General features: G+C 75.1%; 49 protein-coding genes (1 of these 49 running past the window's edge). 22 read left to right on the top strand and 27 right to left on the bottom strand.

Features of this window, described 5'->3' with window-relative positions:
- Both FHN55_RS08745 and FHN55_RS08740 read right to left on the bottom strand, forming a co-directional pair.
- Window positions 1–572 carry the 5' portion of a methyl-accepting chemotaxis protein gene (locus FHN55_RS08745; protein ID WP_139711922.1) on the bottom strand. It extends 403 nt beyond the left edge of the window, so 572 of the gene's 975 nt are visible here — the first part of the coding sequence; the start codon lies at window positions 570–572; its stop codon lies off the left edge, out of view.
- Complete coding sequence (locus tag FHN55_RS08740; RefSeq protein WP_218974480.1) at window positions 569–1,054, bottom strand: PAS domain-containing protein; 486 nt, start codon at window positions 1,052–1,054, stop codon at window positions 569–571. Before FHN55_RS08740 ends, FHN55_RS08745 begins: the two co-directional genes overlap by 4 nt.
- 224 nt (window positions 1,055–1,278) lie before the next feature.
- Here FHN55_RS08740 and FHN55_RS08735 point away from each other — a divergent pair, with 224 nt between their 5' ends.
- From FHN55_RS08735 to FHN55_RS08710, 6 genes are all read left to right on the top strand, one after another.
- On the top strand, window positions 1,279–2,001 hold the full coding sequence (locus tag FHN55_RS08735) for a PspA/IM30 family protein (RefSeq protein ID WP_139711920.1): 723 nt from the start codon (window positions 1,279–1,281) through the stop codon (window positions 1,999–2,001).
- Between the two features lie 118 nt (window positions 2,002–2,119).
- Complete coding sequence (locus FHN55_RS08730) at window positions 2,120–3,844, top strand: DUF885 domain-containing protein (protein ID WP_139711919.1); 1,725 nt, start codon at window positions 2,120–2,122, stop codon at window positions 3,842–3,844.
- A 211-nt stretch (window positions 3,845–4,055) separates the two neighbouring features.
- A complete protein-coding gene (locus tag FHN55_RS08725; RefSeq protein WP_139711918.1) occupies window positions 4,056–5,537 on the top strand; it encodes a dicarboxylate/amino acid:cation symporter in 1,482 nt (493 codons plus the stop codon).
- 21 nt (window positions 5,538–5,558) lie between these two features.
- Window positions 5,559–6,044: a GNAT family N-acetyltransferase gene (locus FHN55_RS08720; RefSeq protein ID WP_139711917.1), complete on the top strand. Its 486-nt coding sequence runs from the start codon at window positions 5,559–5,561 to the stop codon at window positions 6,042–6,044.
- An 11-nt stretch (window positions 6,045–6,055) separates the two neighbouring features.
- Entirely contained in the window at window positions 6,056–6,724 is a 669-nt protein-coding gene (locus tag FHN55_RS08715) for a nucleoside triphosphate pyrophosphatase (RefSeq protein ID WP_139711916.1), read from the top strand.
- 95 nt (window positions 6,725–6,819) lie between these two features.
- On the top strand, window positions 6,820–7,845 hold the full coding sequence (locus FHN55_RS08710) for a TIGR03557 family F420-dependent LLM class oxidoreductase (protein ID WP_139711915.1): 1,026 nt from the start codon (window positions 6,820–6,822) through the stop codon (window positions 7,843–7,845).
- 81 nt (window positions 7,846–7,926) lie between these two features.
- On the opposite strand, the gene FHN55_RS08705 is transcribed toward FHN55_RS08710, so the two are convergent.
- From FHN55_RS08705 to FHN55_RS08695, 3 genes are all read right to left on the bottom strand, one after another.
- Window positions 7,927–8,820, bottom strand: a complete 894-nt coding sequence (locus FHN55_RS08705) for a glucose 1-dehydrogenase (RefSeq protein ID WP_257570817.1) — start codon at window positions 8,818–8,820, stop codon at window positions 7,927–7,929.
- A gap of 91 nt (window positions 8,821–8,911) precedes the next feature.
- Complete coding sequence (locus FHN55_RS08700) at window positions 8,912–9,097, bottom strand: hypothetical protein (RefSeq protein ID WP_139711914.1); 186 nt, start codon at window positions 9,095–9,097, stop codon at window positions 8,912–8,914.
- Window positions 9,094–10,458 (bottom strand): OFA family MFS transporter, encoded by a 1,365-nt coding sequence (locus FHN55_RS08695; RefSeq protein WP_139711978.1) that lies wholly within the window; start codon window positions 10,456–10,458, stop codon window positions 9,094–9,096. The genes FHN55_RS08700 and FHN55_RS08695 overlap by 4 nt, the downstream gene beginning before the upstream one ends.
- A gap of 296 nt (window positions 10,459–10,754) precedes the next feature.
- Between FHN55_RS08695 and FHN55_RS08690 the strand changes: the two genes are divergently transcribed.
- Window positions 10,755–12,587 carry a biotin carboxylase N-terminal domain-containing protein gene (locus tag FHN55_RS08690; RefSeq protein WP_139711977.1) on the top strand — a complete coding sequence of 611 codons (1,833 nt, stop codon included), beginning with the start codon at window positions 10,755–10,757 and terminating at the stop codon, window positions 12,585–12,587.
- A 76-nt stretch (window positions 12,588–12,663) separates the two neighbouring features.
- Here FHN55_RS08690 and FHN55_RS08685 read toward each other — a convergent pair whose 3' ends face one another.
- Complete coding sequence (locus FHN55_RS08685; RefSeq protein WP_257570816.1) at window positions 12,664–14,076, bottom strand: NAD(P)H-quinone dehydrogenase; 1,413 nt, start codon at window positions 14,074–14,076, stop codon at window positions 12,664–12,666.
- 407 nt (window positions 14,077–14,483) lie between these two features.
- Here FHN55_RS08685 and FHN55_RS08680 point away from each other — a divergent pair, with 407 nt between their 5' ends.
- From FHN55_RS08680 to FHN55_RS08665, 4 genes are all read left to right on the top strand, one after another.
- Complete coding sequence (locus FHN55_RS08680; RefSeq protein ID WP_139711912.1) at window positions 14,484–14,960, top strand: gamma-glutamylcyclotransferase; 477 nt, start codon at window positions 14,484–14,486, stop codon at window positions 14,958–14,960.
- 103 nt (window positions 14,961–15,063) lie between these two features.
- A complete protein-coding gene (locus tag FHN55_RS08675; RefSeq protein WP_218974490.1) occupies window positions 15,064–15,903 on the top strand; it encodes a purine-nucleoside phosphorylase in 840 nt (279 codons plus the stop codon).
- Entirely contained in the window at window positions 15,900–17,741 is a 1,842-nt protein-coding gene (locus FHN55_RS08670; protein ID WP_218974478.1) for a phospho-sugar mutase, read from the top strand. Before FHN55_RS08675 ends, FHN55_RS08670 begins: the two co-directional genes overlap by 4 nt.
- A 72-nt stretch (window positions 17,742–17,813) precedes the next feature.
- Entirely contained in the window at window positions 17,814–18,950 is a 1,137-nt protein-coding gene (locus tag FHN55_RS08665; RefSeq protein ID WP_139711911.1) for a GGDEF domain-containing protein, read from the top strand.
- Window positions 18,951–18,963: 13 nt separating this feature from the next.
- On the opposite strand, the gene deoC is transcribed toward FHN55_RS08665, so the two are convergent.
- Together deoC and FHN55_RS08655 are read right to left on the bottom strand one after the other, a co-directional pair.
- Window positions 18,964–19,668, bottom strand: a complete 705-nt coding sequence (gene deoC, locus FHN55_RS08660; protein WP_139711910.1) for a deoxyribose-phosphate aldolase — start codon at window positions 19,666–19,668, stop codon at window positions 18,964–18,966.
- Window positions 19,669–19,702: 34 nt separating this feature from the next.
- A complete protein-coding gene (locus tag FHN55_RS08655; protein WP_139711909.1) occupies window positions 19,703–20,818 on the bottom strand; it encodes a DUF3533 domain-containing protein in 1,116 nt (371 codons plus the stop codon).
- Between the two features lie 26 nt (window positions 20,819–20,844).
- On the opposite strand from FHN55_RS08655, the gene FHN55_RS08650 reads away from it, so the two are divergent.
- From FHN55_RS08650 to FHN55_RS08640, 3 genes are read left to right on the top strand one after another with little or no spacing between them, the layout of a single operon-like run.
- Entirely contained in the window at window positions 20,845–22,926 is a 2,082-nt protein-coding gene (locus tag FHN55_RS08650) for a M13 family metallopeptidase (RefSeq protein WP_139711908.1), read from the top strand.
- The gene (locus FHN55_RS08645; protein ID WP_218974477.1) at window positions 22,923–24,101 is read left to right on the top strand and encodes a hypothetical protein; all 1,179 of its coding nucleotides are present in this window, start codon (window positions 22,923–22,925) and stop codon (window positions 24,099–24,101) included. The genes FHN55_RS08650 and FHN55_RS08645 overlap by 4 nt, the downstream gene beginning before the upstream one ends.
- A gap of 2 nt (window positions 24,102–24,103) precedes the next feature.
- Window positions 24,104–25,603, top strand: coding sequence for an NAD(P)/FAD-dependent oxidoreductase (locus tag FHN55_RS08640; RefSeq protein WP_139711907.1), 1,500 nt, complete (start codon window positions 24,104–24,106; stop codon window positions 25,601–25,603).
- 3 nt (window positions 25,604–25,606) lie between these two features.
- On the opposite strand, the gene cofG is transcribed toward FHN55_RS08640, so the two are convergent.
- The 13 genes from cofG to FHN55_RS08575 form a co-directional block, all read right to left on the bottom strand.
- A complete protein-coding gene (gene cofG, locus FHN55_RS08635; RefSeq protein ID WP_373995715.1) occupies window positions 25,607–26,899 on the bottom strand; it encodes a 7,8-didemethyl-8-hydroxy-5-deazariboflavin synthase CofG in 1,293 nt (430 codons plus the stop codon).
- Window positions 26,900–26,926: 27 nt separating this feature from the next.
- On the bottom strand, window positions 26,927–27,388 hold the full coding sequence (locus tag FHN55_RS08630) for a VOC family protein (RefSeq protein WP_306821796.1): 462 nt from the start codon (window positions 27,386–27,388) through the stop codon (window positions 26,927–26,929).
- Window positions 27,389–27,489: 101 nt separating this feature from the next.
- Complete coding sequence (locus tag FHN55_RS08625; protein ID WP_139711906.1) at window positions 27,490–28,566, bottom strand: adenosine deaminase; 1,077 nt, start codon at window positions 28,564–28,566, stop codon at window positions 27,490–27,492.
- Window positions 28,563–28,769, bottom strand: a complete 207-nt coding sequence (locus FHN55_RS08620) for a hypothetical protein (RefSeq protein ID WP_139711905.1) — start codon at window positions 28,767–28,769, stop codon at window positions 28,563–28,565. Before FHN55_RS08620 ends, FHN55_RS08625 begins: the two co-directional genes overlap by 4 nt.
- A 32-nt stretch (window positions 28,770–28,801) precedes the next feature.
- The gene (locus tag FHN55_RS08615) at window positions 28,802–29,749 is read right to left on the bottom strand and encodes a 3-keto-5-aminohexanoate cleavage protein (RefSeq protein WP_139711904.1); all 948 of its coding nucleotides are present in this window, start codon (window positions 29,747–29,749) and stop codon (window positions 28,802–28,804) included.
- A 102-nt stretch (window positions 29,750–29,851) separates the two neighbouring features.
- Window positions 29,852–31,198 carry a thymidine phosphorylase gene (locus FHN55_RS08610; RefSeq protein ID WP_139711903.1) on the bottom strand — a complete coding sequence of 449 codons (1,347 nt, stop codon included), beginning with the start codon at window positions 31,196–31,198 and terminating at the stop codon, window positions 29,852–29,854.
- Between the two features lie 93 nt (window positions 31,199–31,291).
- Window positions 31,292–31,708: a cytidine deaminase gene (locus FHN55_RS08605; RefSeq protein WP_139711902.1), complete on the bottom strand. Its 417-nt coding sequence runs from the start codon at window positions 31,706–31,708 to the stop codon at window positions 31,292–31,294.
- Between the two features lie 10 nt (window positions 31,709–31,718).
- Entirely contained in the window at window positions 31,719–33,017 is a 1,299-nt protein-coding gene (locus tag FHN55_RS08600; RefSeq protein WP_218974476.1) for an ABC transporter permease, read from the bottom strand.
- Window positions 33,014–34,330 carry an ABC transporter permease gene (locus FHN55_RS08595; protein WP_139711901.1) on the bottom strand — a complete coding sequence of 439 codons (1,317 nt, stop codon included), beginning with the start codon at window positions 34,328–34,330 and terminating at the stop codon, window positions 33,014–33,016. The genes FHN55_RS08600 and FHN55_RS08595 overlap by 4 nt, the downstream gene beginning before the upstream one ends.
- Window positions 34,330–35,913: an ABC transporter ATP-binding protein gene (locus tag FHN55_RS08590; RefSeq protein ID WP_139711900.1), complete on the bottom strand. Its 1,584-nt coding sequence runs from the start codon at window positions 35,911–35,913 to the stop codon at window positions 34,330–34,332. The genes FHN55_RS08595 and FHN55_RS08590 overlap by 1 nt, the downstream gene beginning before the upstream one ends.
- Before the next feature lie 137 nt (window positions 35,914–36,050).
- Complete coding sequence (locus FHN55_RS08585) at window positions 36,051–37,136, bottom strand: BMP family protein (RefSeq protein WP_139711899.1); 1,086 nt, start codon at window positions 37,134–37,136, stop codon at window positions 36,051–36,053.
- Window positions 37,137–37,314: 178 nt separating this feature from the next.
- On the bottom strand, window positions 37,315–38,535 hold the full coding sequence (locus FHN55_RS08580; RefSeq protein ID WP_218974475.1) for an amidohydrolase: 1,221 nt from the start codon (window positions 38,533–38,535) through the stop codon (window positions 37,315–37,317).
- A gap of 18 nt (window positions 38,536–38,553) precedes the next feature.
- On the bottom strand, window positions 38,554–39,705 hold the full coding sequence (locus tag FHN55_RS08575; RefSeq protein ID WP_139711898.1) for a mannose-1-phosphate guanylyltransferase: 1,152 nt from the start codon (window positions 39,703–39,705) through the stop codon (window positions 38,554–38,556).
- A gap of 246 nt (window positions 39,706–39,951) precedes the next feature.
- Here FHN55_RS08575 and sdhC point away from each other — a divergent pair, with 246 nt between their 5' ends.
- The 5 genes from sdhC to FHN55_RS08550 all read left to right on the top strand — a co-directional run bounded on the left by sdhC (window position 39,952) and on the right by FHN55_RS08550 (window position 44,966).
- A complete protein-coding gene (gene sdhC / locus FHN55_RS08570; RefSeq protein WP_139711969.1) occupies window positions 39,952–40,344 on the top strand; it encodes a succinate dehydrogenase, cytochrome b556 subunit in 393 nt (130 codons plus the stop codon).
- Between the two features lie 16 nt (window positions 40,345–40,360).
- A complete protein-coding gene (locus tag FHN55_RS08565) occupies window positions 40,361–40,843 on the top strand; it encodes a succinate dehydrogenase hydrophobic membrane anchor subunit (RefSeq protein WP_139711897.1) in 483 nt (160 codons plus the stop codon).
- A gap of 25 nt (window positions 40,844–40,868) precedes the next feature.
- Window positions 40,869–42,635, top strand: a complete 1,767-nt coding sequence (sdhA, locus tag FHN55_RS08560) for a succinate dehydrogenase flavoprotein subunit (RefSeq protein ID WP_139711896.1) — start codon at window positions 40,869–40,871, stop codon at window positions 42,633–42,635.
- Window positions 42,636–42,640: 5 nt separating this feature from the next.
- Entirely contained in the window at window positions 42,641–43,399 is a 759-nt protein-coding gene (locus FHN55_RS08555; RefSeq protein WP_139711895.1) for a succinate dehydrogenase iron-sulfur subunit, read from the top strand.
- A 253-nt stretch (window positions 43,400–43,652) separates the two neighbouring features.
- A complete protein-coding gene (locus tag FHN55_RS08550; protein WP_139711894.1) occupies window positions 43,653–44,966 on the top strand; it encodes a hypothetical protein in 1,314 nt (437 codons plus the stop codon).
- Between the two features lie 169 nt (window positions 44,967–45,135).
- Here the strand turns inward: FHN55_RS08550 and FHN55_RS08545 are convergent, their stop codons facing one another.
- The 6 genes from FHN55_RS08545 to trpS all read right to left on the bottom strand — a co-directional run bounded on the left by FHN55_RS08545 (window position 45,136) and on the right by trpS (window position 54,023).
- On the bottom strand, window positions 45,136–46,551 hold the full coding sequence (locus tag FHN55_RS08545) for an amidohydrolase family protein (RefSeq protein WP_139711893.1): 1,416 nt from the start codon (window positions 46,549–46,551) through the stop codon (window positions 45,136–45,138).
- A 98-nt stretch (window positions 46,552–46,649) separates the two neighbouring features.
- Window positions 46,650–48,581 (bottom strand): S9 family peptidase, encoded by a 1,932-nt coding sequence (locus FHN55_RS08540; protein ID WP_218974474.1) that lies wholly within the window; start codon window positions 48,579–48,581, stop codon window positions 46,650–46,652.
- A 28-nt stretch (window positions 48,582–48,609) separates the two neighbouring features.
- Window positions 48,610–51,141 carry a glutamate--cysteine ligase gene (locus FHN55_RS08535; RefSeq protein ID WP_218974473.1) on the bottom strand — a complete coding sequence of 844 codons (2,532 nt, stop codon included), beginning with the start codon at window positions 51,139–51,141 and terminating at the stop codon, window positions 48,610–48,612.
- Window positions 51,142–51,150: 9 nt separating this feature from the next.
- On the bottom strand, window positions 51,151–52,275 hold the full coding sequence (locus FHN55_RS08530) for a YihY/virulence factor BrkB family protein (protein ID WP_139711892.1): 1,125 nt from the start codon (window positions 52,273–52,275) through the stop codon (window positions 51,151–51,153).
- A gap of 106 nt (window positions 52,276–52,381) precedes the next feature.
- The gene (locus FHN55_RS08525; protein WP_139711891.1) at window positions 52,382–52,984 is read right to left on the bottom strand and encodes a 2'-5' RNA ligase family protein; all 603 of its coding nucleotides are present in this window, start codon (window positions 52,982–52,984) and stop codon (window positions 52,382–52,384) included.
- Window positions 52,985–53,018: 34 nt separating this feature from the next.
- On the bottom strand, window positions 53,019–54,023 hold the full coding sequence (trpS, locus tag FHN55_RS08520; protein ID WP_257570815.1) for a tryptophan--tRNA ligase: 1,005 nt from the start codon (window positions 54,021–54,023) through the stop codon (window positions 53,019–53,021).
- A 106-nt stretch (window positions 54,024–54,129) separates the two neighbouring features.
- On the opposite strand from trpS, the gene FHN55_RS08515 reads away from it, so the two are divergent.
- From FHN55_RS08515 to galK, 3 genes are all read left to right on the top strand, one after another.
- Window positions 54,130–54,936 carry a DeoR/GlpR family DNA-binding transcription regulator gene (locus FHN55_RS08515; RefSeq protein WP_139711890.1) on the top strand — a complete coding sequence of 269 codons (807 nt, stop codon included), beginning with the start codon at window positions 54,130–54,132 and terminating at the stop codon, window positions 54,934–54,936.
- Window positions 54,937–55,124: 188 nt separating this feature from the next.
- Window positions 55,125–56,255 carry a galactose-1-phosphate uridylyltransferase gene (galT, locus tag FHN55_RS08510; RefSeq protein WP_139711965.1) on the top strand — a complete coding sequence of 377 codons (1,131 nt, stop codon included), beginning with the start codon at window positions 55,125–55,127 and terminating at the stop codon, window positions 56,253–56,255.
- A complete protein-coding gene (gene galK, locus FHN55_RS08505) occupies window positions 56,252–57,607 on the top strand; it encodes a galactokinase (protein WP_257570814.1) in 1,356 nt (451 codons plus the stop codon). Before galT ends, galK begins: the two co-directional genes overlap by 4 nt.
- The last annotated feature ends 64 nt before the right edge of the window (window positions 57,608–57,671 follow it).

Here is a 57,671-nt window from a genome sequence, read left to right as displayed (position 1 = left end):
CTGGCCGACAGGTCCTCCATGGTCCGGCGGGCCGCGTCGGCCTCGTCGGCGGCGTGCTTGGCGGAGGTCGTGGCCTGGGCCGCGGCCGCGCTGAGCACCTGGGTGGCGGCGCCCACCTCGCGGGTGGTGGAGACCGCCGAGGCCTCGAAGTCGTCCGCCAGCGCCAGGCGGGCGGTGCCGGCCTGCGCCACGTCCTCCGCGGCGCGGCGCACGGCGTCCCCGCCGGAGTTGATGGTCACCGCCGCGGTGCGGAAGGACCCGGGCATGCCGCGCAGCAGGAAGCGGCGGTGGAAGCGGCCCTCGGCCGCCGCGGTCAGGGACGCGCTGGACTCGCGGACGAAGGCGTCGGCCACGTCGAGCGCGGCGTTGACCTCGTTGCGCAGCGCCGCCAGCTCGTCGGCGTGCGCGGCGGTGTCGAGACCCGGCACCGGGCGCACGCGCGCCTCGAGGTCGCCGGAGGCGACCGAGCGGCAGGTGCGGCGGACCTCGGCGAGCAGCGCGCGGTGCACGGCCAGCTCGGCGGCGGGGCCGCCGTCGCGACCGCCGCGGGACCCGCGGAGCAGCGGGCTCACCGGGCACCCGCCAGCTGCGGCTCGAGGGACCACACGAACTCGTCGTAGGAGCCGTGGGAGGAGGCCACGAGCCGGGCGAGCAGCTCGGCGCCCGCGGCCGTCGCGGCGCGAGCGCCGGAGTGGCGGGCCTCCTCGGCGAGGATCTGCTGGTAGATCGGCTTGATGGCGGCCAGGGCCTGGGGGTGGGGGCTGCGGCGGTTGGAGTGGTACCCCACCACCGCGCCGGACGCGTCGAAGGACGGCGTGACGTGGGCGAGCACCCAGTAGTGGGCGCCATCGGCAGCGAGGTTCACCACGTAGGCGAAGAGCTCCTGCTTGGCCTGCACCGTGTCCCAGAGCAGCTTGAACACCGCTCGGGGCATGTCCGGGTGCCGGATGATGTTGTGCGGCTGGCCGATCACCTGGTCCTCGGTGAAGGCACCGATGCGCAGGAACGACTCGTTGGCGTAGGTGATCCGGCCCTGGAGGTCCGTCTTGCTCACGATGAGCTCGTCCGGCCCCAGCGTCCGCTCCACCCCTGAAGGACTGGGCATGGTGTCTCTTCGGAGGGAGACGTGATCGACTGAAAGTCGTCGTCCAAGATCTTTCCTGAGGCCACCACCTGGCGCCGGCAGCACCTGCCTGGCGGCGTCCCCACGAGGTCGGCCATGCTGGCTCGCACGGCCCGCCGCGCCCGCGGCCGGGCAGTCGCGAGGTGGGAGCTGGCATGGCGCAGCAGTCGCTGCTGGGACGGGTCGGGCAGCTGGTCCGGGCGAACATCAACGCCCTGCTCGACCAGGCCGAGGACCCGCAGAAGATGCTCGACCAGATGGTCCGCGACTACACGCAGGCCATCCGCGAGGCCGAGCAGTCCGTGGCGCAGACCATCGGTGACCTGCGCCTCATGGAGGACGACCACGCCGAGGCCGTCGCCACCGCGAAGGAGTGGGGCGGCAAGGCCGGCGCCGCCAGCCGCAAGGCCGACCAGCTGCGCGGCCAGGGCAACGCCACCGAGGCGGACAGGTTCGACCACCTGGCGCGCGTGGCGCTGCAGCGCCAGATCGACGCCGAGGGCCAGGCGAAGGGCTTCGAGCCGCAGATCGCCTCGCGCACCGAGGTGGTGGAGAAGCTCAAGACCGGTCTGGAGGGCATGCGGCGCAAGCTGGAGGAGCTGAAGGCCAAGCGCGACGAGCTGGTGGCCCGCTCCCGCATGGCCGCGGCGCAGTCGCAGGTGCACGACGCCGTGAAGGCCGTCGACCTGCTCGACCCCACCAGCGAGGTGTCCCGCTTCGAGGAGAAGGTGCGCCGCGAGGAGGCGCGCATGCGCGGCCAGGAGGAGCTGGCGGCGTCCAGCCTCGACGCGCAGTTCGAGGCGCTCGAGGTCGACTCCGACCAGACCGAGGTCGAGCTGCGCCTGGCCGCCCTCAAGGGCGGCACCTCCACCGACTGACGCCCTGTCGCAGCCGAGCGCCCGGCTGCGGTTCCCGGCCCTCGCGGAACCGCAGCCGGGCGCTCGGCTGCGGCTCCCCGTGTCCCCACGCCGGGCGACGGCGCCTAGCGTGGGACCCGTGACCTCCAGCAGGACCCCGCACGACCAGCCGTCTCGCACGCCGTCCGCCGTCGACGCCTTCGCCGACCGCTACCTCACCGAGAGCGTGGAGCTCGACCCGGACGTGCGGGTCTTCTACGGGCTGCCCGGGCGCACCGACGAGCCCACCGACGTCTCCCCCGAGGCCGTCGGCGCCCGCGCCGAGCACGCGCGCCGCACGCTGGCCGCCCTCGAGGCGCTCGCCGCCGACCCGTCGGTGGCCCAGGACGCGACCGACGAGGTGACCGTCGCCGCGATGCGCGACCGGCTCGGCCTGGAGGTGGCCGTCCACGACGCCGGGCTCGACGTCGGCGTCCTCAACGTCATCGACTCCCCCGTCCAGGGCACCCAGGAGGTCTTCGACCTCATGCCCACCGACACCGCCGAGCAGTGGGCCTCGATCGCGTCGCGCCTGGGGCGCACGGACGAGCGGCTGGCGCAGTACCGGGCGTCCCTGGCGGCGGGGATCGCCGCCGGCCGCCCGCCGGCCCGCCGGCAGGTGGAGGCCGTGCTCGGGCAGATCAGCGGGTTCGTGGCGGAGGACGGCGCCTTCGCGCGCCTCGGAGCCGGCGCCCGCCCCGACGGCACCGAGCCGAGCGCGGCACTGGCCGCGGACCTGGGCGCCGGCGTGCGCTCCGCGCGGGAGGCCTACGAGCAGCTGGCCCGCCACCTGCGCGAGGACGTGCTGCCGGTCGCCCGCGAGGACGACGCCGTGGGCCGCGAGGAGTACGCCCTGCTCAGCCGCCACCACGTGGGCGCCACCCTCGACCTCGACGAGGCCTACGCGTGGGGCCTGGAGGAGGTCGCCCGCCTGGAGGCCGAGATGAGCGCCACGGCGCAGCACATCTCCCCCGGAGCCAGCACCCGCGAGGCCATCGCCCTGCTCGAGGCGGACCCCGCCCGCCAGGTGGTGGGCAAGGAGGCGCTGCAGGCGTGGATGCAGCAGCTGTCCGACAGCGCCGTCGAGGCGCTGGCCGGCCGCCACTTCGACGTCCCCGAGCCGGTGCGGCGCCTGGAGTGCCGCATCGCCCCGAGCTCCTCGGGGGTCATCTACTACACCCCGCCCACCGAGGACTTCTCCCGCCCGGGCCGCATGTGGTGGTCCGTGCCGCCGGGGGTGGAGCGCTTCGGCACCTGGCGCGAGCGCACCACTGTGTTCCACGAGGGCGTGCCCGGGCACCACCTGCAGATCGGGCAGACGATGTACCGCAGCGCCACGCTCAACCGCTGGCGCCGGATGATGTGCTTCACCTCCGGGCACGCCGAGGGCTGGGCGCTGTACGCCGAGCGCCTCATGTCCGACCTGGGCTGGCTGGACGACCCGGCCGACCACCTCGGCATGCTCGACGGGTCGCTGTTCCGGGCGGCGCGCGTCGTCGTCGACATCGGCCTGCACTGCGGGCTCCAGGCCCCGGCGGAGCTGGGCGGAGGGACCTGGGACGCCGAGAAGGTGTGGGAGTTCCTGTCCGGCCACACGTTCCAGGCCGAGGAGTTCCTGCGCTTCGAGCACCTGCGCTACCTGGGCTGGCCGGGCCAGGCCCCGGCCTACAAGCTCGGCGAGCGCGTGTGGCTGCAGCTGCGCGCGGAGGCGCAGCAGCGCGCCACCGCCTCCGGTGCGGAGTTCGACCTCAAGGCGTGGCACCGCCGCGCCCTCGACGTCGGTTCCGTGCCGCTGGACGTGCTGCGCCGGGCCCTCGCCGCCTGACGCCCGGGGGCGGCCCGCGGGAACAGAAGCGGGTGGGCCCGTGCTGGCACCGGGGTGCGCGCTGCCTGGGAGACCTGGGAGCGTCGGGGCCACGACCTGACCCGGCGCCTCCACGTCGACCTCCTGCGCACCGCGAGCGACCGCTGTCGGTGACCGACGGCCCCTCGGGGCCGCCCGTCGCCACCCCGTCGCTCGACCCGAAGGCCCTCCCGTGTCCTCCACCCCTGGCGCTCCCGCGCGCCCTCGCCCGTCGTCCCCGCTCTCCCGCCTGGGGCGCGTCCCCTTCGGCGCCCAGGTCATCGCCGGCCTCGTGCTCGGCGTCGTCCTGGGCCTCGTGGCCCGCGAGATGGGGCCCGTCGTCGACGGCGCCCCCGACAACTGGCTCGTCACCGCCCTCGACACCACCGGCTCGACGTTCGTCACGCTGCTCGTGGCGCTCGTCCCGCCGCTGGTGCTGCTGGCCGTCATCACGTCGATCGCCAACCTGCGCCAGGTGGCGGGCGCCGCGCGCCTGGCCGGGCAGACGCTGCTGTGGTTCGCCGTCACCGCCGCCGTCTCGGTGGCCATCGGCCTGACCATCGGCGTCCTCACCGACCCCGGCACGCGGTCGAGCGTCGACGAGAGCGCCGCCGGCGAGCCCAGCCGCACCGGCTCCTGGCTCGACTTCCTGCAGGGGGTCGTCCCGAGCAACTGGCTCGGCCTGGGCGCCTCCACCAGCACGACGACGACGGGGACGGGCGCCGACCTCGACGTCAGCTCGACCACGTCGCTGAGCTTCAACGTGCTGCAGCTCATCGTCATCGCGATCGCGGTCGGCGTCGCCGCGCTGAGGACCGGCGACCGCGCCGAGCCGTTCCTGGCCTTCGCGCGCAGCGCCCTCGCCGTCGTCCAGACGGTGCTGTGGTGGGTCATCCGCCTCGCCCCGCTCGGCACGGTCGGCCTGCTCGGCCGCGCCGTGGCCACCTACGGGTGGGAGGCGCTCAGCCCGCTGGGCGTCTTCGTCGTCGACGTGTACGTCGGCCTGGCCCTGGTGCTCTTCGTGCTCTACCCGGTGCTGCTGCGCGCTCACGGCCTCGGCGTGCGCCGCTTCTTCGCGGGCGCGTGGCCGGCGATCTCGCTGGCGTTCGTCTCCCGCTCCTCCGTGGGCACCATGCCCGTGACCGAGCGGGTGACCGAGCGCAACCTCGGCGTGCCCCGCGCGTACACGAGCTTCGCCGTGCCGCTCGGCGCCACCACCAAGATGGACGGCTGCGCCGCGATCTACCCGGCCATCGCCGCGATCTTCGTGGCCGGCTTCTTCGGCGTGGACCTCAGCTGGACCGACTACCTGCTCATCGCGTTCGTCTCCGTGGTCGGCTCCGCCGCGACGGCCGGCCTGACCGGCGCCACGGTCATGCTGACGCTGACCCTGTCCACCCTGGGCCTGCCGCTGGCGGGCGTCGGCCTCCTGCTGGCGATCGACCCGATCCTCGACATGGGCCGCACCGCGGTGAACGTCGCAGGTCAGGCGCTCGTCCCGACGATCGTCGCGAAGCGCGAGGGCATCCTCGACCGCGACCGCTACGACGGCCGCACGCTGCCGGCGTTCCTGTCCGAGGGCGAGGAGCGCGCTGCCGGGGCCCGCGCCGCCGAGGGCCAGGACGACGCCCTCGTCGGGGCGGGCTCGAACGGCTCCCCCGCCGCCCGCGCCTGACGCTGCGGAACACTGCGCTCTGTGAGCACCACTGGCGAGGTCAGCGCCGTCACCGTCGAGCCCGCGCCGCCCACCGCCCCCGAGGCGGTGGCGGCGCGGGCCGCGTTCTCCGCGGACGTGTCCGCCGCCATGGGCACCACCTGGCGGCTGCCGCTCGACGCCGACGGCGACCTGGCCGGCGCCGACGGCGCGTTCTGGCTGGCCCGGCGCGACGGCGAGGTGCTGGGGTGCGTCGGCGCCCGCGCGGTCGCCCTGGCCGACGGGCCGGCGGTCGAGCTCAAGCGCCTGTGGGTCTCGTCCGCGGCCCGGGGGCTGGGCCTGGGAACCCGGCTCATGGGCACCGTGGAGAGCTGGGCGCGCTCCCGCGGCGCCACGCGCCTCGTGCTCGACACCCGCTCGGAGCTCGAGTCCGCCACCCGCCTGTACCGCCGCACCGGCTGGACCGAGGTGGCGCCGTACAACGACAACGCCGACGCTCAGCTCTGGTTCTTCAAGACCCTCGGCTAGCGTCGCCGCCCGTGACCGCTGCTGCGCCCGTGCGCCTCCTGCTGGCCTCCGCCTCCCCCGCCCGCGCCGCCACGCTGCGGGCCGCCGGTGTCGAGCCGCTCGTGCTGGTCTCGGGCGTCGACGAGCCCGCCGTCGTCGAGCGCTACGGCGTCACCGACCCGCAGGACGTCGCGCTGGTCCTCGCCAAGGCCAAGGCCGAGGACGTCGCCGCCCGCTGGGAGGACGCCGAGGGCGCTCCTGACACCGGCGTCCTCGTCGTCGGGTGCGACTCCGTGCTGGAGCTGGACGGGGTCGCCTACGGCAAGCCCGCTGACGCCGCGCAGGCGCTCGAGCGGTGGAGGGGCATGCGGGGGCGCTCGGGGGTGCTCCACACCGGCCACTGGCTGGTCGACGCCCGCGAGGACGACGAGGGCCCCGTCACCGGCGCCACGCTCGGCGCCGTCGCGTCCACCACCGTGCACTTCGCCGACGTCCCCGACGCCGAGCTCGAGGCCTACGTCGCGACCGGCGAGCCGCTGGCGGTGGCGGGCGCGTTCACGCTCGACGGCCTCGGCGGCGCGTTCGTGCGGGGCGTGGAGGGAGACCCGCACACCGTCGTCGGCATCGGGCTGCCGCTGCTGCGCGAGCTGCTGGCCGAGGTGGGCGTCCGCTGGACCGACCTCTGGGCGCCCCGCGGCTGACGCTCCCCCCTCTCCCGCAGCCGAGCGCCTGGTTGCGGTTNNAACCGCAACCAGGCGCTCGGTTGCGTCCAGGGGGCGCTGGGTAGGGGGCGCGCATGACCCAGAGCACCTCCAGCACCGCAGCCCCCTCGACCTCCACCGGCCTCAAGGTCGGCTACAAGCTCGCCACCGAGGCCTTCGACCCCAAGGAGGTCGTCCGCCAGGCGGTCGCCGCCGAGCAGGCGGGCTTCGACTTCGTCGAGATGAGCGACCACTACCACCCGTGGCTGGAGAGCCAGGGGCACTCCGGCTTCACCTTCGCGATGCTCGCGAACATCGCCGCGAAGACCGAGCGCATCGGCCTGGTCACCGGGGTGACGTGCCCGTCCTACCGGTACCACCCGGCGATCGTCGCCCAGGCCGCGGCGACGCTGCAGATCCTCTCCGACGAGCGGTTCACCCTCGGCGTCGGCGCCGGTGAGCGGCTCAACGAGCACGTCATCGGGGAGCCGGCCTTCCGCGGCGTGCACGAGCGCCACGAGCGGTTCCGCGAGGCCCTCGAGATCATCCGCCTGCTGTGGCAGGGCGGCTACCAGTCCTACTCCGGCAAGCACCTGCAGCTGGAGGACGCGCGCGTCTTCGACCTGCCCGAGACGCTGCCGGTCATCGCCGTGGCCGGCTCGGGCCCGGCGTCGGCGAAGCTCGCCGCCGACCTCGGCGACGGGCTGTTCGGCACCGAGCCCGACGCCGACTTCATCAGCGCCTGGAAGGGCGACGGCGGCTCCGGCCCCGTGTACGGCGAGGTGCCGCTGGCCTGGGCGAAGACCGAGGGCGAGGCCGTCGACGCCGTCCTGGAGAAGAGCCGCTGGGCGCTGACGGGCTGGAAGGTCATGGCGGAGCTGCCCAACCCCGTCAACTTCGACGCGGCGTCCGCGTTCGTCACCAAGGCCGACGTGGCGGGGCAGTTCGCGTGCGGGCCGGACCTGGCCAAGCACGTGGCGAACGGGCAGCAGTTCGTCGACGCCGGCTACGACCACCTCGTGGCGCAGAACGCCGGTCCGGACCCGGACGGGTTCCTGGAGTTCGCCGCCTCCGAGCTGATCCCCGCGTTCCGGGCGCTCACGCCGTCGTCGTCCTCCTGACCCCTCCTCCATCGTGATCATGGGCGGTCGGCCACCGGCGAGGTGGCCGACCGCCCATGATCACGGTCAGGAGGGGGTGGGTCAGGGGGTGGGCATCCCACCGGTGATGGAGAGCGTCGATCCGGTGGTGTAGCTGGAGTCGTTCGAGGCGAGGTAGACGTACGCGGCGCCGTACTCGGCGGGCTGGCCGGGACGGCCGAGCGGCGTCTGCGCGCCGAACTCGGGCAGCGCCGACTCCGGCTGGCCACCCGCAGGCTGCAGCGGCGTCCACACCGGGCCCGGGGCCACCGCGTTGACCCGGATCCCCTTCTCCGCCAACTGGCCCGCGAGCGCCTTGGTGAAGGCGTTGATGGTCGCCTTGGTGCTGGCGTAGTCGACGAGGGTCGGCGAGGGCTGGTAGGCCTGCACCGACGTGGTGTTGATGATCGAGGAGCCCGCCGGCAGGTGCTTGACGGCCTCCTTGGTGATCCAGAACATCGCGTAGACGTTGGTCTTGAACGTCTCGTCGAACTGCTCGCTGCTGATGTCGAGGATCGACTCCCGCGCCTGCTGCTTGCCGGCGTTGTTGACCAGGACGTCGATGCCGCCGAAGGCCTCGACCGTCTTCGTCACCAGCGACGTCGCGAAGGCCTCGTCGGTGATGTCACCGGGCAGCGCGAGGGCCTTGACGCCCTCCTTCTCGATGAGGGCGATGACGGCGTCGGCGTCCTGCTGCTCCTCGGGCAGGTAGGAGATGGCGACGTCGGCGCCCTCCCGCGCGAAGGCGATGGCCGCCGCGCGACCGATGCCGCTGTCGCCGCCGGTCACCAGCGCGCGCCGGCCGGTGAGCTTGCCGCTGCCGCGGTAGCTCTCCTCGCCGTGGTCGGGCTCCGGGTCCATGCCCCACGCCTGGCCCGGGCCGGGCTGGGCCTCCTGGTCGAACTCGGGCTGCGGGTAGCGGGTGGTCGGGTCGATGAGCTCAGGGGTGCTGGTCACCTCCGCCCCCTACCCGCCGGACGCCCCGTCACGCTGATCGACTCGACGGTCAGCGGACCGGGGCGGCCGGCGGGCCCGACCCGGCGCCGGCTCAGCCGAAGAGCTGGCTGGCGCGGGAGACGGTCTGCACCACCCCGTAGAGCAGACCGCCGCTCACGAGCACCCACAGGACGACGGCGGCGGCCTTGGCCGACCCCTGGCCCCGGGACGGCGCGCTCGTCGTCGGCCTGCTCGACCCCGTGCTGGCCCCCGTGCTGGCCCCCGTGCTGCTGCTCACCGGCTCCTCGCCTCCTCCCGCGCTGTCGCGGCGCTGTCGTCACCGCGCCGGTCGCGCGGCTCGTGGAACTTCGGGTCGACGGGCCTCACCAGCGCGTTGGCGATGAAGCCGACCACCAGCACGCCGACCATGACGAGGAGCGGCAGCTGGTAGAGCGACGCGCCCTCCGCGCCGGAGCTGCGCCGCGCGTCGACGAGGCTGTTGATGATGAGCGGTCCCGCGACGCCCGCCGCCGACCACGCCGTCAGCAGGCGGCCGTGGATGGCGCCCACCTGCAGGCCCCCGAAGAGGTCCTTGAGGTAGGCCGGGATGGTGGCGAAGCCACCGCCGTAGAAGCTCAGGATGACGCCGGTGAGCACCACGAACACGGCCACCGAGGACGTGCCGAGCAGCACCACGCCGAGGTAGGCCAGCAGCCCGATCCCCAGGTAGACCATGTAGATCCGCTTGCGGCCGATGACGTCCGAGGTGGAGCTCCACACGAAGCGCCCGGCCATGTTGCACAGCGACAGCACCCCGACGAAGCCCGCCGCGGCGGCCGCGTCGATCTGGGAGAAGAAGTCCTGCACCATCGGCGCGGCCTGCTCGAGGATGCCGATGCCGGCGGTGACGTTGGTGAACAGCACCACCCACAGCAGCCAGAACTGCGGCGTGCGGATCGCGTTCTTCGCGGTGACGTCACCGACCGAGCGCATCCCGCTGGACTGCTGGGGCGGCGTCCAGCCGGCCGGGCGCCAGTCCTTGGCGGGCACCCGCACCACCCACGCGCCGAGGAGCATCAGCACCAGGTAGATCGTGCCGAGCGTCAGCATGGTCGGCGCGACGGCGTCCTCCGGGGCGCCGGCGTACGTGTTCAGCAGCCGGTTGGTCAGCGGGCTCGCGATGAGCGCGCCGCCGCCGAAGCCCATGATCGCCAGTCCGGTCGCCAGGCCCGGGCGGTCGGGGAACCACTTGATGAGCGTGGAGACCGGGGAGATGTAGCCCAGGCCCAGGCCGATGCCGCCGATGACGCCGTACCCGAGGTAGACGAGCCAGAGCTGGTCCGCGGCGACACCAGCGGCGCCGATGAACAGGCCGCCGCAGAAGAACAGCGCCGCGGCGACCATGGTCTTGCGCGGGCCGTTGCGCTCCACCCAGGTGCCGCCGAAGGCCGCCGACAGGCCGAGCATGACGATGGCGATCGAGAAGATCACCGCGATCGGGGTGCCGCTGGTGCCGAAGTGGTCCTGCAGCGGCGTCTTGAAGACGCTGAAGGCGTACACCTGCCCGATCGACAGGTGCACCGCCAGGGCCGCCGGCGGGATCAGCCACCTGCTGTAGCCGGGCGGCGCCACGGTCCGCTCGCGGTCAAGGAACGACAGCGCTGCCACCGCCCACCTCCTCGCACCGCGGGGCCCCTGTCCACCGGCGGCGTCAGACTCCGGGGGCCGCCCCTCGCTGGACGACCCGCTCCGCGCACTGTGCCCCCGCTGGGAGGACACGGCGAGTCGAGCGCCGCCCGCTCGGCCGCTGGTGCCCCTGGTCGTGCGCCCGGCGGTTAGGCTGCTCGGCCGGGATGCCCGCCGGGGGCGCCCGGGGAGCAGGGCGGAGGCGAGGCGTGGTCACCGAGCGTCGCAGCAGCGGTGGGCGCACGGGGGGTCGCGGGGCCAGCCGCAGCGTGACCAAGGTGCTGGTCGCCAACCGCGGTGAGATCGCGGTGCGCGTGATCAGGGCCTGCAAGGACGCCGGTATCGCCTCCGTGGCGGTCTACGCCGAGCCCGACCGGCACGCCCTCCACGTGGAGCTCGCCGACGAGGCGCACGCCCTGGGCGGCACCACCTCGGCGGAGTCCTACCTGCGCGCCGACCTGCTGCTGGAGGTGGCTGCGCGCTCCGGCGCCGACGCCGTCCACCCGGGCTACGGGTTCCTCTCGGAGGACTCCGGGTTCGCGCGCGCCGTCGTCGACGCCGGCCTGACCTGGATCGGCCCGCCGCCGGCGGCCATCGAGGCCCTGGGCGACAAGGTCTCCGCCCGCGAGATCGCCGAGAAGGTCGGTGCGCCCCTGGTCGCCGGCACGCCCGGGCCGGTCAGCGGCGTGGACGAGGTGCTCGCGTTCGTCGACGCCCACGGCCTGCCCGTGGCCATCAAGGCCGCCTACGGCGGCGGCGGCCGCGGCCTCAAGGTGGCCCGCACCCGCGAGGAGGTCGGCGAGCTCTACGAGTCGGCCGTCCGCGAGGCCGTGGCCGCCTTCGGCCGCGGCGAGTGCTTCGTGGAGCGCTACCTCGACGAGCCCCGCCACGTGGAGACGCAGTGCCTGGCTGACGAGCACGGCGGCGTCGTCGTCGTCTCCACCCGCGACTGCTCGCTGCAGCGCCGGCACCAGAAGCTGGTGGAGGAGGCGCCCGCGCCGTTCCTCACCGAGGCGCAGGAGCGCTCGCTGCGCGACGCGTCCAAGGCGATCCTCAGCGAGGCCGGGTACGTCGGCGCCGGCACCTGCGAGTTCCTCGTGGCCAAGGACGGCACCGTCTCCTTCCTCGAGGTGAACACCCGCCTGCAGGTGGAGCACCCGGTGACCGAGGAGGTCACCGGCATCGACCTGGTGCGCGAGCAGCTCCGCCTCGCCGCCGGCGAGCCGCTCGGCTACGACGACCCGCCCGCGCGCGGCCACAGCTTCGAGTTCCGCATCAACGGCGAGGACCCGGGCCGCGGCTTCCTGCCGGCCCCCGGCACCGTGAGCCGCTTCGAGGCGCCCTCGGGCCCGGGCGTCCGCGTGGACGCCGGCATCCGCAGCGGCGACGTCATCTCCGGTGCGTTCGACTCGCTGCTCGCCAAGCTGGTCGTCACCGGCGCCACCCGCGAGCAGGCGCTGCAGCGCGCCCGCCGCGCCCTGGCCGAGATGGCCGTCGACGGCATGCCGACCGTGCTGCCGTTCCACCGCCTCGTCGTGGACGACCCGGCCTTCACCGCCGTCGACCCGGTGCTGCCGGCCTCCTCGGCCGAGGCCGTCGGCCGGGCCGAGCGCTTCCGGGTGCACACCCGCTGGATCGAGACGGCGTGGACCGGCTCCACCGCGCCGTGGTCCGGCCCCGCGCCCGAGGCCGCCCACCCCGACGACGCCGAGCGCTCCACCGTGGTGGTGGAGGTGGCCGGCAAGCGCCTGGAGGTGACGCTGCCGGGCTGGGTCATGGAGGCCGGCGCGCAGGTCGGCGGCGCCGTGCAGTCGGCGCGCCGCCAGCAGAAGCGCCCCCGCAACGCCGCGGCCGCGGCGAAGGCCGCCGGCGGCGACGCCCTCGTGGCGCCGATGCAGGGCACCCTCGTCAAGGTGGCCGTCGAGGAGGGGCAGACCGTGGTCGCCGGAGACCTGGTGGTCGTCCTCGAGGCCATGAAGATGGAGCAGCCCCTGACCGCCCACAAGGACGGCGTGGTCACCGGCCTCAAGGCCGACGTCGGCGACACCCTCACCACCGGCGCGGTCATCTGCACCATCGCCGACGCCCCCGCCGCGGGGTGACGGCAGCACCCCTTCGACGACGACGGCGGCGCGCCCAGCAGGGCGCGCCGCCGTCGTGCTGCGGGTGGCGGCGCGGTCAGGTGGCGACGTGCAGGCGGCGCGCCGCCTCGGCCACCGAGCCCGACAGCGACGGGTAGACCGTGAAGGCGTGGGCCACCTGGTCCACGGTGAGCCCGTGCTCCACGGCCAGCGCCACGGGGAAGATCAGCTCCGAGGCGCGCGGCGCGCACACCACTCCCCCGAGCACCCGCCCGGACCCGGTGGAGGCGAACAGCTTCACGAAGCCGTCGCGGATGCCCAGCATCTTGGCGCGCGCGTTGCCGGCCAGCGGCAGCATGAGCACCTCGCCGTCTACCTCGCCGGACTCCACCTGCTCCTGCGTCCACCCCACGGTGGCGATCTCGGGGGCGGTGAAGATGTTCGCCGACACCTTCCGCAGGCGCAGCGGGCTCACCGCGTCGCCGAGGGCGTGCCACATGGCGGTGCGCCCCTGCATGGCGGCCACGGACGCCAGCGGCAGCACGCCGGTGCAGTCACCGGCGGCGTAAACGCCGCGCGCCGAGGTCCGCGAGACCCGGTCGACCTCGACGTGCCCGCTCTCGGACAGCTGCACGCCGGCCTCCTCCAGGCCGATCCCCGCGGTGTTGGGCACGGACCCGACCGCCATGAGGCAGTGCGTGCCGCGCACCTCGCGGCCGTCCTCGAGGGTGACCACCACGCCGTCGCCCTCGCACCGCGCCGCCTTCGCGCGCGAGCGGCCCATGAGCTCCATCCCGCGGCGGCGGAAGACGTCCTCGATGACCTCGGCGGCGTCGCCGTCCTGCCCCGGCAGCACGCGGTCGCGGCTGGAGACGAGGACGACGTCGGAGCCGAGCGCGTCGTAGGCGCTGGCGAACTCGGCGCCGGTCACGCCGGACCCGACCACCACGAGCCGCTCGGGGATCCGCTCGAGCTGGTAGAGCTGCTTCCAGGTGAGGATGCGCTCGCCGTCCGGCTTGGCGGAGTCCATCTCGCGCGGCGAGGAGCCGGTGGAGACCAGGGTGATGTCGGCGTCGAGGGTCTCGCTGCCGCCGTCCTCGAGGTCGGCGACCACGCGCTCGGTGCCGTCGAGGCGGCCGGTGCCGCGCAGCACGCGCACGCCCTCGGCGGCGAGGCGGCGCTCGATGTCGGCCGACTGCGCCTCTGCGAGCTTGCGGACGCGGGCGTTGACGCGGCCGAGGTCGACGGTGATCGGCTCCTCGGTCGCCGGGTCCCCGTCGCTGCCCGGGAAGCGCAGCCCGAGCGCCTCGGCCTCCGCGGCGAGGTTCATGACCTCCGCGACGGAGATGAGGGTCTTGGACGGGACCACGTCGGTGAGGACGGTCGAGCCGCCCATCCCGGCGCGTTCGACGACGGTGGTCTCGGCCCCGAGCTGGGAGGCGACCAGAGCCGCCTCGTACCCTCCAGGACCTCCACCGATGACCACGACGCGTGGGGCTCGACCAGGCACGGGCGCCATCCTCTCAGCCCCCGTCACCGAGCAGGGCGACCGCTGCGGCCGGAGGGACGGGGGTCACGTCCGGGGAGGTGCGGGAAGTGACCCCCGTCGGGGCAGTCGCCCGCTCACTCGCACGGGGGCGCTTCCCGCATCCCCCGGACGAGCACACCCCGAGCCCCCAGGACGCCGGGTCCTGGGGCCCCGCGCCACCCGGCCGGAGGAGGGCGGAAGGGGTCCCTGCGCGGCGCAGGAACGGCTCCCCGACCCGTGGACGGGGCCGCCGAGCACCGAGGACTCCGCCGCCGGAGGCTCCCGCCCGGGTTGCGTCCACTGACGGACCTCGCCCTCGACGGCCTCGCCAGACCGGGAAGCAACCGCTCTGGGCGCGGCTGAGCGGCTGGTCGCTACCCTCACCGCTCATGGCGCTGTACGCGGCGTACGCGAGCAACCTGCACCCCGAGCGGATGTCCGTGCGGGCGCCGCACTCACCCCTGGAGCAGACGGGCTGGCTGCGCGGGTGGCGGCTGACGTTCGGCGGCGAGGAGCGCGGCTGGGACGGGGCGCTGGCCACCGTGGTCGAGGTGCCCCCCTCGGAGGACCCCGACGCCGAGGTCGAGCACCAGGTGTTCGTGGCCCTGTACGACCTCACCGACGCCGACGCCGAGCAGCTGGACCAGTGGGAGGGCGTCGACATCGGCCTCTACACCAAGGTCAAGGTGCGGGTGGACACCCTCGAGGGCGAGCGGCTCGCCTGGACCTACGTGCTGGACGACTACGAGGGCGGCCTGCCCAGCGCCTTCTACCTGGGCATGCTCGCCGACGCGGCCGAGGCCGCGGGCGCCCCCGACGACTACGTCGCGGAGCTGCGCAGCCGGCCCTGCCGCTCCGTGGGCTGACCACCGAGCAGGAGCCGCTGCACGCGCCCGCAGTACGGTGCCCCGCGTGACGCACCCGATCGGCCACGGCGCACCGGACCACTCCAACAACCCGGCCCACGACCTGGGCGACCCCGGCGTGGACCCCTTCGAGGTCGCCGCGTCCGCGGCGCGGGCCATCGCCGAGCGCACCGGGGTGGAGCGCCACGACACGGCCCTGGTGCTGGGCTCCGGCTGGCAGGTGACCGCCGACCTGCTCGGGACGACGACGGCGGAGGTCGCCGTCACCGACCTCCCCGGGTTCGCGCCCGCGGCGGCGCTCGGCCACGTCGGCACGGTGCGGTCGGTGCGCGTCACGGACGGCTCGGGCGCCGACCGCGACGTGCTGGTGTTCCTCTCGCGCACGCACCTGTACGAGGGCCGCGGGGTGCGCCCGGTCGTCCACGCCGTGCGGACGGCCGCAGCGGCGGGCTGCTCGAGCGTCGTCCTGACCAACGGCTGCGGCGGGATCGACGTCGAGCGCGGTCCCGGCACACCGGTGCTCATCAGCGACCACATCAACCTCACGGCCACCTCGCCGCTCGAGGGCGCCACGTTCATCGACCTGACGGACCTGTACTCCTCCCGGCTGCGCGACCTCGCGCGCCAGGTGCAGCCCGACCTCACCGAGGGCGTGTACGTGCAGTTCCCCGGCCCCCACTACGAGACGCCCGCCGAGGTCCGCATGGCGGGGCGCGCGGGCGGCGACCTGGTCGGCATGTCCACGGCTCTGGAGGCCATCGCCGCCCGCCAGGTCGGCCTGGAGGTGCTCGGCATCTCCCTGGTGACCAACCTCGCGGCGGGCGTCAGCCCGACCCCCCTCGACCCGCAGGAGGTCATCGACGCCGGGAAGGCGGCCGGGCCGCGCATCGGGGCCCTGCTCGCCTCGGTGGTGCGCCGCGTGCTCGACGAGCCTCGCCCGTGAGCGGCACGCGCACCCTGCTCGACCCGCGCACCGCCGCCCGCGCCCGCGCCTGGGCGGAGGGGGACGTCGACGACGACGACCGCGCTGCGCTGCTGGCGCTGCTCGCCCGCGCCGAGGGCGGCGGTGTCCACGACGGCGCTGGTGACGACGGCACCGGGGACGACGACGCCGCGCGGGCCGCCGCGGAGGTCGCCTCCGCCGTGGACGGCGACCTCGAGTTCGGCACCGCCGGGCTGCGCGGGGCGCTCGGTCCCGGCAGCAACCGGATGAACCGCGCCGTGGTCGTGCGCGCCGCCGCGGGCCTGGCGTCGCACCTGCACCGGGTGGCCGCGCCCGCGCGCGCCGAGGACGGGCCGCCGATGTGCGTCATCGGCTACGACGCCCGCCACGGCTCGGTGCGGTTCGCCCGCGACACCGCCGCGGTGATGACCGCGGCCGGGGTGCGCGCCCTGCTGCTGCCGCGCCCGCTGCCGACGCCCGTCCTGGCGTTCGCGGTGCGCCACCTCGACGCGGACGCCGGCGTCATGGTCACCGCCAGCCACAACCCCCCGCAGGACAACGGCTACAAGGTCTACCTCGGGGGTCGCTGCACCCCGGGTGGCGAGGTCGGTGCGCCCGGCGGCGACGCCCCCGGGCGCGGCGCGCAGATCGTCCCGCCGGCCGACGCGCAGATCGCCGCGGACATCGCCGCCCAGCCCCCGGCCCGCGAGGTGCCCCGGGCCGAGCGGGGCTGGTCGGTGCTCGGCGGGGACGTGCTGGAGGCCTACCTGCGGGAGGCGTCGGCCCTTCCCGGTGACCCGCCGGCCGACGGCCGCCGCTCCGCGCTGCGCGTGGTCCTCACGCCGGTGCACGGCGTCGGCGGGGCCGTCGTCGCCGAGGCGCTGCGCCGGGCGGGCGTCGGCGACGTGACGGTCGTCCCCGAGCAGGCCGACCCCGACCCGGACTTCCCGACCACCGCGTTCCCCAACCCCGAGGAGCCGGGCGTCCTGGACCTCGCGCTGGAGCTGGCGCGGCGCCGCGACGCCCACCTGGTCGTCGCGGTGGACCCGGACGCGGACCGCTGCGCGGTGGCGGTGCCCGACGCCGCTCGCGAAGGCGGCTGGCGCGCGCTGACCGGTGACGAGCTGGGCGCCGTGCTCGGCGAGCACGTCGCCTCCGGCGGGCTGGGCCCCCTCCCCCCTGACGCGGTGCTGGCCTGCTCCCTCGTCTCCTCGAGCCTGCTGGGGCGCGTCGCCGCCGCCCACGGGCTCGGGCACGCCGAGACGCTGACGGGCTTCAAGTGGATCTCGCGCGCCCCGGGCCTGGTGTTCGGCTACGAGGAGGCCATCGGCTACTGCGTGGCGCCCCAGCTGGTCCGGGACAAGGACGGCGTGTCGACCGCGGTGGTGGTGACAGTGCTGGCGGCCGACCTGCGCTCCCGGGGGCGCACGCTGCTCGACCTCCTCGACGACCTCGCGCTGCAGCACGGCGTGCACGCCACCGGGCAGGTCTCGGTGCGCGTGGACGACCTCTCCCTGATCTCCGGCGCCATGGCGCGGCTGCGCTCGCAGCCACCGGCCCAGCTCGCCGGCAGCGCCGTGCAGCAGGTCGACGACCTGTCCGAGGGGTCGGTCGAGACCACCGGCGTGCCGGCCACGGACGGCCTGCGCTGGACGCTGGCGGGTGGCGGGCGCGTCGTCGTCAGGCCGAGCGGCACCGAGCCGAAGCTCAAGTGCTACCTCGAGGTGGTCCAGCCCGTCGGAGCGGGTGGCCCCGGTGACCTGGCGCAGGCGCGCGAGGCGGCGGGCCACCGGCTGGCCGCCCTCAGCGCCGCGGTGAGGGACCTGCTCGCCCTCTGAGCGGTCCCGCGGCGGCCGCCGGCAGCGCTCCAGCGCGAGGTCGCTCCTGCCGATCACCAACAGGTGGCGGAGGTGGAGCGTCCCGGCGGAGCGGCGGGGGCGGACTGCGGCGCGGACCGGGCGCTGCAGCCCGCCGAGCCGCGGCCCTCGCGCGTCCTCGTGGTGGTCTTCAGCGTCGGCCTGGCCGCTCTGGTCGTGTCGGTGGTCGTCGCAGCGGTCCAGACCGGCTCCGCACCGGGTGCGTGGCCGTGGCCGGTGGTGGTCGCGCTGTGGACGGCCTTCCTCGGCCTGCGGCACGACGCCGCCCAGCGCTGGATGGCGGGTGGCGACCTGCGCCGGCGCACCGCGCGCCGGGTGGTCTTCGGGCAGGTGCTCGGCAGCCTCGCGCTGGTCTCCTGCGCCCTGCCGACCCTCGTGCCGCTGGCGTGCCTGCTGGTGGCCGGCGTCCACGTGGAGTGGCGCTGGCGCCGCGCCCTGGAGGCCGGCGCCCTCGCCGGGACCGTGCTGTCCGTCGCCGTCGGGGCGGGAGTCGAGGCCGGGGTGCTGCACGCGCTGCGCGGAGCGACGGAGCAGGCCGCCGCGCTCGGGCTGTCGTCCCTGGTGCTGACCAACGTCGCGATCCTCGCCCGCCAGCGGGAGGGCTCCAAGGCGGCGCTGGCCCGCGCGGAGAGGTCCCGGCACGCCGAGCTCCTCCACGCCGCCCAGCACGACGCGCTCACCGGCCTGCTGGGGCGGCGCGGCACCGCGGAGGCGCTGACCACGGCCTGCGCCGCGGCCTCCTCGCAGTCGCTGGCCGCGGTGGTCTTCTGCGACCTCGACGGCTTCAAGCCCGTCAACGACCAGCACGGCCACGAGGTCGGAGACCGCGTGCTCGTGGAGGTGGCCCACCGCCTCCGCCAGGCCGCCGGGCCCACCGCGCAGGTGGGCCGGACCGGCGGCGACGAGTTCGTGGTGGTGCTCCCCGCTGCGTCCGGCCCCGCAGCCGTCCAGTCCGTCGCTGAGCGCGTGCGCGCCTGCCTCGACGAGCCGCTCGTCGTGGACGGGCTGGTGCTGGCCCTCGGCCTCAGCGCCGGCACCGCCGCGTGCGACGCCCCCGCGCCCGCCGAGGAGCTGCTGCGCCGCGCCGACGCCGCGATGTACGCGGTGAAGGCGCGACGGCGCGAGGAGCGGGGCGACCGCTCGGGCACCCGCCCCGCCGTCGTCGGCTGACGCGCCGGCCGCCTCAGTCCCGGGGCAGCCCCTCCAGCACGGCGGCCGTCCCCGACAGCCCGAGCCGCGTGGCCCCGGCGTCGAGCAGCGCGACGGCCGCCTCCGCCGTCCTGATGCCGCCGGAGGCCTTGATGCCCAGCCGGCCGCCGACGGTGGCGTGCATGACCTCCACGGCGTGCACGCTGGCCCCGCCGGCGGGGTGGAAGCCGGTGGAGGTCTTCACGAAGTCGGCCCCGGCCTCCTCGGCGGCGCGGCACACCGCGACGAGCACGTCGTCGGGCAGGGCGGCGCTCTCGACGATGACCTTGAGCACGCCCGGTGCCGGCACGGCGGCGCGCACGGCGGCGATGTCGGCGCGGACGGCCTCGACGTCGCCGGACAGGGCCGCTCCCACGTCGATGACCATGTCGACCTCGTCAGCGCCGGCCGCCACCGCCGCGGCGGCCTCGGCGGCCTTGACCTCGCTGGCGTGCTTGCCCGAGGGGAAGCCGCACACCGTCGCCACGACGAGCCCCTCGGTCGAGGCGCCCTCGAGGCGGCCCAGCGGCAGGAAGGACGGCGAGACGCAGACGGCGAGCACCCCCAGGCGCCGGGCGTCGGCGAGCAGCGCCGCGACGTCGGCCGGGGTGGCCTCGGGCTTGAGCAGCGTGTGGTCGACCAGGCGCGCCACGCGCCCCGCCGTCCACGTCGTCGTCGTGCTGGTGCTGTCCGCGCTCATGCCTCCATCCTGCCGCGCCCGCCGCCGCCGGAGGTCAGGGCGCCGGGCTGGTGCGGCGGGCGCGGCAGACGAGCACGAGGGCCGTCGTCGTCGCGACCGCCCACGCGAGCAGCACCAGGCGCGGCTCCCAGCGCTGGGTGTCGTTGAAGTACGCCGCGGCCCTGAGCGCGGAGACGAGCGCGCCGGAGGGCAGCACCCGCGACAGCGTGCTGAACGGCTCGGGCAGCAGCCCGGGGGCCACCGCGCCGCCGGAGGAGGTGTTGCCGAGCAGGATGAACAGCGCCCAGGTGGGCAGGATCGCCCAGCGGCCGACGAGCACGCCCATGAGCGCCGCGAACGAGGACGCGGTGAGCACCTGCAGCGCCAGCGCCCACCAGGTCTCGAAGAACGGCAGCGGCACGTCGAGGACGGCCACCGCGAGGGTGGTCAGCACGAGGGACCCCAGCACCACCAGCGCGCCGGCCACCAGCGCCCAGGCGCGCAGGGTCAGGGGGCTGGCGTGCGCGCGCAGCTGGAAGGTGGTGACGAAGCCGAGGATCGTCGCGGTGATGGTGAGGTAGAACGCGGCGAGGCCGGAGGGGTCCGCGGACGGCAGCGGGTGCAGGTCGGTGGTGGACAGCTGCACCCCGGAGGCGTTCTCCGCGGTCAGCGCGGCCTGGGTCAGGACGCGCGCGGCCGACGCGCCGGACGCGCTCGAGAGCTCCAGCCGGACCACGTCCTGGCCCTGGTCGGACGTGCCCGCCGAGGCGATGACGGCGTACACCTCCTGCAGCTCGACCAGCCGCTCGCCCTCGGCGGCGGTGGCCACGCGCTCCAGCCGGAGGCCGTGGGAGGTGGCGCCCTCCAGCGCCGCCACGAACGGCGACCCGGCGACGTCACCGACCACCGCCACCGGGAGAGCGCGCGCGACGGGCCGGCCGAGCGCGTCGATGTAGCTGAGCGCGAAGAGCGCCACCATCGCGGTGGCCACGGCGATGATGATCGCCGCGTGCTTGAAGGAGCCGCGCAGCTCCCTCCACGGCGCCTCGGCGCGGTGCTGCGGGTGGTGGCCCGGGGCGTGCGGGGAGTCGTCCGGGGAGTCGTCCGGGGAGTCGTCCGAGGAGTCGTCACGGGCCTGGCCGGTGGGCTCGGACGGGGCCTCCTGCGTCACGCAGGCGAGAGTAGGGAGGATGGGGCATGGCCACCTCTCCGGCGCAGCCCCCGGCAGCTCAGGCAGCACCGCAGCCCGCCGCTCGGTCGGGCCTCGACCTCGCCCACGTCGACGCGTCCGTCCGCCCCCAGGACGACCTCTTCGGCCACGTCAACGGCACGTGGCTCGCCTCCCACGAGATCCCCGCGGACCGCAGCTCCGACGGTGCCTTCCGCGCCCTGTTCGACGCGGCGGAGGAGCAGGTCCGCGCCATCGTCGAGGAGGCCGCCGCGAGCGCCCCCGCCGAGACCTCCGGGCCGGCGTCGGGCGGTTCGCTCGGCCAGGTGGGGCGGGCCTACCGGGCGTTCATGGACGTCGAGCGCGTCGAGGCCCTGGGCGCCTCCCCGCTCCAGCCGCTGCTGGAGGAGGTGGCCGCCGTGCGCGACCGCAGCGCCTTCGCCGCGCTGCTGGGCCGCTACCAGCGCGAGGGGCTGGCGGCGCTGGTGGCCGCGTACGTCTCCCCCGACGCCAAGGACTCCTCCCGGTACGTCGTCTACGCCGAGCAGGCCGGTCTGGGCCTGCCGGACGAGGCGTACTACCGCCTCGAGGAGCACGCCGAGGTGCGCGGGAAGTACGTCGAGCACCTCGACCGGCTCTGCGCCCTCGCGGGCCTGGAGCCGCTCGGCACGGTCGTGCTCGACCTGGAGACCGCGCTGGCCGGCGTCAGCTGGGACCGGGTCTCCCGGCGCGACGCGCACAAGACGTACACGCTCATGACGTGGGACGCGCTGGTGGCCAGCGCTCCCGGCCTGGACTGGGAGGCGTGGCGGTCCGCGCTGCTGGACCTCGAGGACGGCACGGACGGCGACGGCGGGCCCACGAGCCGCCTCGCCGGCGTCAGCGCCCACGCGCTCGACGAGGTGGTGGTGCGCCAGCCGTCCTTCGTGACCGGCGCGGCGGCCCTGCTCGACTCCCGGCCGCTGGAGCAGTGGCGGGCCTGGCTGGCGGTGCGGCTGGTGCGCGGCCTGGCGCCGTACCTGTCCTCGGACCTGGTGGAGGAGCACTTCGACTTCTCCGGCCGCACCCTCTCCGGCACCCCGCAGCTGCGGGAGCGCTGGCGCCGCGGCGTCTCCTTCGTGGAGGGGACGCTCGGCGAGGCGGTCGGCCAGCTCTACGTGGAGCGCCACTTCCCCCCGCGCGCCAAGGAGCGCATGGTCGAGCTGGTGGCCCACCTCGTCGAGGCCTACCGGCGCTCCATCTCCACCCTCGACTGGATGGGCCCCGAGACGCGCGAGAAGGCCCTCGCCAAGCTGGGTGCCTTCACCCCGAAGATCGGCTACCCCGACCGCTGGAAGGACTACTCCTCCCTCGTCGTCGACGGCACCGACCTGGTCGGCACCGTCCGGCGCACCGGGAAGTGGGAGACCGCGTACGAGCTGGCGAAGATCGGGCAGCCGATCGACAGGTCGGAGTGGCTCATGACGCCGCAGACCGTCAACGCGTACTACCACCCGGTCATGAACGAGATCGTCTTCCCCGCGGCGATCCTGCAGCCGCCGTTCTTCGACGCCGACGCCGACGACGCCGCCAACTACGGCGGCATCGGCGCGGTGATCGGCCACGAGATCGGCCACGGCTTCGACGACCAGGGCTCCAAGTACGACGGCTCGGGCAACCTCGTCGACTGGTGGACCCCGTCCGACCGCGAGGAGTTCGAGCGGCGCGCCGCCGCGCTCGTCGCGCAGTACGCGGCGCTGTCCCCGCGGGAGGCGCCGGACGCGAAGGTCAACGGCGAGCTGACGGTGGGCGAGAACATCGGCGACCTCGGCGGCCTCACCATCGCCCTGAAGGCCTACCGGATCGCGCTGGAGGAGGCGGGCCTGCAGGAGGGCCCGGAGATCGACGGGTTCACCGCCACCCAGCGGGTGCTCATCGGCTGGGCGCAGGTGTGGCGCACCAAGACCCGCGAGGCGGAGGTGCGCCGCCGCCTCGCGATCGACCCGCACTCCCCCGCCGACCTGCGGGCCAACGCCGTGGTCACCAACCTCGACGCCTTCCACGAGGCGTTCGGCGTGGTCGAGGGCGACGCGCTGTTCACGCCCGTGGAGCAGCGGGTCCGCATCTGGTGAGCCCGCAGCAGCGGCAGGTCGAGGAGCTGCTCGGCTGGGCGGTCGCCGACCCCTCGGGGCTCGACGACGCCGGCTACGAGCAGCTGCTCGCGACCGACGAGCCGCACCTGGACGCCCTGGGCGCGCTCGCCGACGCCTGGCGCGCGGAGCACGTCGCCGCCAACGGCACCGGCCGTGGCGACGAGCTGACGTTCGTGGTCAACCGCAACCTCACGACGGCGGCGGTGGCCGGGCCCCCGGGCTCGCCGCAGGCGGAGCTGCGCGACGCGCTGGTCGACGAGGCGGTGGGCCTGGGTGCCACCGAGCTGTGCGTGCAGGGTCCGCTGCCGCCCTCGTCGCCAGCCGAGGACGGCCGCGGCAGCGTCGACGACGGCTACCTCGACCTCGTCCGCGCCCTCCACGAGCGGGCCCCGCAGCTGCACCTGCACGCCTTCCGACCCGCGGAGGTGCTGGACGCCGCCACCCGCTCCGGGCGCACCCCGCGGGAGTGGCTGACCGCTGCCCGCGAGGCGGGGCTGGGCTCCGTGCCCGGCACCGGCGCGCGCGTGCTGGACGACGCGCTGCGCCCGCGCCTCGCGCCGCCCGTCGCGCCCGACCTGACCTCGCAGCAGTGGGTGGACCTCGTCACCACCGCGCACGAGGTGGGCCTGCGCTCCACGGCCACGCTCGTCTACGGCCACCTCGAGACGCACCGGCAGCAGGTGGCGCACCTGCGGCGGCTGCAGGAGGTGCAGCGGCGCACCGGTGGGTTCACCGAGCTCATCCTCATGCCCTGGACACCGGCGCTGACCGCTCCCCTGCCCGCCCCGCTGCCCCGGGGCCTGCCCCGCAGCGCGCCGGGCCCGTCGGCGCGCGAGACCCGGGCGCTGCACGCCGTGGCGCGACTGCTGCTCGGCAGCGGAGGGCCCGGTCACGTCGCACACCTGCAGGTGGCGTGGACCAAGCTCGGCGGCGGCGCGTCCCCGCTGGTGGCGCAGCTGCTCGAGGGCGGCGCGGACGACCTCGGCGGGCTGCTGCTGGACGGCGCGGTCGCGCCGGACGCCGGCGCGGAGGCGGGGCTGCAGCTGACCGCCGCCGACGTCGTCGTCGTCGCCCAGCGCCTGGGACGCACGCCGCGCCAGCGCACCACCACGTACGCCGACGTCCCCCTCGACCGGCGCCTCCCCCTTCCGTGATCATGGGCAGCTGGCCACCCCGGGAGGAGCTGGTGGTCGACGTCGCCGTCGTCGGTGCCGGGGTGGCGGGCCTGGCGACGGCCATCCAGCTGCGCCGGCGCGGCCGGGAGAGCTTCGTGGTGCTCGAGCGCGGCGGCGACGTCGGCGGCACCTGGCGGGACAACACCTACCCCGGCGTCGCGTGCGACGTGCCCGCGCCGCTGTACGCCTACAGCTTCCGGCCGCAGCCGGCGTGGACGCACCGCTACGCGCGGGGCGCCCAGGTGCAGGAGTACCTGCGCACCAGCGCCCGCGAGGAGGGCCTCGGCCCGCACCTGCGGCTGCGCACCGACGTCCTCGACGCCTCCTGGGACGACGACGGCGGCCGCTGGCGCGTGACGGCCGCGACGCCCTACGGCGAGCTGCGGGTCCGCGCGCGCGTGCTCGTGACGGCGGTGGGCCGGCTGGCCGAGCCGAGGACGCCGGACGTGCCGGGCCTCGACGGCTTCGCCGGGCCCGTGGTGCACACCGCCCGCTGGGACGCCGGGCTCGACCTGCGCGGCCTGCGCGTGGGCGTGGTCGGCACGGGGGCGTCGGCGGTGCAGGTGGTGCCGCAGCTCGCGGGGCTGGCGGAGCGCGTGGTGGTCTTCCAGAGGACGCCCGCGTGGGTGGTGCCCCGGCGGGACGCCGAGGTCCCCGAGGCCGAGCGCGAGGCGCTGCGGCGCGACCCCGCCGCCGTGCGGGCGCTGCGCTCGGAGCTGCTGGCCGAGCTCGACGCCGGCATCGCCGCGCGCCGCCGCGAGCGCCCCGCGCTCGACGCCCTGCGCTCGCGGGCCCTCGAGCACCTCGCGGCGCAGGTCCCCGGCGGGCCGCTGCGGCGCGCGCTCACGCCGGACTACGAGGTCGGCTGCAAGCGCGTGCTGCTCTCCGACGACTTCTACCCCGCGCTGCTGCGCGACGACGTCGTGCTGGAGCCGTCCGCGCTGCAGCACGTCGAGCGGGGCGCCGCGGTGGCGGGCTCCGGTATGCGGCACGAGCTCGACGCCCTAGTGCTGGCCACCGGCTTCACCACGACGCGGCCGCCGATCGCCGAGCGGCTGCGCGGCCGGGGCGGGCGGACGCTCGCGCAGCGCTGGGCCGGCGGGATGGCGGCGTTCGCCTCCACGGCGGTGCCGGGGTTCCCCAACCTGTTCCTGCTCGGTGGGCCGCACGCGGTGCTCGGGCACTCCTCGGCGATCGACGTGCTGGAGGCGCAGGTCGAGCACGTGCTCGGTGCGCTGGACCACCTGCGGCGGACCGGTCCGGCGGCGGCGCCGCTGGAGGTGGCGGAGCGCACCGAGGCCGCGTACCTGCGCGAGGTCGACGCGATGGTCGCGGGGACGGTGTGGCAGGACGGCGGCTGCTCGAGCTGGTACCGCGACGACCGCAGCGGGCGGCTGGCGCTGCTGTGGCCGGCGTCCGCCGCGGAGTTCCGCGCTCGCAACGCGCGCTTCGACCCCGCCCCCTACGGCGCCGCCAGCTGACGCTCAGGCGGCGGGACGGCGAGGGGCCAGTCCGACCGGGCGGCGACCCTGCACGGCCAGACCGTCCGCACCGGCGAGCGCCGCGACGGCAGGGCGCACCGCCGGGTCGAGCCACCGCTCCGCGTCGAGGGCGTGCTCGGGCTGCAGCGCCAGGCGCTCGCGCAGCTCGAAGCCCTGCGCGGCGGACCAGCGGGCGAGGTCGTCGAGGTGCGGCCACGGCCGCTCGGGGTTGACGTGGTCGGGCGTCAGCGGGCTGACGCCGCCCCAGTCGTCGACGCCGGCGCGCAGCAGCAGCACGAGCTCCGCGGGGTCGGACAGGTTCGGCGGCGCCTGGACGCGCAGGTCCGGCCCGAGGAGGAGCCTGGCGACGGCGAGCGCGGCCGCGTACTCCTGCAGGGCGAGGTCGGGCTCGCCGCGCATGGCGGTGCGCGGCTTGGCGCGGAAGTTCTGCACGATCACCTCCCGCACGTGACCGTGGCTGCGGGCCGTCGCGGCGATGGCGAGCAGGGACTCGATGCGGTCGGCGGGCGTCTCGCCGATCCCCAGCAGCACGCCGGTGGTGAAGGGGACGACGGCGGCGCCGGCGTCCTCCAGCACCTGGAGCCGGACGGCCGGGTCCTTGTCGGGGCTGCCGAAGTGCGCGGCGCCGCGGCGCTCGAACAGGTCGCGGCTGGTGGTCTCGAGCATCATCCCCATCGACGCCGCCACGGGCCGCAGGTCGGCCAGCTCGTCGGCGGTCATGACGCCGGGGTTGAGGTGCGGGAGCATCCCGGTCTCCTCGCGCACCCGGACGGCGAGGTGGCGCACGTACGCCAGCGTCGAGGCGAAGCCGTGCGCGTCCAGCCACTGCCCGGCCTCCGGCCAGCGGGCCTCGGGTCGGTCGCCGAGGGTGAAGAGCGCCTCCTTGCACTCCAGCGCCGCGCCGTCGCGGGTGAGCGCCAGCACCTCCTCCTCGGTCATGAAGGGGGCGCGGCCGGCGCGGGCCAGCTGCAGGGGCGTGTCGACGAAGGTGCAGTAGTGGCACCTGTCGCGGCACAGCGTGGTGACGGGGACGAACACCTTGCGCGAGTACGTGACCACGCCGGGACGCCCGGCGGCGACCAGGCCGCCGTCGCGCACCGCTGACGCGAGGCGCAGCAGCCTGTCGAGCGGCTCGCCGTCGGACGGTCCCCGGGCCGCGAGGAGCGCCTCGGCCTGGCGGGGCTCGAGCGGGGCGCCGGCCTCGGCGCTGCGCAGCGCGTCCTCGACGGCGCGCTCGCTCGGCGGTGAGGTCGGGTCGGGCAGGACGGTGCTCACCTCACGAGGCTAGGTCCGGCGCGGTCCTCAGCCTCGGGCGGGGATCTGCTGCAGGATCCAGGCGTTGCCGTCGGGGTCGTTGAAGAAGACGAACCGGCCCCAGGCCATCTCGTCCACCTCGGTGCACTCCACGCCGCGCGCGAGCAGGTCGGCGCGGGCCGCGTCGGCGTCGTCGACCACCGCCTGCAGGCCCTTCTGGTCACCGGGGCGCAGCGGGGTGATGCCCTGCCCGAAGGCGATGGAGCACGCCGAGCCGGGCGGCGTGACCTGGATGAAGCGCAGGTCGTCGGAGACGCGCTGGTCGTGGTCGCACCCCCACCCAAGCACCTCGGCGTAGAAGTGCTTGGCGCGGTCGACGTCGGAGACGCCGACCATCACCAGCTCGAGGGAGACCCTCAGCGTGCTGGTGGCCGGGGTCTCCATCGGGTCACCGGTGACGAGGGTGCTCCGCGGGCTGGACTGGGCTGCGTCGTCGCTCGTGCTGCTCATGCCTCCGCAGCGTGGCACCGCCCACCGACACCCCGGAACCACTCTGCCGCCGTGATCATGGGCGTCGTGNNGACGCCCATGATCACGGTCGAAGGGTGGGGTCAGTCGGCCCAGCCGGGGATGACGACGTGCTCCAGCAGCGCCATCCGCTCGTCCTGGCCGATGAAGGCGGCGTCGAGGGCGTCGAGGGTGACCTGCCGGAAGTCGTCCCAGCCCCAGCCCGCCTCCTCCGCGAGCAGCACCATCTCGTCGGTGAGCGTCGTGCCGGTCCAGAGCCGGTCGTCGCTGCTCAGGGTGATGGTGAAGCCGAGGTCGCGCAGCGCCGTCACCTGGTGGCCGGCGATGGACGGCGAGGTGCCCGTCTGCGTGTTGGAGCGCGGGCACACCTCGAGCGGCACCTGCCGGTCGCGCACGTACGACGCGACGCGGCCGAAGTGCGGACGAGCGCTGGGGTCGTCGCCGCCGACGGTGACGTCCTCGAGCACCCGGACGCCGTGCCCGAGGCGGGACGCCCCCACGGCCAGGGCCTGCGCCACCGACTCCGGCCCCACGGCCTCGCCGGCGTGGACGGTGAAGGGGAAGAGGTTCTCGCGCAGCAGCGCGAACGCCTCGGCGTGGTCGGTGGCCGGGAAGCCGATCTCCGGGCCGGCGATGTCGAAGCCGACCACCCCGGCGTCGCGGCGCGACAGCGCCGCCCGCGCCGCCTCCAGCGACCTGTCCGCCTGCCGCATGGCGCAGACGATCGCGCCCACGCGGATCGGGCGCCCGGCGTCGGCGGCCTCGGCGGCGCCGGCGTGCAGGCCGGCGAGCACGGCGTCGAGCACCTCCTCGACGCTCAGGCCACCGGCGGTGGACAGCTCCGGCGCGAACCGGCTCTCCATGACGACGACGCCGTCCGCGGCCAGGTCGAGCACGCTCTCGCGCGCCACCCGCTCCAGGGCGTGGGGCGTCTGCAGCACCGCGCCGGTGTGGGAGAACGGCTCGAGGAAGCTCACGAGGGAGCCGGAGTCGGCCTGGCGCTGCACCCACGCCTCGAGGGCCTCCGGAGTGCTCTCGGGCAGCTGGTGGCCGATCTCGTCGGCCAGCTCCAGCAGGGTGGAGGCGCGCATGCCGCCGTCGAGGTGGTCGTGCAGCACCACCTTCGGGGCCCGGGCCAGGCGCTCGCGCAGGTCGCTCATGCGCGGGACTCCTCGTCGTCGTCGGCGTCCGGGACGGCCTGGCGCTGCTCGACGACGTCGGCCTCGGAGGCCTCGACGTCTCCGAGCGGGCCGCCGAGCTCGTCGGCGTCCTCGCTGGGTGCCGAGCTGCGCTGCTGCTCGGCCAGGTCCGCGGGGTCCACCTCGGCGGGCAGCTCGGTGGACAGGGGGTCGGTCTCGCTCACGCCCGCCAGGCTAGCCAGCCCGGCCGGGCCGCTCAGGAGAGGTGGTACAGCGCCCGCGCCTCCTCGTGGGTGGCGATCGGCCGGCCCACCTCGCGGGCGATCTCCTGGGCCTGCTGCAGCAGCTCGAGGTTGGTGGGGTTGCGGGCCGGGTCGTAGAAGAGCTCCAGGCCGGTCTTGATGTGGCCGCCCAGCTCGATCGCGCGGCGCAGCACGGTGGTGTCGTCGAGCGCACCCTGCCCCCAGACGGAGATGTACCAGGGGTGCTTGACCTTCGCCTTCTCGATGAGGTGCAGGTAGAAGTACAGCGACTCCAGCGTGGGCGGCACACCGTTGGTGGCGATGGGTTCCATGGCGGTGAGGCCGTAGTCGCCGATGAGGTAGAAGTCCCACATCGAGCCGGGCGTGGTGAGGCCCCTGTTGACGTAGTGCAGCGCGTGGCGCAGGTGCCCCGGCTCGTAGACGCCGAAGACCATGGGGATGCCGCGCTCGCGCAGCATCTTCACCTGGCCCGCCGTCTGCGCCAGGTCGAAGCCGAAGGTGGGCCCGCTCAGGTAGCCCTCGTCGTCCTGCTCGGTGGCGAACAGGGTGTAACCGGTGTCGAGGCAGGCGACCTTCGCGCCGCCGGAGTCGTTGAGCAACGCCACGTGCTCCAGGCCGTGCTCCCCCGGCAGCAGGCGCAGGTTGTTGCAGGTGGTGGGGTACCAGGTGATGTCGGGGTGCTTGTCGAGCACCTGCTGCCAGGTGCGGAGGTAGTCCTTGTGGGCGTCGCGCCCGAGCAGGTCGAAGCTCGTGTTGTGCGCGTGGATGGCCCCGGCGCCCGCCTCCCAGCAGCGGATCGCGTCCTCGGCGATCTCGTCGTAGCTGGTGGGGGTGTTGGGGTTCATCTCCTTGCTGCGCACGCCGTTGATGTGCGACTCGATGACCACGGGGCCGTCCCAGCTGGGCGCGGCGTCGGCGTACCTGTCGAGGGCGGTGGCCACTCTGCCTCCTCGGGGCGCGGCGGTCCCTCGTCGGACCGCCTCGGTGCTCCGAGGCTAGGCGGGGTCCACCGTCGTCGACAAGTTCTTGCGCTCTCCGAATTTCTATCCGATGCGGTCGAGGACGACGTCGACCGCCGGCGCCACCCCCGGTGACGACGCAGCGCCTGCGGGGGCGACGTCCCAGCCGCCCTCCAGCGCAGCGAGCGCCCGGTCGAAGCGCTCCGGGGTGTCGGTGTGGAGCACGGCGAGCACGTCGCCCGAGCGCACGGCGTCGCCGGGCTTGGCCCGCAGCTCCACCCCGGCGCCCGCCTGCACGGACTCCCCCGCGCGGGCGCGCCCCGCACCCAGGCGCCAGGCCGCCAGGCCCACCGCCATGGCGTCCAGGCGGGTCAGCACGCCGTCGGCGTCCGCGCGGACCTCGTGGGTGTGCCGCGCCACCGGCAGCTCCGCGGACGGGTCACCACCCTGCGCGGCGATCATCCTGCGCCACACGTCCATCGCGCGGCCGTCGGCGAGGGCGTCGGCCGGGTCGACGTCCTCCCGGCCGGCGGCGGCGAGCATCTCGCGGGCCAGCGCCAGGGTCAGGTCGACGACGTCGCGCGGGCCGCCACCGGCCAGCACCTCGACGGACTCCCGGACCTCGAGGGCGTTGCCGGCGGTCAGGCCGAGCGGGGTCGACATCTCCGTGAGCAGCGCCACCGTGCGCACCCCAGCGTCCGTGCCGAGGTCGACCATGGTCCGTGCGAGCTCCTCGGCGTCCTCCCGCGTCTTCATGAACGCGCCGGTGCCGACCTTCACGTCCAGCACGAGCGCGCCGGTGCCCTCGGCGATCTTCTTGCTCATGATGGAGCTGGCGATGAGCGGGATCGCCTCCACCGTGCCGGTGACGTCGCGCAGCGCGTAGAGCTTCTTGTCGGCCGGCGCCAGCCCCGACCCGGCGGCGCAGACGACGGCCCCGACGTCCTCCAGCTGCGCCAGCATCTCGTCGTTGGAGAGGGCCGCCCGCCACCCGGGGATCGCCTCGAGCTTGTCGAGGGTGCCGCCGGTGTGGCCGAGGCCGCGGCCGGACAGCTGCGGCACGGCGACCCCGCACGCCGCCACGAGCGGCGCCAGCGGCAGCGTGATCTTGTCGCCGACGCCGCCGGTGGAGTGCTTGTCGGCCGTGGGCCGGCTCAGCCCGGAGAAGTCGAGGCGCTCGCCGGAGGCGATCATCGCCGCGGTCCAGCGGGAGATCTCGCGGCGGCCCATGCCGTTGAGCAGGACCGCCATGGCCAGCGCGCTCATCTGCTCGTCGGCCACCGCGCCGCGGGTGAACGCGTCGACCACCCAGTCGATCTGGGAGTCGGTGAGCTCGTGGCGGTCGCGCTTGGCGGCGATCACCTCGACGGCGTCGTGCGGCTCGGTCTTCTGGGCGGTCTTCTGGGTGGGCGCGTCGGCGGGCTGGCTCACGCCGCCCACCCTGCCACCGCCGCCCCGACGCACCGGACCGCGGTCCGTCGCGGGGAGGGCGCCCCGGAGCAGGACGACGACGGTGGCGCGGCCTCAGCCGCGCTCGAGCTCCTCCGGCCCGAAGCCCTGCGGCAGCACCTCGGCCATCGTCTGCACGCCCTCGGGCGTGGAGACCAGCAGCGAGCGCCCGCCGTGCTCGTAGAGCAGCTGGCGGCAGCGCCCGCACGGCATGATCAGCCGCGCGTCGTCGCCGCCCACGCAGGCGAACGCCACCAGCCGGCCACCGCCACCGGCGACCAGCGAGGACACGAGCCCGCACTCGGCGCACAGCGTGACGCCGTAGCCGGCGTTCTCCACGTTGCACCCGGTCACCACGCGGCCGTCGTCCACGAGCGCGGCCGCGCCCACGCGGAAGCGGGAGTACGGCGCGTAGGCCTGCTGCTGCACGGAGCGGGCGGCGGCCAGCAGGCCGTCCCAGTCGACGTCCTGCTGGTCTGCTGCTCCGGTCACGCGAGGCTCCTCACTGCTTGACGTAGGGCTCGCCGTCAGCCGCCGGCGGCCGCACGCGGCCCACCAGCCCGGCCACGGCGAAGACGGTGACGAGGTAGGGCGCCATGAGCAGGAACTGCGAGGGCACCGGCGTCGCGATGGAGGCGAGGATGTCCTGCAGGTTGGTCGCCAGGCCGAACAGCAGGGCCGCCACCAGCGCCCCGACCGGCGTGTAGCGACCGAAGATCATGGCGGCGAGGGCGATGTAGCCCTTGCCCGCGCTGATCTCCTCGCCGAAGGCCAGGCCCACGCCCAGGGTCAGCATCGCCCCGCCGAGGCCGGCCAGCGCGCCGGACAGGACGACGTTGACGAAGCGCGTGCGGTTGACGTCGATGCCGACCGTGTCGGCGGCCTTGGGGTGCTCGCCGACGGCGCGGACCCGCAGGCCCCACCGGGTGCGGAAGAGCGCCACGTGGACGACGACCACCAGCACGTACATGAGGTAGACGACGACGGACTGGTTGAACAGCACGGACCCGAGCACCGGGATGTCGGCCAGCAGCGGGATCCGCACCGGCGACAGGCCCGGCGGGGAGTTCAGCCCGGAGCTGCCCGACAGCACGGTGCTGAACAGGTAGCTGGTCAGGCCGATGACCAGCACGTTGAGGACGACGCCCACGATGATCTGGTTGACGACGTACCGGATGGCGAAGACGGCCAGCAGCACCCCCACCAGCGCCCCGGCCAGCGGCGCCGCGAGCAGGCCCGCGTAGGCGCTGTCCGTGGCGCTCGCGACCACCGCGGCGCCGAAGGCCCCCGCGAGCAGCTGCCCCTCGATGGCGATGTTCACCACGCCGGCGCGCTCGCTGACCACCCCGCCGAGCGCTCCCAGCACGATCGGCACGGAGAGCACCAGGCCGCCGCCGAGCAGGCCGACGAGGCTGATGGTCTGCCCGGCGACCACCCAGACCAGGAAGCCGACCAGCCAGGCGGCCCCGAACACCACGGGCGCCCACCAGCCGGTGCGGCGGCCGGCGCGGCGGTCGCGCTCGACGAGCACCGTGATCGCGATGCAGACGAGGGCGACGACCCACCCGGACGCCGCGCCGGGCAGCGGCAGCTCGGGCAGCTGCACCGCGTCGCCGCGACCGGACAGGCGGAACCTCGAGGTGCCGTCGGGAGCGGAGACCGCGAAGAGCGCGACCGCGATCGCGGTCAGCACCAGGTAGGTGATGACCGGGCGCGGGCTGAGCCGGTCGGCCACCGGGGTGGCCTGCCCGCCGGAGGCCCCCGAGGCCGGGGACGGTGAGGTGGTCGGTGCGGCGGTCACGCGGCGGCCCTCCCGGCCTGCGAGGTCTGGGCGGGCGCACCGGAGCGGCCCCTCCCCTTGGGGGCGCGGCGCCTGGGCTCCAGCCGGAAGACGGTGCGCACCAGCGGTGGCGCGGCGATGAGCAGCACGATCACCGACTGGACGACGAGGACGATGTCGATGGGGGTGCCGGTGGAGGCCTGCATGAGCACCCCACCGGCGCGCAGGGCGCCGAAGAGCAGGCCCGCGAGGACCACCCCGAGCGGACGGGAGCGCCCGAGCAGCGCCACCGTGATGGCGTCGAAGCCGATCTGGCCGGCGATGCCGGCGGTCAGCGACTTCTCGGTGCCGAGCAGCTGGGCGGAGGCGGCGAGCCCGGCGAGGGCGCCGGAGGCGAGCATCACGCCCACGAAGGCCCACGAGACGGAGATGCCCGCGGTCCGGGCGGCGGCGGGGTTGGCGCCGACGGCCCGCCACCGGAAGCCGACGGTGCTCCGCTCGAGGAGCCACCACACGGCGGCGGCGGCCAGCAGCACCACGAGGAAGCCGAGGTGCAGCCGGAACTGGGACCCCAGCAGCAGCGGGAAGGCCGCCGAGTCCGCCACCGGCGGGGAGATCGGGTTGGCCGACCCGCCGCGCTGGAAGGACGGCGTGGTCAGCAGGTAGGAGAGCAGCTGCAGGGCCACGTAGTTGAGCATGATCGTGACGATCACCTCGGAGGCGCCCGCGCGGGCCCGCAGCAGGCCCACCAGGCCGCCCCACAGGGCCCCGCCGACCACACCCGCGAGGACGGCCAGCGGCAGGTGCACCACCAGCGGGGCGTCGACCCCGAAGCCCACGGCGCCGGCGAACAGCGCCCCGATGATGATCTGCCCCTGCGCGCCGATGTTGAACAGGCCCGCGCGGAAGGCGAGCGCCACGGCCAGGCCCGCCGCGATCAGCGGCGTCGACACGGTGAGCGTCTCCGTGAGGGGCCGCAGCGCCCGCACGAGGCTCGGCGCCTGCCAGTCGACGACGGCGCCGCGCAGCATCGCCGCGTACGCCTGCACGGCGGCGTCCCAGCCCGCCACGAGGGTGTCGGTGGGCCGGGCGAAGAAGTAGCCGGACGCCTCGCGGGTCGCGTCGTCGGTGGCGGCGATGAGCAGGCCGCCGAGCACGAACGAGACGAGCACGGCCAGCAGGGAGACGAGCCAGGTGCTCGTGCGGGCGCCGGCGACCCAGGCGGCCACGCTGCCGGGCTGCGCCGGGCCTTCGGGCGCCGAGGGCGAGGGCGCGGGACCGCCGGTGGGCGGCGGGGAGGCGGCGGAGGCCCCGGAGGGCGGAGTGCTGGCCATCAGACGGGCGTCCCTTCGCCGTCGCCGGCTTCCGCGGCGGCGGCTTCCACCTCGCTGGGGTGCGCGGCGGCCTGCTGCGCCGCCTCCGCGGCCGGGACCCCGGCCATCATGAGCCCGAGGACGTCCCTGTCGGTGCCGCCGGGCACGACGCCCACCACCTTCCCGCGGTACATCACCGCGATCCTGTCGGCCAGCGCGAGCACCTCGTCCAGCTCCGTGGACACGATGAGCACCGGCGTGCCGGCGTCCCGCTCGGCGATGATCCGCCGGTGGACGAACTCGATGGAGCCGACGTCGAGGCCTCGCGTCGGCTGTGAGGCGATGAAGAGCTGCAGCGGGCGGCTCAGCTCGCGGGCGAGCACCACCTTCTGCTGGTTGCCGCCGGAGAGCGTCCCGGCGGCCACCGAGGGACCGGAGGCCCGGACGTCGTACTGGGCGATGAGCTCGGTGGCGTTGCGGCGCAGCGCGGCGCGGTCCATCGCCGTGCCGCGCGCGAAGGCGCCGTCCCGGTGGCGGTCCAGGACGAGGTTCTCCTCGATGGAGAAGCTGCCGACCAGGCCGTCGTGCGTGCGGTCCTCGGGGACGAAGCCGACGCCCGCCTCGAGCACCTGCCGCGTCGAGCGGCCGACCAGCTCCTGACCCACCAGGCGGACCGAGCCGCTGACGTCCTCCTGCAGCCCGACGATCGCCTCGGTCAGCTCCGTCTGGCCGTTGCCCTGCACCCCGGCGACGGCGAGGACCTCGCCGCGGGCGATGTCGAGGTCGACGCCGTCGACCACGCGGGTACCGGCGGCGTCGCGGACGACGAGGTCGCGCACCTGGACGGTCACCTCGCCCGGCGCCGCGGGGACCTTCTCGACGCCCAGGGAGACGCTGCGCCCGACCATGAGGGCGGCGAGCTCGTTCTCGGGGGCGGTCGGGTCCGCGGAGCCGACCACCTTGCCGCGGCGGATGACCGTGATGCGGTCGGCGATGGCGCGGACCTCGCGCAGCTTGTGGGTGATGAAGACGATCGAGGTGCCGGCGGCGGTGAGCTGGCGCATGATCGCGATCAGCTCGTCGGTCTCCTGCGGGGTCAGGACGGCGGTGGGCTCGTCGAGGATGAGCACCTCCGCGTCCCGCACGAGCGCCTTGATGATCTCGACGCGCTGCTGGACGCCGACCGGCAGGTCCTCCACGAGCGCGTCCGGGTCGACGGCGAGGCCGTAGCGGTCCGACAGCTCGCGCACCCGGCGGCGGGCGGTGGCGAGGTCGAGGAAGCCGCCCTTCGTGGGCTCGTTGCCGAGGACGACGTTCTCGGCGACGGTGAAGACGGGCACGAGCATGAAGTGCTGGTGCACCATGCCGATGCCGGCGGCCATGGCGTCCCCAGGGCCTGTCAGCTCCAGCGGCCGCCCGTCCACGAGGATGCGGCCCTCGTCCGGCCGGTACAGGCCGTACAGCACGTTCATGAGGGTGCTCTTGCCGGCGCCGTTCTCGCCGAGGAGGCAGTGCACCTCTCCGGGGGCGACCACGAGGTCGATGGCGTCGTTGGCCACCAGCGACCCGAAGCGCTTGGTGATCCCCTCGAGCGCGAGCTCCACGCCCGCACCTCCTTCCGCACCCGGTGAGTGGTGGTCCAGCTGCAGCTCCGGCGGTCCGCTGCACGGTTCGGGCCCCCCGGCACGCTACCGGGGGGCCCGAGGGCGACCCCGCGCGGTGAGGCGGGGTCAGGGACGGGTCACGGGGTGGAGGGGGACTCCACCGTGATCGTCCCGTCGACGATCTGCTGCTGCAGGGCCTCCACGCCGTCCTTGACCTCCTGCGGCACCTCCGCGTCGAGGTCGTGGTACGGCGCCAGGCTCACGCCGCCGTTCTCCAGCGTGCCGACGTACGGCTCGGAGGAGAACTGGCCGTCGGCCTCGGTCTGCACCGCGTCCTTGACGGCCGCGCCGATCTCCTTCACCACGGTGGTGAGGATGATGTCGCGGTAGTCGGGCTGGGTGTTGTAGCCGTCGGAGTCGACCCAGATGACCTTGACGTCACCGGCGGCCTTGGCGGCTGCCAGCGTGCCGGAGCCGACCGGGCCGGCCACCGGCAGGATGACGTCGGCGCCCTGGTCGATGAAGTTCTGGGTGGTGTTCTGGCCCTTGCTGGCGTCCTCGAAGTCACCGGTGAACGAGCCGGTCTGCGCGGCCTTGTCCCAGCCGAGCACCTTGACGGACTTGCCGGTCTCCTCGTTGTACTTCGCGACGCCGTCCACGAAGCCGTCCATGAAGATCGTCACCGAGGGCAGCTGGATGCCGCCGTAGGTGGCCACGGTGCCGGTCTTGGAGGTGCCGGCCGCGACGTAGCCGGCCAGGTAGGCGGCCTGCGCGGTGTCGAACAGCAGCGGCTTCACGTTGTCGCGGGCCGGGTCGACCGTGGAGTCGACGATCGCGAACTGGGTGTCCTTGTTGGCGTCGGCGGCCTGGCCGGTCGCGTCGGCCAGCAGGAAGCCCACCGAGACGATGAGGTTGCAGTTCTGCTGCACGAGGCTGGCGATGTTCGGCGCGTAGTCGGCGTTGCTGCTCGACTCGGTGGTGGTGGTCTCGATGCCGAGCTCGGACTTCGCCTGCTCCAGGCCCTCGAGGCCGGCCTGGTTGAAGGACTGGTCCTCGAAGCCGCCGGCGTCGGAGACCATGCACGCCTTGAGGTCGGAGGCGGAGCCCGAGGCGCCGCCGGAGGCGGACTCGCCACCGGAGCCGGTGGTCGGTGCCTCGCCGCAGCCGGCGGCCAGCAGGGCGATCGCCCCGACGGCTGCGAGGGAGCCGAGCTTCTTCTTCACGAGTGGTGTCCTCCGTCGGGGGGCGGTGTCGCCCGGAACCCTAGGCGGGCGGCACCCGGCTCGACGAGCCCCGCGAGCAGGATCGCAACCGTTCCGTGACCCGGAGCGGGGTCGGCGGCGGTCGGTCAGCGGTCGAAGGGGCCTGCGACCACCGATCGACCGGCCGCCAAACCCGCCCTCAGGCGAGCGGCAGGCGCAGCGCCTCGACCGCCGCACCGGCCAGCAGCCGTGCGCCGTGGGCGATCGCCCGCTCGTCCGCCTCGAAGTCACCGCGGTGCAGGTCGTGGGTCGGGCCGCCGGGCGTGCGCGTCCCCAGGCGGGCCATCGCGCCGGCGACGTGCTGCAGGTACCAGGCGAAGTCCTCCCCGCCCAGGCTCTGGTCGGTGGGCACCGCGGCGCCCTCCCCCAGCTGCTCCTCGGCGGCCCGTTGCAGCAGACCCGTGCTCACCGCCTCGTTGACCACCGGTGGCACGCCGCGCTGCAGGTCGACGTCGGCGCGCAGGCCGTAGGGCGCCACCACCTCGCGGACCACCTGGGGCAGGAGGTCCCCGGCGTCCTTCCAGGCGTCCTGGCGCACGCAGCGCAGGGTGCCCTCGGCCACGCCCACGCGCGGGATGGCGTTCGCCGCACCACCGGCGCTGACGCGGCCCCACACCAGCGACACGCCCGCGCGCGGGTCGAGCCGGCGCGACATCACGGCGGGCACCTCGGTGACCACCTTGGCGAGGGCGAAGACGAGGTCCCCGGTGAGGTGCGGCCGCGAGGTGTGGCCGCCGGGGCCGTGCAGCTCCACCTTCACCTGGTCGAAGGCGGAGGTGATGGCGCCCACGCGCAGCCCCACCCTGCCGACGTCGGTGTGGGGGTCGCAGTGCACCGCGAAGATCCGCTCCACGCCGTCGAGCGCTCCGGCGGCCACCACGCCCAGCGCGCCGCCGGGGGTGACCTCCTCGGCGGGCTGGAACAGCAGCCGCACCCGGCCCGGCAGGTGTCCGGCGCGCGCCAGGTCCGCCAGCACCAGCCCGGCGCCCAGCACGGCCGTGGTGTGCACGTCGTGCCCGCACGCGTGCGCGACGCCGGGCACCGTCGAGCACCAGGGGCTGGAGGTCTCGTCGGCCAGGGGCAGCGCGTCGAGGTCGGCGCGCAGCGCCAAGGTGCGCGGGCCCGCTCCGACGTCGCAGACGAGCCCCGTGCCGGGCAGCAGGCGCGGCTCGAGCCCTGCCGCGCGCAGCGCCTCGGCCACCCGGGCGGTGGTGCGGTGCTCGGCGTGGGCCGTCTCGGGGTGGGCGTGCACGTCGCGCCGGAAGGCCACCAGGGCCTCCAGGCGCGGCGCGAGGAGCTCGGCCAGGGTGCGCGGGCGGTCGGGCTCGCGCTCCGGGGACCGGCGGACGTGGTAGGTCACCGCAGGATCATGCGCGCGTCAGACCAGGTCGTCGCGGCCGCGGTCGCGCCAGGCCCCGACGAGGCCCTTGACGGACTGCGCGTGCTCACGCGTGGTGACGAGCAGGGCGTCGGGGGTGTCGACGACGACGACGTCGGGCACGCCCAGCACCGACACCGTGCGCCCGGGCACCCCGCTGCCGGCCACGACCAGGCCCGTGGCGGCCAGGCCCAGCACGGCGCCGTCGTCACCGAGGACCGCCACCCGCGAGGCGGCGCCCGGCAGCATGGCGGCCAGGGAGTCCCAGTCGCCCACGTCGTCCCACCCGAAGGCCCCGGGGACGACGGCAACGCCGCCCGCAGCGGCCACCGGCTCCGCGATGGCGTGGTCGATGGCGATCTTCACCAGTCCGGGCCACACCGCGGCCAGCGCCGCGTCCCGGCCCGGGCCGTCCCAGGCCGCGGCGATCTCGCGCAGGCCGTCAGCGAGGGCCGGCAGCTGCTCGTGGAGGTGGCCCAGCAGCACTCCGGCGCCCACCACGAACATCCCCGCGTTCCACCGGTAGTCGCCGCTGTCGACGTACCCGGCGGCGGTGGCGGCGTCGGGCTTCTCCACGAACTCCGCCACGCGCAGCGCGTCCGGGGCGCCGGGCACGGACAGCGGCCCGGCGCTGCGGATGTAGCCGAACTGGACGGCGGGGCCGGTGGGCGTGATGCCGATGGTCACCACCTCACCCGTGCGGGCGGTGGCGACCGCCTGGCTGACGGCGTCGCCGAAGGCCTCGTCGTCGTCGATGACGTGGTCGGCGGCGAAGGACCCGAGCACCGCCGCGGGCCCCTCGCGGTGCTCCAGGACGGCGGCCGCCAGCCCGATGGCGGCCATCGAGTCGCGCGCGGACGGCTCGAGCAGCAGGTTGCCCTCCCGCAGCTCCGGCAGGGCCCCGCGCACGGCGCCGGCGTGCGCCCGGCCCGTGACCAGGAGCAGGTGGTCGGCGCCGGCGAGGGGCTCCAGGCGGTCCCAGGTCGCCTGCAGCAGGGACCGGCCCGAGCCGGTCAGGTCGTGGAGGAACTTGGGGGCGCCCGCGCGCGAGAGGGGCCACAGGCGCGTCCCGGCACCGCCGGCGGGCACGACCGCGGCGAAGCCCTCGATGCGGCGGTCAGCGCGGCGCTGGGGTGCGTCTGCAGCGGTCACGCCGCCAGCCTGGCACAACGGCGTGAGGCGTAGGTCACCTCAGCGCGCCGCGCGGGGAGCACGATCGTCACCCGGCAGTACGCTCACGGCGACGCCGCAGTCACGGTCAGACCCCAGCGAGGCACCAGCCAGCACGCAGGTCGGGCCGCGCGGGGCGCCGACGCCGGCTCACGCAGGCACCGTGCACGTCACGGGACAGTGCAGTTCAGAGGACACGAGGAGGCGCACTCCGTGGCACGCACGCTGATGCCGACGGTCTCAGGGCCCACCGGCACCCTCTACCGGGGCCGCGAGGGCATGTGGTCGTGGGTCGGCCACCGCATCACCGGTGTGCTGATCTTCATCTTCCTCCTGGTCCACGTGCTGGACACCGCGCTCGTCAACGTCTCTCCCGAGGCGTACAACGCGGTGATCGGCAGCTACAAGAACCCCGTCGTGGGCCTGGGCGAGGCCGGCCTCGTCGCCGCCGTCCTCTTCCACGCCTTCAACGGCATCCGCGTGATGCTCATCGACTTCTGGTCCAAGGGCCCCCGCTACCACCGCCAGCTCTTCTGGGGCGTCATCGCGGTGTGGGTCCTCCTCTTCGTGCCGTTCATGGTGCGGCACATGATGATCATCTTCTCCCCGGTCAACGGCTGAGAGAGGGGCTCCCGCGATGACCGCACTGCAGTCCACGCCCGGTCCGGCCGAGGCGATCGACGCTCCCCGCTCGCCGTACCGGCGCAGCAAGCCCACCAGGACGAACTTCGAGCTCTACGCGTGGCTGTTCATGCGCATGAGCGGGGTGCTGCTCGTCGTCCTGATCCTCGGGCACCTGCTGGTGAACCTGGTGCTGGGCGACGGCATCCACCAGGTCGACTTCGCCTTCGTGGCCGGCAAGTGGGCCTCGCCGTTCTGGCAGGTCTGGGACCTGTCGATGCTGTGGCTGGCGATGCTGCACGGCACCAACGGCGTGCGCACGATCATCAACGACTACGCCGAGCGCAACGGCACCCGGTTCTGGCTGAAGATGGGCCTGTACGCGGCCTTCACGCTGACCGTCGTCCTCGGCACCCTGGTGATCTTCACCTTCGACCCGTGCCCCACCGGCGCCGGCGTCAACCCCGCCGACCTGCCGTCCTTCTGCCCCGCCCGCTGACCGACCGCTCGAGGAGGACTCCCCCATGGCTGAGGTCCAGTTCCACAGCTACGACGTCGTCATCGTCGGCGCCGGCGGTGCCGGCATGCGCGCGGCGATCGAGTCGGGCCAGCGCGCCCGCACGGCCGTGCTGACCAAGCTGTACCCGACCCGCTCCCACACCGGCGCGGCGCAGGGCGGCATGTGCGCCGCCCTCGCCAACGTCGAGGAGGACAACTGGGAGTGGCACACCTTCGACACCGTCAAGGGCGGCGACTACCTCGTCGACCAGGACGCCGCCGAGGTGATGTGCAAGGAGGCCATCGACGCCGTCCTGGACCTCGAGAAGATGGGGCTGCCCTTCAACCGCACCCCCGAGGGCCGCATCGACCAGCGCCGCTTCGGCGGGCACACCCGCAACCACGGCGAGGCGGCCGTGCGCCGCTCCTGCTACGCCGCGGACCGCACCGGCCACATGATCCTCCAGACGCTCTACCAGCAGTGCGTCAAGCACGAGGTGGAGTTCTTCAACGAGTTCTACGTGCTCGACCTGCTGCTGACCGACGTCGAGGGCGTGCGGACGACGGCGGGCGTGGTGGCCTACGAGCTGGCCACCGGCACGATCCACGTCTTCCGCGCCAAGTCCGTGGTCCTGGCCACCGGCGGCGCCGGCAAGGTCTACAAGACCACCTCCAACGCGCACACCCTCACCGGTGACGGCATGGGCATCGCCTACCGGCGCGGCCTGCCGCTGGAGGACATGGAGTTCTTCCAGTTCCACCCGACGGGCCTGGCCGGTCTCGGCATCCTCCTGAGCGAGGCGGCCCGCGGCGAGGGCGGCATCCTGCGCAACGGCGAGGGCGAGCGCTTCATGGAGCGCTACGCCCCCACCATCAAGGACCTGGCACCGCGCGACATCGTCGCCCGCTCCATGGCCAACGAGGTGCGCGAGGGCCGCGGCGCCGGCCCCAACAAGGACTACGTGCTGCTCGACCTGACGCACCTGGAGCCGGCGCACATCGACGCCAAGCTCCCGGACATCACCGAGTTCGCCCGCACGTACCTGGGCGTGGAGCCCTACACCGAGCCGGTGCCGGTCTACCCGACCGCCCACTACGCCATGGGCGGCGTGCCGACCGACGTCACCTCCCAGGTGCTGGCCGACAACGACACCGCGGTGCCGGGCCTCTTCGCCGCCGGTGAGGTCGCCTGCGTCTCGGTGCACGGCTCCAACCGCCTGGGGACCAACTCCCTGCTCGACATCAACGTGTTCGGCAAGCGCGCCGGCATCGCGGCGGCCAAGCACGCGCTGGCCACCGAGGCCTTCGCGGACCTCCCGGACGACCCCGAGGCCGACGTCGTGGCGATGGTCGAGGGGCTGCGCTCCTCCACTGGGACCGAGCGCGTGGCGGTGCTGCGCCGCGAGCTGCAGGAGACCATGGACGCGAACGCGCAGGTCTTCCGCACCGAGACCACGCTCAAGCAGGCCATGGCGGACATCGACGCCCTGCGCGAGCGCTACGGCCGCGTCGGCGTGCAGGACAAGGGCCAGCGCTACAACACGGACCTGCTCGAGGCCGTGGAGCTCGGCTTCCTGCTGGAGCTGGCCAACGTCATCTGCGCCGGTGCGCTGCACCGCACCGAGAGCCGTGGTGGGCACTTCCGCGAGGACTACCCCAACCGCGACGACGCCAACCACATGCGCCACACCATGGCGTACCGCGCGGTCGACGAGAACGGCCACGAGGGCGTGCGGCTGGACACCAAGCCGGTCGTCACCACCCGCTACCAGCCGATGGAACGGAAGTACTGACACCGATGGCTCGTGAGACCGACGCCGCCCCGGAGTCCAAGCCCGGGGCGGTCCCCAGCTTCGAGGTCACGGTGCGCATCCGCCGCTACGACCCCGAGCGCGACGAGGCCCCCCACTGGGAGGACTACAAGGTCCAGGTGCACGGCACCGACCGCATCCTCGACGCCCTGCACAAGGTGAAGTGGGAGCAGGACGGGTCGCTGACCTTCCGCCGCTCCTGCGCGCACGGCGTGTGCGGCTCGGACGCGATGCGCATCAACGGCGTGAACCGCCTGGCCTGCAAGTCGCTGCTCAAGGACCTCGACCCGAGCAAGCCGATCACCGTCGAGCCCATCAAGGGCCTGCCGGTGGAGAAGGACCTCGTGGTCGACATGGAGCCCTTCTTCCAGTCCTACCGCGAGGTGATGCCCTTCCTCATCACCTCCGGGCACGAGCCGACGAAGGAGCGCCTGCAGTCCGCCCACGACCGCGAGCGCTTCGACGACACCACCAAGTGCATCCTGTGCGCGGCGTGCACGTCGAGCTGCCCGGTGTTCTGGACCGACGGGCAGTACTTCGGCCCGGCCGCGATCGTCAACGCGCACCGGTTCATCTTCGACAGCCGGGACGAGGGCGCTGACCTGCGCCTGGAGGTCCTCAACGACCGCGAGGGCGTGTGGCGCTGCCGCACCACCTTCAACTGCTCGGAGGCGTGCCCGCGCGGCATCCAGGTCACCAAGGCGATCGCCGAGGTGAAGCAGGCGCTGCTGACCCGCAAGGTCTGAGGCCGCCGCTCGGCAGAGCACGCACGTCAGGGCCGCGTCCCCTCGCCCGTCGAGGGGATGCGGCCCTTCGTCGTCGTCCCCTCCCCCCTTCGCGCACTTTCCGCGGAAAGCGCGCGTCCTCAGGCCCCCATGGCGTACTTTCCGTGGAAAGTGCGCGAGGGGACGTGCCCGGTCCTCGACCTTCTCCGGCGCAGCACGCGTCGTTCACCGGACGGCCACCCCCTCGTCGGCGTGGCGCCGCAGGCTCCGCCGGGTGACCTTCCCCCGCCCCGTCCGCACCCGCCGCGTCGCGCTGGCCAGCGCCGTCGTCCTGGCCGCCGGGCTGCCGGCCGCGCCCGCCCTCGCCGCTCCGCCGAAGGGCTCCGCGCCGACCTTCACCCAGGTCGCGCGCTACGACGTCGTCGGTGACGTCGCCGAGATCCTCGCGGCCACGAGGGACGGCCGCACGGTGCTGCACACCGACTCCGGCGGCGAGCAGATCGGCTTCGTCGACATCTCCGACCCCGCTGCGCCGAAGGCCGCCGGCGAGGTGCCCGTCGGCGGTGAGCCCACCTCGGTGGCCACCACCGACCGCTTCGCGCTGGTCGCCGTCGCGGGCCCCGACGACCTCGCCGTCATCGACCTGGCCACCCGCGCCGTGATCGCCCGGGTGCCGCTGGGCGGTCAGCCCGACTCGGTCGCCGTCAGCCCCGACGGGAGATTCGCCGCGGTGGCCGTGGAGAACGAGCGCGACGAGGACGTCGACGACGGCGCGATGCCGCAGGACCCGCCCGGGTACCTGGCCGTGGTCGACCTCCAGGGCGCCCCCACGGCGTGGAGGGCGCGCCAGGTCGACCTGCGCGGTCTGGCGGGGATGCGCTTCCCCACCGACCCCGAGCCGGAGTACGTGACCATCAACGACCGCGGCACCGCCGCCGTCACGCTGCAGGAGAACAACGCCGTCGCCCTGGTCGACCTCAAGAGGGGCAGGGTCACCGGCTCCTTCTCGACCGGCACGGTCACGCAGCCCGCCGACCTCACCGACGACGGCCGGGTCTCGTTCACCGAGCAGCTCACGGCCGCGCGCCGCGAGCCCGACGGCATCGCGTGGACCCCGCAGGGCCGCCTCATCACGGCTGACGAGGGCGACTACGACGTCGACCTGGCCGACGGCCAGTACGTGGGCGGCCGCGGCTGGACCGTCTTCGACACCCGCGGCGGCGTCGTCTTCACGCCGGGCTCCTCCTTCGAGGAGGCCGTCGCGGCCGCCGGGCTGTACGACGACGGGCGGTCGGACGACCGCGGCGTCGAGGCCGAGGGCACCACCGTCGGCGTGTACGCCACCGGCCCGAGCGCCGGTGCGGGCAAGGGCCCCGGCAAGGGCCGCACGGTGCCCCTGGCCTTCGTCGGCGCCGAGCGCGCCGACGCCGTGGGCGTCTACGACATCAGCGACGAGCGCAGGCCCCGCCTGCTGCAGGTGCTCGCCACCGGTGACGCCCCCGAGGGCCTGCTCGCCCTCCCCCAGCGCGGCCTGTTCCTGGCCAGCGGCGAGGGTGACGGCACCATCAGCGTCTACGCCGCCCGGTGACCGGAGAGGTCTGACGGCTCCGGCCCGACCGGGCCGCACTTTCCGCTGGAAGTGCTCCACTCACGACGTCCTTCCCGCACTTTCCGCGGAAAGTGCGGGAAGGACGGGGGTGGTGGCGGGACGCGGGCCCTGGCGGCTGTGCCCGGGGCCCGCGCCTCGGGCGGCGTCGTCAGCGGGGGTGGCCGATCCTCGCGGCGAGCGCGGGCAGGTCGGTGTGCAGGCGCGCCGACGCCTCGGCGGCCAGCGGGTGGCGGGAGCGGCCGCCCTCGTCGACCAGGACGCCGCCGACGTACACCGCGCGCAGGTTGCGCAGCGACATCGACAGCACGTAGCTCCGCACGGGGTGCCACAGCGGTCCCACGTCGGGCTGGCGCGGGTCGACGACGACGAAGTCGGCGTGCTTGCCCACCTCCAGGCTGCCCACGCGGTCGGCGACGCCCATGACCTCCGCCGCGCCGAGGGTGTGCAGGCGCAGCGCCAGCTCCGGCATCATCGCGAGCGGGTCCTTGGTGCGCGCGCGCTGCGCCGCGATGCCGATCCGCATGTTCTGCCACGGGTCGGCGACGTCGGTGCAGGCCTGGTCGTCGAGGCCGAGGCCGACCGTCATGCCCATCGCCAGCATCTCCGGGACCAGCGCCACGCCCGAGGCCAGCCGCCCGTTGGACGCCGGCTGCCACGACATCCCGGCGCCCCCGGCCGCGGCCTGCTCGATGATCTCCGGGGTGGTCTGGATGAAGTGCCCGAAGACCATGTCGGGGCCGAGCGCCCCGGCGTCGCGGTAGAGCGCGAACTTCGACTGCTGCAGCGGCACGGCCTCGGGCGACTCCAGGAAGTGCGCCTGGTTGGTGACGCCGTGGCGGCGCATCGCGGCGACCTCGACCTCGGCGGCGTCAGGGCGGGGCGACCACTGCACCTGCCCCATGATCGAGACGCCCAGCGCCAGGGAGGGGTCCATGGCGCGGGTGTGCTCCACGCTCGCGGCGAACCTGTCCACCACGTCGGCGTCGGTGCCGGCCGTGGCGTCCATGCCGATGGCGTCGACGAAGCGCAGCCCGGCGTCGCGGCACGCGTCGGCCTGCCGCGTGTGGTAGCTGAGGTCCCGCAGGCCCGCGGTGCCGGTGCGCCGCCCCTCGACCATCGGCTCCCACGCCTGCAGCGGGTCGGTGAAGTTGTACGCCGTGGTCACGCCGTGGGACAGGAAGTCGAGCGCGCCGTGCAGGGTCGACCAGTAGATGTGCTCGGGGCTCATGTGCGCGGTGGTGCCGAGCATGGAGTCGCACCAGCCGTACAGCGTCTCCGCGACGCCGAGGCCGCGCAGGCCGCTGGTGAACAGGTGCGAGTGGGAGGAGACGAAGCCGGGAGCCACGAAGGCGCCGCCGACGTCGAGGACCTCTCCCCCGGCGGCCGCGACGCCGGCGCGCACCGCGGCCGGCGGCTCGCCGTCGCCGGTGGCGGCCACGAGACCGTCCTCGACCAGCATCCAGCCGCGCTCGTGGTGACCGACCACGTCGGCGCTGTGGGGGTCGCCGCCGGCGGGCTGCCCCGCCAGGGTGATGAGGCGGGCGTCGGTCACGAGCAGCTGCACGGTGGTCCTCTGGGCGTGGCGGGCGAGGTGGGCGGCCGCCACCGTAGGGCCGCCGCGCTGTCCCGCGGGGCCCCGGCTCCCGATCGGCTGCCGCAGCCTCAGAGGGGACCGAGGTGCTCGGCGAGGAACCGCACGACCGCGCCGTACAGGGTGCGGCGGGAGTCGGCGCGGCGGTAGTCGTGGCCCTCCCCCGCCAGCTCCAGGTACTCCACCGGCGGCGCCGACTCGTCCACGCGGGCCCGGTCCCGCAGCGCGGCGACCACCTGGTGGGCCTCGCCGATGGGCACGTTGGTGTCGTGCTCGCCGTGGACCACGAGCAGCGGAGCGTCGACGTCGTCCACGGCGCGCAGCGGCGACAGCGCCTCCAGCAGCGCGCGGTCGCGCTCCGGGTGGCCGTACTTGGTGACCGCCACCGCGCCGATCCACGGCTCGGTGTCGCGGTAGAAGGTCGTGAGGTCGCTCATGCCGCACACGTCCACGCCGGCGGCGAACACCCCGGGCGAGAACGCCAGCGACGCCAGCACGAGGTAGCCGCCGTAGGAGCGCCCCGTCACCGCGATGCGCGCCGGGTCGGCCACGCCGGTGGCCACGAGGTGGTCGGCGGCGGCGAGCACGTCGGCGAAGGCGTCCCACCGCTTCTCGACGTCGTCGGCGTGCACGAACTCCCGGCCGAACCCCGACGAGCCGCGGACGTTCGGCGCCAGCACCGCGATCCCCGCTGCGGCGAGCGCCTGGTGCTGGGGGTTGAAGGTGGGCCGCTCCTGGGCCTCGGGGCCGCCGTGCAGCCACAGGGCCGCCGGTCCCGGCCCCGCGGAGCCGCCGGTGGACGACGACGAGGAGCGCGGCCGGTAGAGCCAGCCCGTGAGCGGCAGCCCGTCCCTCCCGGCGAAGCGGACCAGCTCGGGCTCGACGAGGGAGGACTCCGGCAGCTCGGGGGCGTGCGTGATCCGCGACCACGCGCCCGTGGGCACGTCGACGTGCCACAGCTCCCGCGGGCGCCGCGGTCCCTCCACGCCGAGCACGACCGACGAGCCGTCGCGGGAGAGCACCGGGTCGGCGGCCACCTGGCCCGGCATGCCGGTGATGGGCGTGCGCTCGTGGGTGGAGGTGTCGAACAGCTCCAGCTCGCTGCGCCCGGCGGCGTTCCACACCAGCAGCAGGAGGCGGCCGGCGTCGTCGGCGTCCAGGCCCTCCAGCTCGGCGTCGTCGCGGACGGCCAGCGCGCGCGGCTCGCCCTTGAAGCCGTGCGGGCCGAGGGCCGTGCCGATGAGCTGGCGGCGCGCCAGGCCCACGTCGGAGGCGAGGTAGACCCACAGCGGCCCGGAGTCGCCCTCGGGCGCCGGGCGCAGCACCGCCCGGTCGGTGGACCCGGTGGCGCCGGGCTGCAGGAGCGGGAAGTGGGCGTCGTCCAGCCTGTCGACGGCCACGCAGAACTGGTGCCCGCGCTCGCCGTCCTTGAGCACGAGGAAGCGCTCCTCGAGGGAGACGTCGAGCACGGTGGTGTTGGCGCCCTCGGCGAGCGGGTCGAGGCGGCCGGTGGCGGGGTCGGCGAAGAAGGAGCGGGTGGGCCGCCCCGGGCCCGGCGAGGGGAAGGTCACCACGAGCCGGTGGCCGCTGCGCGTCCACGGGCCCAGCACCGCGTGCTCCTCGGGACCACCGGCGACGCGCCGCGCGTCGGTGCCGTCGGGACGCACCACCCAGACCTGCGTCCGCACGCCGCCGTCGGTCGCCACCTCCACGCCGAGCCAGCGGCCGTCGGCGGCCCAGTTCACGCCCACCACGGGGTCGGGCGTGCCGAGCGGCAGGTGGTGCGCCCGCGGCAGCGCGGCGTCCTCCGGCAGGCCCGTCACCACGTCCTGCACCCACACCTGGGGGGATCCGGACCGGTCGGACACGAACGCCACGCGGCGCGCGTCGGGCGTCATGACGGGGCTCCAGCTGCCCCACGCCCCGACGAGGTCCTCCGCCAGCGCCACCGCGCCGTCGACGCCGTCGACGCCGCTCACACCCTGCACCGCGGTGTCGCTCACCGGCGCCGCTCCTCCGTCGTCGTCATCGTCACGGGCCGGTGACGAGCCAGGTGTCCTTGGCGCCGCCCCCGCGGGAGGAGTTGACCACCAGGTTGCCCTCGGGCGCCACGCGGGTCAGGGCGACGTCGGCCACCCGGGCGTCGCCGCGGCCGTCGCCGACCACGTGCGCGAAGACGCGCAGGTCCACGTGCCGCGGCACGAGCGCCCCACCGACCAGCGAGGGCAGCGAGCTCAGCTGCACCAGCTCCTGCGCGACCCACCGCTGGGGAGCCGCGGCGACCTCGGCACGGCGCGCCACCACCTCGGCGGCGCTGGCGGCGGGGCCGATCATCACCCCGGAGCCGCCGTGGCCGTCGACGGGCTTGGTGACCAGCTCCCCGATGCGCTCCAGGGCCGTGCGGCGCTCGGCCTCGTCGGCGAGGAGGTAGGTGGGCACCTGCTCGATGAGCTGGCGCTCGGAGAGGTAGTAGCCGATGAGCTCGGGGACGGCGCGGTAGACGGCTTTGTCGTCGGCGACGCCGTTGCCGGGCGCGTTGGCCAGGACGACGGCGCCGGCGGCGGCTGCGTCGAGCAGCAGGGCGCCCACGGGCCGCCCGCTGCCGTCGACGAGGTCGGCGAGGTCGCCGTCGAGGCGCAGGTAGACCGCCCCGACGTGCTCCGGGCGCCGGTGGGAGCTGGTGGCCACGACGCGGCCGTCGACCACGTCGAGGTCCCCCGCACCGAGCAGCAGCAGCCCGGCGCCGCTGGCGAGCGCCTGGTGCTCGTACCAGGCGCCGGAGCCCGGGCCGCTCGACAGCAGCGCCGCGCGGGTGCCGGGCCGGGCGCGGGCGAGCAGGGTGGCGCGCAGGCGCTCGTAGTAGGCGGCGGGCTCGGCGAGCCCCTCGGGGCGCGGCAGCTCGGGCACCACGGCGTCAAGCAGGTCGCGGGCGGCGACGGCGAAGGCCGCGCCGCTGGGGTCTCGCAGGTTGTCCTCCAGGACCCGCCAGCCGCCGTCCTCGCCGCGGACGAGGTCGAAGCCGATGACGGTCGCCCGCACCGCCCCCGCGGGCAGGCGGCGCCCCTCCTCGCGCCACCCCGGCGCACCGACCACGGCCGAGGCGGGCAGCACGCCGTCGGCGAGGACGCGCTGCTCGCCGTAGACGTCGCGCAGGAACCGCTCCAGGGCCACCGCCCGCTGCTCCAGGCCGGCGCGCAGCTGCGCCCACTCGTGGCGTCCCAGGACGCGGGGCACCAGGTCGACGGCGAAGCGCTGCTCGTGCCCGGCCACGCGGAAGTGCAGGCCGTGGGCGTCGGCCCAGGCGTCACGGGCCTGTTCGCGGCGGCGCAGCTCCTCGGGGCCGAGGTCCTCCAGGGCCCGCAGCACGGGGGCGTAGACGGGTCGCGGCTGCGCGGAGGAGGCCACCGCCTCGTCGCCGGCGCGCACCCGGTAGCGGTGCAGCGCCTCGGTGCCCGGCGGCCGCCCACCCGCGGGTCCGCGGGTCTCCTCCACCACCAGCCGGACCACGTCGTCGAGGTCTCCGGCCTCGGCGAGCGCCGCGCGCTGGCGGTCGGCGGAGTTGCCGCGGGCCAGCGCCCGCTCGGCGAGCGCGCGCACCTGGTCGCCGTCGCCGAGCTCGTCCAGCACCGGGCCGAGCCGGTCGACAAGGGTGCGGACGACGTCGGCGGCGGGCACCGGCTGCGGGTGCTCGGACCTGTCGAGCAGACGGCCGCGCAGGCCTCCGCGCGCCGCCTGCCAGATGGCGGCGCGGTGCAGCGGGGCGGGCCTGTCGCGGCGGGGGACGCCCCGCACGACGGCGACCTCGGCCTCGCGGACCAGCGCGCGGAACAGCCCGGCGATGAGGACGGCGTCGTCGACGAGGGGGCAGGCGTCGCAGACGCGCAGCTCGAGGGTGGGCGCGTGCGCCGAGGGCCTGACGTCGAAGTAGGCCATCTTCGCGTCGGCGATGACGCCGGAGCCGATGAGGTCGGCCAGCAGCGCGTCGTACTCGGCGGCCGAGGTCAGGGGCCCGGTGGACCCTGCGGTGGGCCAGCGCTGCCAGACCGTGGTGCGGATGCTGGAGTAGCCGGTGTCCTGCCCGTTCCAGTACGGGGAGCTGGCGGACAGGGCCAGCAGCACGGGCAGGTCGGGGGCGACGCGCTGGGCGATGTCGACCGCCAGGTCGCGGTCGGCCACCCCCACGTGCACCTGCGTGCCGCAGATGAGCTGCTCGTCGACGAGGAGCCGGTACTGCTCCTGCATCCGGCCGTAGCGGCCGGTGGCGGTGAGCTCGAAGTCGGCGAAGGTCGAGCGCGGCGCGGTGCCCACGGCGGCCACGCCGAGGCCCTCGCGCGCGGCGACGTCCACCAGCTGGCGGCGCAGCCGCAGCAGCTCCGCGCGCAGTCCGTCGAGGGAGTCGACCACCTCGGTGTTGGTCTCCACGGTGGTGCGCTGGATCTCCGCGGAGTACCCCTCCCGGGGCAGCCGTGACAGCACCTGGGGGGCGCGGGCCGAGAGCTGCAGCGTCTCGAGGTCGATGAGGTGCAGCTCCTCCTCGGCCCCGAGGGTCAGCGCGGCAGCCACGGGCGCACCCTAGCCCGCGCTGCTGCGTCGCAGGCTGCTCCGAACGGCACCGAGCACGCCCCTCGTCCCCCCGACGAGGAGCGCGGCCCCCGTGGCCACCGACGCTCCGAGCACCACCCCGGCCGCCACCTGCACCCTGTCGGCGGCGCGCTCGCCGTAGGAGGGGATGTGGTGCGGCAGCGACGCGCGGGCCAGCGCCGCGTCGGCGGCGGGGCCCACCGGCGGGCCGATGACCGGCTCGCCCTGGTCGGCGGTGAGGTGGGCGACGACGACGGGGTCGGTGGCCGCCCAGGCCGCCGTGGTGAGCACCACCCGGAACAGGATGTTGAGCCAGACCAGCAGTCCGGCGATGACGCCGGCGGTCTGCAGGAGGGCGTTCGACGTGCCCGTGAGGAAGCTCAGGCCCGTCCCGGCGAGGATCTTGAGGACGCCGAACAGCGCCGCGCCGAGCAGCGCCGCCGAGCGCAGGTGGCGCCACGGGATGGCCAGGCGGCTGAGCAGGCGCAGCAGGATGACGAAGATCACCCAGTCCGCGGCGAACACGATGACGATGCCGGCCACGCGGACGAGGAACCTGGTGAACCCGGTCTGCTCGATGCCGACCAGCCCGAGCAGCCACGGCGTCGCCGCGTTGACGGTGATCGAGGCGACCGCCGAGCTCAGCACCGCCAGGCCGAGGGTCAGGAGCATCCCCAGGTCGCGCAGCTTCTGCCACCAGATGGCGTGCTGGTCGGTGGCGACGCCGAACATGGCGCGCACCCCCTCGCGCAGCGCGTCGATCCACCCCGTCCCCGCCAGCAGGGCGATGACCAGCGTGACGGCACCCGTGACGGACAGGGCGTTGGTGTCGAGCAGCGTCTGCGGGTCGACCGCTGCGCCCGCGTCCGGGTCTCCCAGCAGGTTGGGCACGTACCCGTTGATGGTGTCGACGACGGTGTCGAGGAGCATCGGGTTGGCGACCAGCACGCTGCCCGAGACCGTGAACAGCAGCACGAGGATCGCCGAGAGCGAGAAGAGCGCCACGTAGGCCAGGCCGCCCGCGAGGATCTGCCCGCGCTCGCGCCCGTAGTGCGCCAGCGCGCGCCCCAGGTGGCTGGCCTGGTACCGCTGCCACAGCCCCACGACCGCACCCATCAGCGGGCCCTGCGGCGGGGACGGGCGGCGCGAGGGGGGCTGATCACGCCGTCGATCGTGGCCCAGCCGGGCCGGCGGCGCGCGCCGGGCGCCCGCCGCTCGGCCGTCAGCCGCCGAGGCGGAAGGTCTGCACCGAGCGCCACCGGCCGTCGGCGCCCAGCTCGTACAGGTCGACCTCGGAGACGTCGAAGGCGGCGTCGTAGCCCGACAGCTGGTCGCAGGCGTGGTCGAGCACCTCGTCCTCCAGCTGCTGCGCCACGGTGACGTGCGGGTGGAAGGGGAAGCGCCGCTGGGTGCCCAGCACCCCGGTCCGCACCCGCTCCTCCAGGGCGGTGCACTCCCCCGCACCGGCGCTCAGCTGCACGTAGACGACCGGGGTCACCGGCCGGAACGTGCCCGTGCCGTCCAGCTCCACCCGGAACGGGCGTCCGGCCGCCGTGGCCCGCGCGAGGTGCTCGCGCACGGCAGGCAGGTCCGAGCGCCGCACCGCCGTCGGCGGGACGAGCGTCACGTGCGCGGGCACCGTGCTGCCGAGCGGGTCGCCGAAGCGGGTCCGCCACGCCTCCAGCTCCGCGGCCCACGGCTCCGGCACGGCGATGGCCACCCCGATGAGCACCTCGTCCGCCGCCGGCACCACCGAGAGGACGCCGGTCAGCGCCGCGGCGCCCGCAGGGGGCGCAGCGGGGCCCGCTGACCTCGTCGTCGTCATCTCGTCGTCGCCCAGCCCGTCCGCAGCCCGGTCCTCAGCGGGGGGCGGGCAGCAGGCCCACCCTGTCGAAGGCGCGCGCCAGCACCGCGGAGGCCCGCTCGCGGGCGCGCTGGGCGCCGCGGGCCAGCAGCGCGTCGAGCTCGGCCGGGTCGGCCAGGAGCTCCAGCGCGCGCTCGCGCACCGGGGACAGCGCCGCGACCACCACCTCGGCCACCTCCACCTTCAGGTGGCCGTAGCCCTTGCCGGCGAACCTGTCCTCCAGGGACTGGACGCTCTCGCCGGACAGCGCGGAGTGGATGGTGAGCAGGTTGGACACGCCCGGCTTCTCCGCCGGGTCGAACCGCACCTCGGTGCCCGTGTCGGTGACCGCGGAGCGGATCTTCTTGGCGGTCTTCTTCGGGTCGTCGAGGAGCTCGATGATGCCGCCCGGCGAGGACGCGCTCTTGCTCATCTTCGCGCCGGGGTTCTGCAGGTCGCTGATCTTGGCGGTGGCGGCCACGATGTGGACGTCGGGCACGACGAAGGTGTCGCCGTACCGGCTGTTGAACCTCTGGGCGAGGTCGCGGGTGAGCTCGAGGTGCTGGCGCTGGTCCTCGCCGACCGGCACGCGGTCGGCGTCGTGGACGAGGATGTCGGCGGCCTGCAGCACCGGGTAGGCGAACAGCCCGACGTTCTGCTGGTCGGCTCCGAAGCGCGCGGTCTTGTCCTTGAACTGCGTCATGCGGCTGGCCTCGCCGAAGCCGGTGATGCAGTTGAGCAGCCACGCGAGCTGGGCGTGCTCCGGGGCGTGGCTCTGCACGAAGAGCGTGGAGCGCTCCGGGTCGATGCCGGCCGCCAGGAACTGGGCGGCCGTCACGCGCGTGCGCTGGCGCAGCACCTCGGGGTCCGTGGCGACGGTGAGGGCGTGCAGGTCGACCACGCAGTAGGTCGCGTCGTAGGTGTCCTGCATCGACACCCAGTTGACCAGCGCCCCCAGGTAGTTGCCGAGGTGGAGGGAGTCTGCGGTCGGCTGCATGCCGGAGAACAGGCGGGCTGGCACGCTCCCAGTCAACCACCAGCGCCGGCGCGCGCGGATCAGGCCGCGTCCGGGTGGAGGTCCGCGCGCAGGTCCGGCGCCCGGCGCCGGACCGCCGTAGCCTGCGGGGGTGCTCGCCCGGCAGCGCCAGGAGCGGATCCTGGAGGAGGTGCGCGCCCACGGCGGGGCGCGCGTCAGCGACCTCGTGGGCGCGCTCGGCGTCTCGGAGATGACCGTCCGCCGCGACATCACCATCCTCGCCGGGCAGGGCCTCGTGGCGCGCGTGCACGGTGGCGCCACGGCCCTCTCGGCCCGCGCCGACGAGCCCGGCTTCAGCGCCAAGTCGCAGATGGCGCTGCCGCAGAAGGAGGCCATCGCCCTGGCCGCGGCCGCACTGGTGGCCCCCGGCTCCTCGGTGGCCATCTCGGCGGGGACGACGACGCACGCGGTCGCCTCCGCCCTCGTGGACGTCCCGGGCCTGACGGTGGTGACCAACTCCCTCCCGGTGGCGCAGGTGCTCCACGAGGCGTGGTGCGCCCCCGACGGGACGAGCACGTCCGGCGGCTCGGTGGTGCTCACCGGCGGGGAGCGCACCCCGTCGGACGCCCTCGTGGGACCGGTGGCCGTGGCGGCGCTGCGCTCCCTGCACGTCGACACGCTCCTGCTGGGGGTCCACGGCGTCGACGCCGACGCGGGCCTGACCACCCCCAACCTCGTCGAGGGCGAGACCAACCGGGCGCTGGTGGCGGCGGCGCGGCACGTGGTGGTGGTGGCCGACTCCTCCAAGTGGCACGTGGTGGGACTGGCGAGCATCGCGCGGCTGGAGGACGTCGACGTGCTGGTCACCGACGACGGCCTGCCGCCGGCGGCGCGGGACCTGCTGGCGGCTCGGGTGGGACGCCTGGTCGTCGCGGAGCGCGACGCGGCACCGGCCTGACGGCGGCGCTCGTCGTCGTCCTCGGCGGCCGCGGGGTGGGGCCGGCGCGACGCGCTGGGCGCACCTCGCAGGAACCACCAAGAACGGACGCGTTCGAACACTTCCGCGCAGCGGCGTCGCCGAGTAGCGTTCGCTGGCAGGCCGGCGGACCGCCGGCCACCAGCTCCAGGAGGACGTCGATGGCGCACGTGCGTCGCACCGACCGGCAGATGGCCGACGGGCGGCCCATCCACTACTTCGACGACACCGAGCCCTGGGTCTCGGGAGCCCGGGAGCGCTCCGCCGTCGACACCCGCGACCTGCCGGCCGTCGCGACCACCTCGACGATGCGGTGGGACGTGCTGACCGGCGAGTGGGTCGCGCACGCCGCCCACCGCCAGGACCGCACCTTCATGCCCCCGGCCGACCTGTGCCCGCTGTGCCCGGCGCGGCCCGGCAAGGAGCCCGGCGAGGTGCCCGAGGCCGACTACGACGTGGTCGTCTTCGCCAACCGCTTCCCCTCCTACGCCGGAGCGGGCACGTCGCTGGCCTCCGAGCCCGCCGGGCTCGTCGACGGCGAGGCGCTGTGGCCCGTCCGCCCGGCCGTCGGGCGCTGCGAGGTGGTCTGCTTCACCGCCGACCACTCCGCCACCTTCGCCTCCCTCCCCGTCTCCCGGGTGCGGACCGTGGTGGAGGCGTGGGCGGACCGGACCGCGGAGCTGTCCTCCCTGGCCGGGGTGCGCGAGGGCGGGGAGGTCTTCGTCTTCGAGAACCGCGGCAAGGAGATCGGGGTGACGCTGCAGCACCCCCACGGGCAGATCTACGCCTACCCCGCCCCCGCGCCGCGCACGTCCCAGCTGCTCGTGCAGGCGCAGCGGCACCGGGCCGCGCACGGCACGTCGCTGCTGGCCGACGTGCTCGCCGCCGAGCAGCGCGCCGGCACCCGCGTGGTGCTGCGCGGCGAGCACTGGACGGCGTACGTGCCGGCCGCCGCGCGCTGGCCGGTCGAGTTCCACCTCGCGCCCCACCGGGACGTGCCGGACCTCGCGGCGCTGGACGACGGCGAGCGGGACGAGCTGGCGGTCGTGTACTCGGAGATGCTGGGGCGGCTGGACCGCTACTTCGACGGCGTCGACGCGCTGCCGTACATCGCCGGCTGGCACCAGGCGCCGCTGGGGCCCGAGCGCGAGCTGGGCAGGCTGCACCTGCAGGCCTTCTCCGTGCTGCGCCAGCCGGGCAAGCTGAAGTACCTCGCCGGCTCGGAGTCCGGGGCCGGCGCCTGGATCAACGACACGACGCCGGAGCGCATCGCCGACCGGCTGCGGGAGGTGGCTTCGTGAGCGCGACGACGACGTCGGCGGGGACGGGCGCCGGGGCGCAGGACGCCCCGACCTGGCTGGAGGCCGCGCCGGCGCCGGCTGCGGCCGACGCGGCGGTGGCGCTGTTCGCCGGGCACTGGGAGGGCCAGGCCGACGGCGTCTGGTCCGCGCCCGGGCGCGTGAACCTCATCGGCGAGCACCTCGACTACAACGGCGGCCCCGTGCTGCCGCTGGCGCTGCCGCACAGCACGGTCGCTGCGGTGCGCGCTCGCCACGACGGCGTCATCCGCGTGGTGTCCTCCGCCGACCTCGGCGGGGAGCCCAGCGTGTGGCAGGGGCACCTGTCCGACGTCGGCCCCGGCGCGCCCGAGGGGTGGGCCGCCTACGTCGCCGGCGTGCTGTGGGCGCTGGCCCAGGCCGGGCACGCCGTGGGCGGCGTCGACGCCGCCGTGGTGTCCACCGTGCCGCTGGGCGCGGGCCTGTCGAGCTCCGCGGCGCTGGAGTGCGTGGTGGCGCTCGCCGTGGCGGACCTGGGTGCGCTCGGGGAGACGTCCGCGGACGCGTTCCGCGCCGAGCTGGCCGCGGCCTGCGTGCGCGCCGAGAACGAGGTGGCCCGCGCCTCCACCGGCGGCATGGACCAGGCGGCGTCGCTGCGGTGCACGCCGGAGCACGCCCTCATGCTCGACACCACGGACGGCTCGGTGACCCAGGTGCCGCTGCCGCTCGCCGAGCACGGGCGCGCGCTGCTCGTCATGGACACCCGCGCCCCCCACCGCCACGCCGACGGCGAGTACGGCTCGCGCCGCGCGGCCTCGGAGCGGGCGGCGTCGCTGCTCGGGTACGGGCTGCTCGCGGAGGCCGTCACGGAGTCGGGCGGGACCGCCGAGGGCGCCGAGGCCGTGCTGTCGCGGCTGCGCGCGGCGGCGGCCGGCGCCGGCGAGGGCGCGGAGCGCGTCGAGGAGCTGGTGCGGCGCACCCGCCACGTCATCACCGAGACCGCCCGCGTGCACCAGGTGGCCTCCCTGCTGACCGCGGCGGCGCAGGGCAGCTGCGTCGGGGTCAGCGGCGTGGGCGCGGTGGCGTGCATCGACGACGTCGGCCCGGTGCTGTCGGCGTCGCACGCCTCCATGCGCGACGACTACGAGATCTCCTGTCCCGAGCTCGACGTCGTCTGCTCGGCGGCCGAGGCCGCCGGCGCGCTGGGCGCGCGGATGACCGGCGGCGGGTTCGGCGGGTCGGCGGTGGCCCTGGTGCGCGCCGGCACCGAGGAGGCCGTGGCCGCGGCGGTGCGCGCGGCGGCGCTGGAGGCCGGTCACCCCGAGCCGGCGTTCCTGCGGGCGCTGGCCTCGCGCGGGGCCTCCCGCCTGCGCTGACCCCCCTCCTGCTCTTCGCACTTTCCTCGGAAAGTGCGCTTCCGGCCCCCTCCTTCCTGCACTT

Origin of the sequence: Streptomyces sp. NP160, from assembly GCF_006335115.1 — a bacterium.
Classification (GTDB): Bacteria; Actinomycetota; Actinomycetes; order Actinomycetales; family Quadrisphaeraceae; genus Quadrisphaera.
This window is presented reverse-complemented; position numbering and strand designations above follow the sequence as displayed.

Excerpts from the sequence above, each read along its gene's own strand:
- FHN55_RS08530 (WP_139711892.1), bottom strand. The coding sequence starts at position 52,275 with ATGGGTGCGGTCGTGGGGCTGTGGCAGCGGTACCAGGCCAGCCACCTG.
- deoC (WP_139711910.1), bottom strand. The coding sequence starts at position 19,668 with ATGAGCGCGGACAGCACCAGCACGACGACGACGTGGACGGCGGGGCGC.
- sdhA (WP_139711896.1), top strand. The coding sequence starts at position 40,869 with ATGGCTGAGGTCCAGTTCCACAGCTACGACGTCGTCATCGTCGGCGCC.
- FHN55_RS08625 (WP_139711906.1), bottom strand. The coding sequence starts at position 28,566 with ATGAGCGACCTGCGCGAGCGCCTGGCCCGGGCCCCGAAGGTGGTGCTG.
- FHN55_RS08650 (WP_139711908.1), top strand. The coding sequence starts at position 20,845 with ATGGCCACCTCTCCGGCGCAGCCCCCGGCAGCTCAGGCAGCACCGCAG.
- FHN55_RS08565 (WP_139711897.1), top strand. The coding sequence starts at position 40,361 with ATGACCGCACTGCAGTCCACGCCCGGTCCGGCCGAGGCGATCGACGCT.
- FHN55_RS08735 (WP_139711920.1), top strand. The coding sequence starts at position 1,279 with ATGGCGCAGCAGTCGCTGCTGGGACGGGTCGGGCAGCTGGTCCGGGCG.
- FHN55_RS08640 (WP_139711907.1), top strand. The coding sequence starts at position 24,104 with ATGGGCAGCTGGCCACCCCGGGAGGAGCTGGTGGTCGACGTCGCCGTC.
- FHN55_RS08710 (WP_139711915.1), top strand. The coding sequence starts at position 6,820 with ATGACCCAGAGCACCTCCAGCACCGCAGCCCCCTCGACCTCCACCGGC.
- FHN55_RS08555 (WP_139711895.1), top strand. The coding sequence starts at position 42,641 with ATGGCTCGTGAGACCGACGCCGCCCCGGAGTCCAAGCCCGGGGCGGTC.
- FHN55_RS08525 (WP_139711891.1), bottom strand. The coding sequence starts at position 52,984 with ATGACGACGACGAGGTCAGCGGGCCCCGCTGCGCCCCCTGCGGGCGCC.
- FHN55_RS08680 (WP_139711912.1), top strand. The coding sequence starts at position 14,484 with ATGGCGCTGTACGCGGCGTACGCGAGCAACCTGCACCCCGAGCGGATG.
- FHN55_RS08630 (WP_306821796.1), bottom strand. The coding sequence starts at position 27,388 with ATGAGCAGCACGAGCGACGACGCAGCCCAGTCCAGCCCGCGGAGCACC.
- FHN55_RS08595 (WP_139711901.1), bottom strand. The coding sequence starts at position 34,330 with ATGGCCAGCACTCCGCCCTCCGGGGCCTCCGCCGCCTCCCCGCCGCCC.
- sdhC (WP_139711969.1), top strand. The coding sequence starts at position 39,952 with ATGCCGACGGTCTCAGGGCCCACCGGCACCCTCTACCGGGGCCGCGAG.